Annotated in this window: 63 protein-coding genes and 1 pseudogene (2 of these 64 running past the window's edge); 51 read left to right on the top strand and 13 right to left on the bottom strand. The window is 24.1% G+C overall.

From position 1 onward, the window contains the following. From ACICQF_RS06365 to ACICQF_RS06345, 5 genes are all read left to right on the top strand, one after another. Window positions 1–124 carry the 3' end of a protein jag gene (locus tag ACICQF_RS06365; RefSeq protein WP_395473206.1) on the top strand. The gene continues 314 nt to the left of window position 1, outside the view, so 124 of the gene's 438 nt are visible here — the last part of the coding sequence; the start codon falls outside the window, past its left edge; its stop codon occupies window positions 122–124. Window positions 125–174: 50 nt separating this feature from the next. Then, entirely contained in the window at window positions 175–1,530 is a 1,356-nt protein-coding gene (gene mnmE / locus ACICQF_RS06360; RefSeq protein WP_395473205.1) for a tRNA uridine-5-carboxymethylaminomethyl(34) synthesis GTPase MnmE, read from the top strand. Between the two features lie 17 nt (window positions 1,531–1,547). Further along, the gene (locus ACICQF_RS06355) at window positions 1,548–2,393 is read left to right on the top strand and encodes a TatD family hydrolase (RefSeq protein ID WP_342257746.1); all 846 of its coding nucleotides are present in this window, start codon (window positions 1,548–1,550) and stop codon (window positions 2,391–2,393) included. Beyond that, complete coding sequence (locus ACICQF_RS06350; RefSeq protein ID WP_395473204.1) at window positions 2,368–2,925, top strand: DJ-1 family glyoxalase III; 558 nt, start codon at window positions 2,368–2,370, stop codon at window positions 2,923–2,925. The genes ACICQF_RS06355 and ACICQF_RS06350 overlap by 26 nt, the downstream gene beginning before the upstream one ends. Window positions 2,926–3,153: 228 nt before the next feature. Continuing rightward, window positions 3,154–3,747: a lipoprotein gene (locus ACICQF_RS06345; RefSeq protein WP_395473203.1), complete on the top strand. Its 594-nt coding sequence runs from the start codon at window positions 3,154–3,156 to the stop codon at window positions 3,745–3,747. A 19-nt stretch (window positions 3,748–3,766) separates the two neighbouring features. On the opposite strand, the gene ACICQF_RS06340 is transcribed toward ACICQF_RS06345, so the two are convergent. Both ACICQF_RS06340 and ACICQF_RS06335 read right to left on the bottom strand, forming a co-directional pair. Continuing rightward, window positions 3,767–4,717: an IS30 family transposase gene (locus ACICQF_RS06340; RefSeq protein ID WP_395473202.1), complete on the bottom strand. Its 951-nt coding sequence runs from the start codon at window positions 4,715–4,717 to the stop codon at window positions 3,767–3,769. A 366-nt stretch (window positions 4,718–5,083) separates the two neighbouring features. Continuing rightward, the gene (locus ACICQF_RS06335; RefSeq protein ID WP_395473201.1) at window positions 5,084–6,034 is read right to left on the bottom strand and encodes an IS30 family transposase; all 951 of its coding nucleotides are present in this window, start codon (window positions 6,032–6,034) and stop codon (window positions 5,084–5,086) included. A gap of 40 nt (window positions 6,035–6,074) precedes the next feature. Here ACICQF_RS06335 and ACICQF_RS06330 point away from each other — a divergent pair, with 40 nt between their 5' ends. Further along, window positions 6,075–6,203 carry a hypothetical protein gene (locus ACICQF_RS06330; protein ID WP_395473200.1) on the top strand — a complete coding sequence of 43 codons (129 nt, stop codon included), beginning with the start codon at window positions 6,075–6,077 and terminating at the stop codon, window positions 6,201–6,203. Window positions 6,204–6,306: 103 nt separating this feature from the next. Here ACICQF_RS06330 and ACICQF_RS06325 read toward each other — a convergent pair whose 3' ends face one another. Next, window positions 6,307–7,545 carry a rod shape-determining protein gene (locus ACICQF_RS06325; protein ID WP_395473199.1) on the bottom strand — a complete coding sequence of 413 codons (1,239 nt, stop codon included), beginning with the start codon at window positions 7,543–7,545 and terminating at the stop codon, window positions 6,307–6,309. Between the two features lie 30 nt (window positions 7,546–7,575). After that, window positions 7,576–8,715, bottom strand: a complete 1,140-nt coding sequence (locus ACICQF_RS06320; RefSeq protein ID WP_395473198.1) for a rod shape-determining protein — start codon at window positions 8,713–8,715, stop codon at window positions 7,576–7,578. Window positions 8,716–8,893: 178 nt separating this feature from the next. Here ACICQF_RS06320 and rsmA point away from each other — a divergent pair, with 178 nt between their 5' ends. From rsmA to pth, 3 genes are all read left to right on the top strand, one after another. Then, a complete protein-coding gene (rsmA, locus tag ACICQF_RS06315; RefSeq protein WP_395473197.1) occupies window positions 8,894–9,736 on the top strand; it encodes a 16S rRNA (adenine(1518)-N(6)/adenine(1519)-N(6))-dimethyltransferase RsmA in 843 nt (280 codons plus the stop codon). 266 nt (window positions 9,737–10,002) lie between these two features. Beyond that, window positions 10,003–11,010 (top strand): ribose-phosphate diphosphokinase, encoded by a 1,008-nt coding sequence (locus ACICQF_RS06310; RefSeq protein ID WP_339039261.1) that lies wholly within the window; start codon window positions 10,003–10,005, stop codon window positions 11,008–11,010. Window positions 11,011–11,031: 21 nt separating this feature from the next. Continuing rightward, window positions 11,032–11,595, top strand: a complete 564-nt coding sequence (gene pth, locus ACICQF_RS06305) for an aminoacyl-tRNA hydrolase (RefSeq protein ID WP_395473196.1) — start codon at window positions 11,032–11,034, stop codon at window positions 11,593–11,595. 19 nt (window positions 11,596–11,614) lie between these two features. Here pth and ACICQF_RS06300 read toward each other — a convergent pair whose 3' ends face one another. Next, entirely contained in the window at window positions 11,615–11,872 is a 258-nt protein-coding gene (locus ACICQF_RS06300) for a hypothetical protein (protein ID WP_252320612.1), read from the bottom strand. A 125-nt stretch (window positions 11,873–11,997) separates the two neighbouring features. On the opposite strand from ACICQF_RS06300, the gene ACICQF_RS06295 reads away from it, so the two are divergent. The 4 genes from ACICQF_RS06295 (at window position 11,998) to metG (ending at window position 17,441) form a co-directional block, all read left to right on the top strand. Next, window positions 11,998–13,560, top strand: a complete 1,563-nt coding sequence (locus ACICQF_RS06295) for an adenylosuccinate synthase (protein ID WP_395473195.1) — start codon at window positions 11,998–12,000, stop codon at window positions 13,558–13,560. 2 nt (window positions 13,561–13,562) lie between these two features. Next, a complete protein-coding gene (purB, locus tag ACICQF_RS06290; protein ID WP_395473194.1) occupies window positions 13,563–14,864 on the top strand; it encodes an adenylosuccinate lyase in 1,302 nt (433 codons plus the stop codon). Window positions 14,865–15,001: 137 nt separating this feature from the next. After that, window positions 15,002–15,757 (top strand): hypothetical protein, encoded by a 756-nt coding sequence (locus tag ACICQF_RS06285; RefSeq protein WP_395473193.1) that lies wholly within the window; start codon window positions 15,002–15,004, stop codon window positions 15,755–15,757. 100 nt (window positions 15,758–15,857) lie between these two features. Beyond that, window positions 15,858–17,441 (top strand): methionine--tRNA ligase, encoded by a 1,584-nt coding sequence (metG, locus tag ACICQF_RS06280; RefSeq protein ID WP_395473192.1) that lies wholly within the window; start codon window positions 15,858–15,860, stop codon window positions 17,439–17,441. A gap of 562 nt (window positions 17,442–18,003) precedes the next feature. Here the strand turns inward: metG and ACICQF_RS06275 are convergent. From ACICQF_RS06275 to ACICQF_RS06260, 4 genes are all read right to left on the bottom strand, one after another. Then, entirely contained in the window at window positions 18,004–18,525 is a 522-nt protein-coding gene (locus tag ACICQF_RS06275) for a ferritin-like domain-containing protein (RefSeq protein ID WP_174481292.1), read from the bottom strand. A gap of 111 nt (window positions 18,526–18,636) precedes the next feature. Then, the gene (locus ACICQF_RS06270) at window positions 18,637–19,617 is read right to left on the bottom strand and encodes an SGNH/GDSL hydrolase family protein (RefSeq protein WP_395473191.1); all 981 of its coding nucleotides are present in this window, start codon (window positions 19,615–19,617) and stop codon (window positions 18,637–18,639) included. A gap of 329 nt (window positions 19,618–19,946) precedes the next feature. Further along, on the bottom strand, window positions 19,947–20,897 hold the full coding sequence (locus ACICQF_RS06265; protein ID WP_395473190.1) for an IS30 family transposase: 951 nt from the start codon (window positions 20,895–20,897) through the stop codon (window positions 19,947–19,949). 281 nt (window positions 20,898–21,178) lie between these two features. After that, complete coding sequence (locus ACICQF_RS06260; RefSeq protein ID WP_395473189.1) at window positions 21,179–21,835, bottom strand: hypothetical protein; 657 nt, start codon at window positions 21,833–21,835, stop codon at window positions 21,179–21,181. A 210-nt stretch (window positions 21,836–22,045) separates the two neighbouring features. On the opposite strand from ACICQF_RS06260, the gene ACICQF_RS06255 reads away from it, so the two are divergent. The 3 genes from ACICQF_RS06255 to ACICQF_RS06245 are packed head-to-tail and all read left to right on the top strand — an operon-like array spanning window position 22,046 to window position 23,460. Further along, on the top strand, window positions 22,046–22,834 hold the full coding sequence (locus ACICQF_RS06255; protein ID WP_395473188.1) for a hypothetical protein: 789 nt from the start codon (window positions 22,046–22,048) through the stop codon (window positions 22,832–22,834). A 25-nt stretch (window positions 22,835–22,859) separates the two neighbouring features. After that, window positions 22,860–23,087 (top strand): hypothetical protein, encoded by a 228-nt coding sequence (locus ACICQF_RS06250; RefSeq protein WP_395473187.1) that lies wholly within the window; start codon window positions 22,860–22,862, stop codon window positions 23,085–23,087. Further along, window positions 23,074–23,460 (top strand): hypothetical protein, encoded by a 387-nt coding sequence (locus ACICQF_RS06245; RefSeq protein WP_395473186.1) that lies wholly within the window; start codon window positions 23,074–23,076, stop codon window positions 23,458–23,460. The genes ACICQF_RS06250 and ACICQF_RS06245 overlap by 14 nt, the downstream gene beginning before the upstream one ends. A gap of 52 nt (window positions 23,461–23,512) precedes the next feature. On the opposite strand, the pseudogene ACICQF_RS06240 reads toward ACICQF_RS06245, so the two are convergent. Next, window positions 23,513–26,041 (bottom strand): annotated as a pseudogene (locus tag ACICQF_RS06240) (vitamin B12-dependent ribonucleotide reductase). Window positions 26,042–26,551: 510 nt separating this feature from the next. On the opposite strand from ACICQF_RS06240, the gene ACICQF_RS06235 reads away from it, so the two are divergent. From ACICQF_RS06235 to ACICQF_RS06195, 9 genes are all read left to right on the top strand, one after another. After that, entirely contained in the window at window positions 26,552–27,502 is a 951-nt protein-coding gene (locus ACICQF_RS06235) for an IS30 family transposase (RefSeq protein WP_395473184.1), read from the top strand. 100 nt (window positions 27,503–27,602) lie between these two features. Beyond that, window positions 27,603–28,202: a deoxynucleoside kinase gene (locus ACICQF_RS06230; protein ID WP_252320085.1), complete on the top strand. Its 600-nt coding sequence runs from the start codon at window positions 27,603–27,605 to the stop codon at window positions 28,200–28,202. A 191-nt stretch (window positions 28,203–28,393) separates the two neighbouring features. Then, window positions 28,394–28,921 (top strand): 30S ribosomal protein S6, encoded by a 528-nt coding sequence (gene rpsF / locus ACICQF_RS06225; RefSeq protein WP_174481287.1) that lies wholly within the window; start codon window positions 28,394–28,396, stop codon window positions 28,919–28,921. Window positions 28,922–28,951: 30 nt separating this feature from the next. Then, window positions 28,952–29,455 carry a single-stranded DNA-binding protein gene (locus ACICQF_RS06220; protein ID WP_342257676.1) on the top strand — a complete coding sequence of 168 codons (504 nt, stop codon included), beginning with the start codon at window positions 28,952–28,954 and terminating at the stop codon, window positions 29,453–29,455. Between the two features lie 12 nt (window positions 29,456–29,467). Next, window positions 29,468–29,698, top strand: a complete 231-nt coding sequence (gene rpsR / locus ACICQF_RS06215; RefSeq protein WP_342257675.1) for a 30S ribosomal protein S18 — start codon at window positions 29,468–29,470, stop codon at window positions 29,696–29,698. 190 nt (window positions 29,699–29,888) lie between these two features. Continuing rightward, complete coding sequence (locus ACICQF_RS06210; protein ID WP_252320081.1) at window positions 29,889–31,886, top strand: DHH family phosphoesterase; 1,998 nt, start codon at window positions 29,889–29,891, stop codon at window positions 31,884–31,886. Window positions 31,887–31,917: 31 nt separating this feature from the next. Then, the gene (gene rplI / locus ACICQF_RS06205) at window positions 31,918–32,361 is read left to right on the top strand and encodes a 50S ribosomal protein L9 (RefSeq protein WP_342257674.1); all 444 of its coding nucleotides are present in this window, start codon (window positions 31,918–31,920) and stop codon (window positions 32,359–32,361) included. 2 nt (window positions 32,362–32,363) lie between these two features. Continuing rightward, the gene (gene dnaB / locus ACICQF_RS06200) at window positions 32,364–33,704 is read left to right on the top strand and encodes a replicative DNA helicase (RefSeq protein ID WP_395473183.1); all 1,341 of its coding nucleotides are present in this window, start codon (window positions 32,364–32,366) and stop codon (window positions 33,702–33,704) included. Window positions 33,705–34,456: 752 nt separating this feature from the next. Next, on the top strand, window positions 34,457–35,155 hold the full coding sequence (locus ACICQF_RS06195; RefSeq protein WP_395473182.1) for an IS30 family transposase: 699 nt from the start codon (window positions 34,457–34,459) through the stop codon (window positions 35,153–35,155). A gap of 271 nt (window positions 35,156–35,426) precedes the next feature. Here ACICQF_RS06195 and ACICQF_RS06190 read toward each other — a convergent pair whose 3' ends face one another. Beyond that, window positions 35,427–35,765, bottom strand: a complete 339-nt coding sequence (locus ACICQF_RS06190; RefSeq protein ID WP_395473180.1) for a hypothetical protein — start codon at window positions 35,763–35,765, stop codon at window positions 35,427–35,429. A gap of 1,281 nt (window positions 35,766–37,046) precedes the next feature. On the opposite strand from ACICQF_RS06190, the gene rpmE reads away from it, so the two are divergent. The 16 genes from rpmE (at window position 37,047) to ACICQF_RS06110 (ending at window position 50,399) form a co-directional block, all read left to right on the top strand. Then, window positions 37,047–37,376: a 50S ribosomal protein L31 gene (gene rpmE, locus ACICQF_RS06185; protein WP_368862541.1), complete on the top strand. Its 330-nt coding sequence runs from the start codon at window positions 37,047–37,049 to the stop codon at window positions 37,374–37,376. Window positions 37,377–37,555: 179 nt separating this feature from the next. Then, complete coding sequence (locus ACICQF_RS06180) at window positions 37,556–39,526, top strand: hypothetical protein (RefSeq protein ID WP_395473178.1); 1,971 nt, start codon at window positions 37,556–37,558, stop codon at window positions 39,524–39,526. Window positions 39,527–39,540: 14 nt separating this feature from the next. Further along, on the top strand, window positions 39,541–40,566 hold the full coding sequence (locus ACICQF_RS06175) for a DHH family phosphoesterase (protein WP_395473177.1): 1,026 nt from the start codon (window positions 39,541–39,543) through the stop codon (window positions 40,564–40,566). A 24-nt stretch (window positions 40,567–40,590) separates the two neighbouring features. Next, window positions 40,591–41,181, top strand: coding sequence for a thymidine kinase (locus tag ACICQF_RS06170; RefSeq protein WP_281749194.1), 591 nt, complete (start codon window positions 40,591–40,593; stop codon window positions 41,179–41,181). 15 nt (window positions 41,182–41,196) lie between these two features. Further along, window positions 41,197–42,294, top strand: a complete 1,098-nt coding sequence (gene prfA / locus ACICQF_RS06165; RefSeq protein WP_395473176.1) for a peptide chain release factor 1 — start codon at window positions 41,197–41,199, stop codon at window positions 42,292–42,294. A 17-nt stretch (window positions 42,295–42,311) separates the two neighbouring features. Next, entirely contained in the window at window positions 42,312–42,713 is a 402-nt protein-coding gene (locus ACICQF_RS06160; protein WP_395473175.1) for a hypothetical protein, read from the top strand. Between the two features lie 26 nt (window positions 42,714–42,739). Then, window positions 42,740–42,937, top strand: coding sequence for a hypothetical protein (locus ACICQF_RS06155; protein WP_395473174.1), 198 nt, complete (start codon window positions 42,740–42,742; stop codon window positions 42,935–42,937). A 3-nt stretch (window positions 42,938–42,940) separates the two neighbouring features. Further along, window positions 42,941–43,579: a peptide chain release factor N(5)-glutamine methyltransferase gene (gene prmC, locus ACICQF_RS06150; protein WP_395473719.1), complete on the top strand. Its 639-nt coding sequence runs from the start codon at window positions 42,941–42,943 to the stop codon at window positions 43,577–43,579. Window positions 43,580–44,269: 690 nt separating this feature from the next. After that, window positions 44,270–44,836: a hypothetical protein gene (locus ACICQF_RS06145; protein ID WP_395473173.1), complete on the top strand. Its 567-nt coding sequence runs from the start codon at window positions 44,270–44,272 to the stop codon at window positions 44,834–44,836. 76 nt (window positions 44,837–44,912) lie between these two features. After that, window positions 44,913–45,863: an IS30 family transposase gene (locus ACICQF_RS06140; protein WP_395473172.1), complete on the top strand. Its 951-nt coding sequence runs from the start codon at window positions 44,913–44,915 to the stop codon at window positions 45,861–45,863. Window positions 45,864–45,913: 50 nt separating this feature from the next. After that, complete coding sequence (locus tag ACICQF_RS06135; RefSeq protein WP_395473171.1) at window positions 45,914–46,330, top strand: DHH family phosphoesterase; 417 nt, start codon at window positions 45,914–45,916, stop codon at window positions 46,328–46,330. 24 nt (window positions 46,331–46,354) lie between these two features. Then, a complete protein-coding gene (locus tag ACICQF_RS06130; protein WP_395473170.1) occupies window positions 46,355–46,945 on the top strand; it encodes a thymidine kinase in 591 nt (196 codons plus the stop codon). Between the two features lie 15 nt (window positions 46,946–46,960). Then, complete coding sequence (prfA, locus tag ACICQF_RS06125) at window positions 46,961–48,058, top strand: peptide chain release factor 1 (protein WP_395473169.1); 1,098 nt, start codon at window positions 46,961–46,963, stop codon at window positions 48,056–48,058. A 17-nt stretch (window positions 48,059–48,075) separates the two neighbouring features. Then, window positions 48,076–48,477 carry a hypothetical protein gene (locus ACICQF_RS06120; protein ID WP_395473167.1) on the top strand — a complete coding sequence of 134 codons (402 nt, stop codon included), beginning with the start codon at window positions 48,076–48,078 and terminating at the stop codon, window positions 48,475–48,477. Window positions 48,478–48,503: 26 nt separating this feature from the next. Then, a complete protein-coding gene (gene prmC / locus ACICQF_RS06115) occupies window positions 48,504–49,343 on the top strand; it encodes a peptide chain release factor N(5)-glutamine methyltransferase (RefSeq protein WP_395473166.1) in 840 nt (279 codons plus the stop codon). 105 nt (window positions 49,344–49,448) lie between these two features. After that, on the top strand, window positions 49,449–50,399 hold the full coding sequence (locus tag ACICQF_RS06110) for an IS30 family transposase (RefSeq protein WP_395473164.1): 951 nt from the start codon (window positions 49,449–49,451) through the stop codon (window positions 50,397–50,399). On the opposite strand, the gene ACICQF_RS06105 is transcribed toward ACICQF_RS06110, so the two are convergent. Next, a complete protein-coding gene (locus tag ACICQF_RS06105; protein WP_395473163.1) occupies window positions 50,396–50,626 on the bottom strand; it encodes a hypothetical protein in 231 nt (76 codons plus the stop codon). The two genes, ACICQF_RS06110 and ACICQF_RS06105, sit on opposite strands and share 4 nt — an antisense overlap. A 240-nt stretch (window positions 50,627–50,866) precedes the next feature. Between ACICQF_RS06105 and ACICQF_RS06100 the strand changes: the two genes are divergently transcribed. The 4 genes from ACICQF_RS06100 (at window position 50,867) to ACICQF_RS06085 (ending at window position 53,826) form a co-directional block, all read left to right on the top strand. Further along, entirely contained in the window at window positions 50,867–51,412 is a 546-nt protein-coding gene (locus tag ACICQF_RS06100; RefSeq protein ID WP_338958325.1) for an L-threonylcarbamoyladenylate synthase, read from the top strand. Between the two features lie 36 nt (window positions 51,413–51,448). Beyond that, window positions 51,449–52,057, top strand: a complete 609-nt coding sequence (locus ACICQF_RS06095) for a hypothetical protein (protein WP_395473161.1) — start codon at window positions 51,449–51,451, stop codon at window positions 52,055–52,057. Window positions 52,058–52,448: 391 nt separating this feature from the next. Then, complete coding sequence (locus ACICQF_RS06090) at window positions 52,449–53,147, top strand: hypothetical protein (protein ID WP_395473159.1); 699 nt, start codon at window positions 52,449–52,451, stop codon at window positions 53,145–53,147. 406 nt (window positions 53,148–53,553) lie between these two features. Beyond that, a complete protein-coding gene (locus tag ACICQF_RS06085) occupies window positions 53,554–53,826 on the top strand; it encodes a hypothetical protein (protein ID WP_342266426.1) in 273 nt (90 codons plus the stop codon). A gap of 70 nt (window positions 53,827–53,896) precedes the next feature. Here the strand turns inward: ACICQF_RS06085 and ACICQF_RS06080 are convergent, their stop codons facing one another. Beyond that, window positions 53,897–54,304, bottom strand: a complete 408-nt coding sequence (locus tag ACICQF_RS06080) for a hypothetical protein (RefSeq protein WP_338958313.1) — start codon at window positions 54,302–54,304, stop codon at window positions 53,897–53,899. Window positions 54,305–54,753: 449 nt separating this feature from the next. Between ACICQF_RS06080 and upp the strand changes: the two genes are divergently transcribed. The 6 genes in view from upp to ACICQF_RS06050 are tightly spaced (at most 53 nt apart) and all read left to right on the top strand, a layout consistent with a single transcriptional unit that may run on beyond the window. After that, window positions 54,754–55,398 (top strand): uracil phosphoribosyltransferase, encoded by a 645-nt coding sequence (gene upp / locus ACICQF_RS06075; RefSeq protein ID WP_308699596.1) that lies wholly within the window; start codon window positions 54,754–54,756, stop codon window positions 55,396–55,398. Between the two features lie 53 nt (window positions 55,399–55,451). Then, a complete protein-coding gene (locus ACICQF_RS06070; RefSeq protein ID WP_174480965.1) occupies window positions 55,452–55,808 on the top strand; it encodes a hypothetical protein in 357 nt (118 codons plus the stop codon). Then, the gene (locus ACICQF_RS06065) at window positions 55,809–56,615 is read left to right on the top strand and encodes a F0F1 ATP synthase subunit A (protein ID WP_395473158.1); all 807 of its coding nucleotides are present in this window, start codon (window positions 55,809–55,811) and stop codon (window positions 56,613–56,615) included. Between the two features lie 47 nt (window positions 56,616–56,662). Then, window positions 56,663–56,935: an ATP synthase F0 subunit C gene (atpE, locus tag ACICQF_RS06060; RefSeq protein ID WP_395473157.1), complete on the top strand. Its 273-nt coding sequence runs from the start codon at window positions 56,663–56,665 to the stop codon at window positions 56,933–56,935. A gap of 33 nt (window positions 56,936–56,968) precedes the next feature. Further along, window positions 56,969–57,496, top strand: coding sequence for a F0F1 ATP synthase subunit B (atpF, locus tag ACICQF_RS06055; RefSeq protein WP_395473156.1), 528 nt, complete (start codon window positions 56,969–56,971; stop codon window positions 57,494–57,496). Between the two features lie 12 nt (window positions 57,497–57,508). Next, on the top strand, window positions 57,509–57,671 hold the 5' end (the start) of the coding sequence (locus tag ACICQF_RS06050) for a F0F1 ATP synthase subunit delta (RefSeq protein WP_395473154.1). It continues 380 nt past the right edge of the window; only the first 163 of its 543 coding nucleotides appear in the window; it begins with the start codon at window positions 57,509–57,511; its stop codon lies off the right edge, out of view.

Below are 57,671 nucleotides of genomic sequence, written 5' to 3'. Positions count from 1 at the left end.
TGAATCAATGCCTAATAACCAAAGAAAAATTATACATGAAATAGTTAAAAACATTGAAGGAATATCAAGTTTTTCTGAAGGTATAGGTTATAACCGTCATGTAGTAATTAGATTGGAAAATTAGAGTAATCTAAGATTTTAAATCTTAGATTGTTTAAATGAAAAGAGGAAAAAATGTTAAATGATACTATTACTGCAATTGCAACCGCACCTTTAAATCAAGCAATTAGTATTATTAGAATTTCAGGAAAAGATACTTATGAGCTATTAAATAAGGTTTTTGATAAAGATATTTTAAATCAAAAAGGTCACACTTTAATAACAGGATATATTATTGATCATAATAAGAATAAAATTGATCAAGTTGTTTTGGCATGTTATCGCGCTCCCAAATCTTTTACAGGTGAAGATACAATTGAAATTAATTGTCATGGTGGAGTGCTAATAACACAAAAAATTTCGCAATTATTACTATCTACAGGTATGAGAATGGCAACAAGAGGAGAATTTACAAGAAGAGCTTATTTAAATGATAAAATTGATTTAATTGAAGCAGAAGCTATTAATGATTTAATTATGGCTGAAAATAATACTATTTTAAAAACCGCTATTAATAGTTTAAGTGGTAAAACAAGAATACTAATTGATGAATTATCTTCAGAATTACTAACTTTAATTGCTAATATAACAGTTAATATTGATTATCCTGAATACGATGGGGTTGAGGAAAAAACAATTAATAATGTTATTCCTTTAGTTGAAAAATTTTTAAATAAAATAAAAGTTATTAAAGAACATAGTAAAATTACTAAAACTATAAAAGAGGGAATTAATACAGTTATTATTGGAAAACCTAATGTTGGAAAATCTTCCCTATTAAATGTGCTTTTAAATGAAGATAAAGCTATTGTTTCTAATGAAGAAGGAACAACAAGAGATCTGGTAGAAGGCAAAATTAATTTGGGTGATATTAGTTTAAATTTAATTGATACAGCAGGTATACGTCATACTTTAAATGATATCGAAAAAGCAGGTATTGATAAATCACATAAGGCTTTAAACGAAGCAGATTTAATAATATTAGTACTAGATGGTTCAAAAGATTTAAGTATTGAGGATAAACAATTATTAGAAAAAATAAAACATAAAAATTACCTTATTGCTATTAATAAAACGGATTTAAGGTTAAAATTAAAATTAGACATTAAAAATAATTTTAATGTGGTAAAAGTTAGTGCAATAATGGGCGAAATTGAAAATCTAATTTTAGGAATAAAAAATAAAATTATAACTACTGAAATTAATTTTGATAAAGAATTACTTTTTGCGAATACAAGACAATTAGCATATTTGGATGAAATTGAACTTAGTATTTCAGAAGCATTAAAAGATTTAAAAAAGAATATTTCGATAGACTTAATTATTGTACACTTACAAACTGCATGAAATAAGATTTTAGAAATGCAAGGTAAAAAATTTGAAACTGATTTATTAGATGAAATTTTTAAAAGATTTTGTTTAGGAAAATAAAAAGGAAGGTAAAATATATGGCTAATAATGGAATTTTTGATACTCATTGTCATTTAATGTCAAAACATTATGATGAAACAGAAATATTAAAATTATTAACTGATGCTTATTCAGCAGGTGATAGTATTGGTAGTATTTGTAATGTTGGTTTTGACTTAAATACTAGTAAGCAAGCTGTTAGTCAAATTTATGAATTTGAGAGTGAAGAAAAAATTCCTAATCTTTATGCAGCTGTAGGTATTCATCCAACAGAAGTAAATACTTGCGATAGTAATACTATTTCAGAATTGAAAAAATTAATAGCAACTGGTAAAGTAGTTGCTATTGGTGAAATTGGATTAGATTATTATCATAAATTTACAGAACCACAATTGCAAAAAAAATGATTTATTGAACAACTAAAATTAGCTAAAGAACATAAATTACCCGTATTATTACATATTCGTAATGCTTTTGAAGATGCTTTTGAAATTATTAAAAAAGAAAATATTACTAATGGTGTTCTTCATTGTTTTACGGGAACAAAAGTAATAGCTGAAAAATTTATAAAACAAGGTTTTTATATTTCTTTTGCAGGTAATGTGACATATAAAAATGCTTTGAAGTTACAAGAGGTAGCAAAAAATATACCAATTAATAAAATATTAGTTGAAACAGATGCGCCATATTTAACTCCTGAACCAAAAAGAGGTAAAAATCTCAAAAATGGATTAACAATTAATCATCCAGAAAATATAATATTTACAGTTAATAAAATAGCTGAATTAAAGAAGATCCCAAAACAAAGTATTATTAATGCAATTAGGGAAAATGCTATTAATGTTTTTAAATTAAATAATGAATTGAAAAGAAATAATGAGTAATAATGAGAAGTTTAAAGTAGCCATTTTTTTAGCAACAGGCTATGAAATGGGTGAAGTAATAATTACTATTGATCTATTAAGAAGGGCTAATATTATTATTGATTTAGTAAGTATTGAAAATGACTTAAAAATCAAATCAAGTCATAATGTTTTTATTTTATGTGAAAAGAAAATCAGTGATATTGATTTGTTAAGTTATAAGATGCTAATTTTACCACCCGGTAAAATTAGAGTAGAAAACTTAAGCAAAAATGAATGATTAAAATCAATGTTAGTTATTTTTGCTAAAGATAGTAATAAGTTTATTGCTGCTATTTGTGCAGCACCGCAAATTTTAGGGCAATTAAATTTAATAGATAACAAAAAAATTACGCATTTTCCAGACGCTAATATTGGTTTAAATAAAAGTATTATTTTAGATGAAAAAGTAGTAGTTGATAATAATATTATAACTGGAAAATCAATTGGTGCTGTATTTGAATTCGGTTTAAAGTTAATTGAAGTTTTAGAAAGTAAAGAAATTAGTGAATAAATTAAAAAACTAATTGTTTTTTAATTTGTATTTTTTTATATAAAGTTAAAGTTATTACTTTTAAAATAGTTAATGGCTTATACTTTTTATACAGTTAAAATAATAATTTTAAATATAAAAAATACATTTTAATCGATAAAAAATATTGTTGACATTTAAAAATGTATTTTTTTATTTTTTTTAAAATAATAATATAATAAGTTTATAAAAAAGGTTTTTTTTATAAAAATGAAAAAATGATTAAATATTTTAGGAACGATTGGATTTACAACAGTAAGTACAACAACAATAGTTGCTTGTAAAACATCAGAAAGTATTTTAAGTAAATCATTTGCTTCTAGTTATAATGTTGATGACTTTAGTAATTTAGAAGGTTTTGGTATTAAATATAACGAAGAAAATAATACATATGATTTTGTTTGATCAAAATTAACAGTAGATTTAGCAATTATTATAGTACCAATTAATAATACAGTTCCAGTTCAAAAAATTTCCAAAGATAAAAATATTGAAGTTAAAGAAAATGAATTAGTAGCAATATATTCTGCAGAAGATCAACAAGGTTTAATTATTGGTTCAGAAAATTTTATTACAATTAAAATTAAATTAAATTTATATAAAGGAGTAAAACAAGAAACAAATAAAGTTGAACTAGTAGATCAAACAGTTGAATATGATGTTTCATTAAATTTATTTGTTAAACAAAACTTAAAATTTTTAACAACTCCAACTGTAAATTGTAAAGCAGATATTGATGAATTTAAAACTATTTTAGTAAAAGAATTAATTAAAGACATTGATCATTATTTAGTTAAACGATAAATTGTAAAGGTAAGTGCAACTAAATTATTTTTCTATCCAAATATTCGATTGGTGAAAGATAATTTAATATTTTTCTCGGTCTTTGATTTAAAGACAATATAAATTTATGAACTTCATTTTTATTAGTTTTTGAAAAAATAAATTTTTTAGGAAATTTTTCTCTAATTAAACCATTAGTATTTTCATTAGTACCTCTTTGTCAAGGTGAATATGGATTGGCAAAATAAATTTTTACATCTAAATTTTTTTCAAGTTGTTGTCAATTTGAAAATTCTTTGCCACGATCAAAAGTAATAGTTTTAACAATGTTTTTAGGAAGAATTGATAAATAATAACTGACATTTTTATTAATAACTTTAGTAGTTCTGTTTTTAACTAATATTGCTAAAGTAAATCGTGATACTCTTTCAACTAAAGTTATTAAACATGATTTGCTTTTACCTCGTGATGATACTATAGTATCTCCTTCTCAATGACCAAGTGTTATACGATCATTAACATTTATATCTCGTTCTTTAATTGATTTATCATTAAACTTGCCACGATTTTCTTTAGATTTTAGTTTTTTACCTTTTCTTCTTAAATTTTTACTAGTAACTTTATCAAGCATTCCAAAATAAATTCAAGTATAAATTGTTTTAAAACTAATAACTCACTCTTTATGAAAATTTTTAATTCTGCCATAAATTTGTTCAGGTGATCAACCTAATAGTAATTTTTGTTGTACATATTTTACTAAATTCTTATTTTTAAACTTATGAAAACTAATATGTGATTGTTTTCAATTTTCAGCTTTATTTTGTGCAATTAATGAAAAATAATGATTATTATCTTTATTTCTATTAATTTCTCGAATAATAGTACTAATACTTCGATTAAGATTTTTAGCTATTTCACTAATTTTAAATTTAAATTTCAATTGATTCTCAATATAAATCCTTTCATCTATGCCAAGATGTTTATAACTCATATAAAAACTCCTTACTTTTTTCTAAACTAAATTTAGCATTATGAAATTTTTATATGAGAATTTTTTGCAATTTTATTTACTTGCACTTACAATTATAATTCAGCATTTTTTATTTATAGTAATAATAATAAACTAATATATATGTTTTAAAGACAATTACATTATAAAAATATACAATTTGATTTTTATGTTTTAATAAATTATTTACTTTAATTTTCTTTTGAATCTGATTTTTAAACAAAATATTTATTTTTTGCATTAGATTATCTTTCTCCCATAAGTAGTATAATAATATTATAACATTTTATATTAAAATTTTATATAAAGTAAAAAAGGAGTAATGCTAAATTGTAAAGGTAAGTGCAACTAAATTATTTTTCTATCCAAATATTCGATTGGTGAAAGATAATTTAATATTTTTCTCGGTCTTTGATTTAAAGACAATATAAATTTATGAACTTCATTTTTATTAGTTTTTGAAAAAATAAATTTTTTAGGAAATTTTTCTCTAATTAAACCATTAGTATTTTCATTAGTACCTCTTTGTCAAGGTGAATATGGATTGGCAAAATAAATTTTTACATCTAAATTTTTTTCAAGTTGTTGTCAATTTGAAAATTCTTTGCCACGATCAAAAGTAATATTTTTAACAATGTTTTTAGGAAGAATTGATAAATAATAACTGACATTTTTATTAATAACTTTAGTAGTTCTGTTTTTAACTAATATTGCTAAAGTAAATCGTGATACTCTTTCAACTAAAGTTATTAAACATGATTTGCTTTTACCTCGTGATGATACTATAGTATCTCCTTCTCAATGACCAAGTGTTATACGATCATTAACATTTATATCTCGTTCTTTAATTGATTTACCATTAAACTTGCCACGATTCTCTTGAGATTTTCGTTTTTTACCTTTTCTTCTTAAATTTTTACTAGTAACTTTATCAAGCATTCCAAAATAAATTCAAGTATAAATTGTTTTAAAACTAATAACTCACTCTTTATGAAAATTTTTAATTCTGCCATAAATTTGTTCAGGTGATCAACCTAATAGTAATTTTTGTTGTACATATTTTACTAAATTCTTATTTTTAAACTTATGAAAACTAATATGTGATTGTTTTCAATTTTCAGCTTTATTTTGTGCAATTAATGAAAAATAATGATTATTATCTTTATTTCTATTAATTTCTCGAATAATAGTACTAATACTTCGATTAAGATTTTTAGCTATTTCACTAATTTTAAATTTAAATTTCAATTGATTCTCAATATAAATCCTTTCATCTATGCCAAGATGTTTATAACTCATATAAAAACTCCTTACTTTTTTCTAAACTAAATTTAGCATTATGAAATTTTTATATGAGAATTTTTTGCAATTTTATTTACTTGCATTTACAAGTATAATTCAGCATGTATTAATAATTTTATATGATTTTTATGATATTTTTTTTGAAATATTTAATGATGTATTTTAAGCGTGATTATTAATTTTTTATTTTATATAGTAATTTATTATTTATATAGGTAAAAAATGCACTTCTATAAATTTTAAAAGTGCATTTTATTTAAACTTATTTTTTATCCTAAATCTTCGTCTTTTGTTAGAATTTCGCGGTTAGGATTTTGTTCAGCTATTAATTGTTTGTAAATTGTATCACGATATTTTACACAACCATCAATAACATTATCTAAAGGATTTTGAGCAACACGTACTTCAAAGATATCTCCCTCATATTTTTGACGAATTGGTTTTGTATTTTTTTCAGCTTTAACTTCGATGAAATATTCCTTAGCCAATTCTTCTTTAATAAATTCATCAATTTTTTTAATGTAAGCTCCACCACCACAAATTGTGATTCCCTTACCTTTTTTCTTTAAGTCACTAACACTACCAGCAGCTTTTTCCCCAGAAGTTCTTAGTACTCTACGAATTGATGGAATAACATGTTCTCTAAATTGAACTTGCATTACATTTTCGCGAATTTCTTCTGGTGTAATTTCAATAGTTTTAGAAATTGACATTGTTTCTCCTGGTTGAGAGTCTAATCTAGGTAATGAAACACCTGAAATAGTGTATGGTTTTTCATCTTGATATTTAAGAAGTGAACCGATGTTCTTTTTAACATCTTCTGCTTCTTTAGTACCAATTTTTAAAGCATGCTTTTTAGCTATGTATTCTTGAATTTTTTGTGTTAAATAGTCTCCAGCACAATGTGTTGTATATGAATATAGGATTGAATCGTTGCTAAGTACGGCAATATCAGTACTTCCCCCACCAATATCAACACACATAATTGCAGTTCCAAAAATATCTTGGCCTGAACCTAATGCTGCCATTTTAACTTCTTCTTGAACAAATCCACGAAGTGCTCCTAAACGATGAACTATATTTTCTAGTGCTTCTCTTTGTACTGAATTAATTTCACTTGGTGTTGCCATTAAAACAATTAAATTACGGTTTTTATCAGCTTGTTTTGAATCTTTAATTTCAAGTTTAAAATCTTGAAAAATTTTAGCAAGGATACGTTGTAAAGCATCTGGATCAGCAATATTACCATCACGAACTGGACGCTTAATAACAACATTTTCATTTGTTTTATCAATTAAAGCTTTAGCTTCTTCACCATAAAGAATAACATTTTTTTCATAGTCTTCAGCAAGATAAGTTGGAGCATCATATGTAAGTCCAATGTTAACATACCTTGCTTTAAAGTTTTCTGTTCCGACATCTAAAGCTAATCATTGGTAGTCATTAATAGACTTAATATTACTTTTTTTATTTAAGTTTTCTTTGGGTTTTTTATCAAATAATCCCATTTTTTTTCCTCCTTCTACACACCTGGAATTTTAATTACTTGGTCTAATGAATCCTTTTTCATATACATCTTGTTTATGAGTTTCATAGGCTTGAGTTCCTCTAATTACACACTCTCTTGGATTATTAGCAGATACCACATGTTCTAAATTTAGTCGTTTTTTTAGATAAGTTGTAATATTTTCAAGCAAAGCACCCCCACCAGTGATAGTTAAACCGTCTTTCATAATCATTTCTGAAAAGGCAGGTCCAGCTTTATCGATAATGTCACTACATAGTGCAACAATTGGTTCAAAGGCTTCGGTAACTACTCTAGCTGCTTCTTGCTTAGGAACTGTAATTTGTTCAGGTTTTTTAGTTTTAGTACTTTTTCCATGGATAGTAATTTTATTTTCACTATCTTTTTCACCATCTATTCAAATACCAGCACTAATTTTTGTTTTTTCAGCCTCCATTGAGCTAAGAGATATATAGTGCATTTTCTCAAAATGTTCTTTAATATTACGTTCAATAGCATTTCCAGCAATTGGAATTGAATCTTGAACAATAACTTCTCCACTTGATAAAATGGCACAGTCAGAAGTTCCACCACCAATATCAAGAATAAATACTCCTGAAGCATCTCAAAGTGCTTCCCCAGCACCAATAGCTGCCAATTTTACTTCAGGAACAATAACAACTTTTTCAGCTTTCATTACGCTTTCATTACTTTCATTATATCTCTTAGGAAATTTATCGCTATAAATTGGAATTTTAGCTACTTTTTTTCCTTGTAGAATTTCACGTAAAACAGTTCTATCTAATTTATAAACCTTAGATGGAATAGCTACAAGCGCTACTGAATTTTCTCAAATTTTTTCAGCTTTCACATCAATAATTTGTGTAAAAATTTCAGTTAATAAAGCAATCAAAGCATTATTGTCACTAATAACACCATTATCCATTGGTTCTCTGAAAATTTTATTCGCTGGAGTTTTTTCTTTCATTAATAAAGCGGCTTCACCAATGAATACTTCTCCGTTTTCTGTATCAAATACAATTGCTGATGGTTGACTATAAACAACCCTTCCATTAACTCTGACAATTAAATTTCTTGTTCCTAAATCTAGAGAAACAATATTAACGTCTTGGTTATTGTGTCCGTCATTAGCAACCTCTATTTTTGTTGCCATATAAAAATCATCTCCTTTTCCCACTCAAATTAATATTTATTTATTAAGTTGATATATGTTAATATTACCACATGTAGATTTGCTAGTAGTAAATTTAGCATATATGATTAGTTGGCTAACTATTTGTTTAATTATTACTAGTATATAATTAACTAAAAATGTGAATTGGAGAATAATAATGGAAAATCCAAAAAAAATATTGAAAAAATACGACTTACATGCAGTTAAAAAGTTTGGACAAAACTTTTTAATTAATAATAATATAATTGATAAAATTGTTAAAACTAGTAATTTTAAAGATGAAGATGGCATTGTTGAAATTGGAGCGGGCATTGGTCATTTAACCAATAAATTACTCAGCACTGCGCAAAAAGTTGTAACAATTGAAATTGACAAAAAATTAATTCCTGTTTTAGAAAAAGAGTTAAATGAATACAAAAATTTAAAAATTATAAATGATGATTTTTTAAATTTAGATTTAAAAAAAATCATTAATGAAGAATTTGCAATAAATCAAAAAATTCATGTAATTGCAAATTTGCCTTATTATATTACTTCACAAATTGTTTTAAAATTATTAGAAAATATTGAATTATTTGATTCATTTACATTAATGATGCAAAAAGAAGTTGCACAAAGATTTTGTGCTAAACCTAAAACTAAAGTATATAATAATCTTTCTGTTATGTGTCAATTTTATTGTGATGTTAAAATTATTTTTGATGTTAGTCCTAATAATTTTACTCCGATACCTAATGTCACAAGTAGTGTTGTTTATTTTAAAGTAAATCCTAAATTTCAACTTGATGAACCACAATTATTTTGAAAATTTGTAAGAAGTTGCTTTGTTAATAAGAGAAAAACATTAGTTAACAATTTGGGTATTTATTTAAATAGCAAAGAAAAAGCCGTTAATTTAATTAACGACTTATCTTGATCATTAACAATAAGATCTGAAGAATTAACATTTTCAATGTTTTATCAGTTATTTACTATTATTAATAATAAATACCTTTCATAATAATTATTAAAATTAATGATATTAGAATGTGGATAATAAGTATATAAAACACCTCAGCAATAATCCTTGTTTATTAATAAACATATTTTTAAATATTTATTATCCGTTAACTATTATAATGATTTTATTTTTTCTTGCAAAAGATATAACTTTTTATTAATTATTTTTAATTAATAGTCTTTAAATTTAATATACTTAAATTGTAATAAACATTGTATAATGAAATTATAATTATAATTTTTTAGAAACATGTAAAGGAGGATTTAATGAATAATGTAGAAAACATTGTAGTTTTTGGTTTAAGTGCTAGTCAAAAATTTACACAAGAAGTTTGTAAAAAACTTAATATTGAACCTGGAAAAGCAGAAATCAGTCGTTTTGCTGATGGTGAATTTAACATTCAATCTATAACATCAGTACGAGGGAAAGTGGTATATATTATCCAATCAACTTCGCCGCCAACTAATGATAATTTAATGGAATTATTAATTTTTGTTGATGCTTTAGTTCGTGCATCTGCTGCTAAAATTCATGTAGTAATTCCTTATTTTGGTTATGCTCGTCAAGATCGAAAACAAGGTGGTAGACAACCTATTACTTGTAAACTTGTTGCAAATTTATTAACTGTTGCGGGTGTTGATCGTGTTATTACTGTTGATTTACATTCACCACAAGAACAAGGATTTTTTGATGTTCCTGTTGATGATTTACGAGCAACTCAAGATTTAGCATCTTATTTAATTGAAGAAAATTTAACTAATTTAGTTGTTGTATCTCCAGATCATGGTGGTGTTACTCGTGCTCGAAGATTAGGTAATTATTTAAGTGTACCTTTGGCAATTATTGATAAAAGAAGAACAACTCCTAATCAAAGTCAAGTTAAGTTTGTACTAGGAGATGTTAAAGAAAAGAATGCTATTATTATTGATGATATGATTGATACAGGTGGTACTATTATTAATGCAGCAAAAGCTATTAAAGAACATGGTGCAAAATCAGTTTATATTTTAGCTACTCATGGTATTTTTAGTGGGCAAGCTTCAAAAAATTTGAAACAATCTGTTATTGATGGAATTATTAAGGAAGTTGTTATTACTAATACTATTGAAATTTCTGAAGAAAAAAAATTTAACGGCTTAAAAATTATTTCAATTGCTGATTTTATTGCAAAAATGATTGATGCTTCAATTAATAATAAATCATTAACAAAAGTTTATGATGATAAAACAAATGAATTAATAAAAAAAATTAATAATAAAAATAGTAAAAAATAATAAAGAGGAAATTTAAAGTAGATGAAATTAGTTATTGGATTAGGAAACCCAGGTAAAGAGTATGAATTGACACGTCATAATATTGGTTTTATTATTATTAATATGATTTGTGAAACATTACAATTAAAAATTAATCAAACTAAATTTAATGGTCAATATGTTAAAACTGTTGTTAATGGCACTGATGTTATTTTTTTAAAACCATTAACTTTTATGAACTTATCAGGTTTTTGTGTTTCAAATTTTATGAATTATTTTAAAATTAAAATTGAAAATGTGTTAATTATTCACGATGAAGTTGATTTAAATTTTGGTCAATGTCAATACAAACAAAAATTTAGTGCTTCTGGTCATAATGGAATTAAAAGTATTTTTAATCAAATTGGTAGTAAAGATTTTCAAAGATTAAGAATTGGTGTTGGTAAAAATCCTAATTTTAACACGGCTGATTGAGTTTTGAGTAAGTTTAGTAATGATGAGTTAAAGAATATAAACGATCATAAACAATTTTTTGTAGAAAGCATTAGTAGTTGAATTACTGATAGTAAATTTGAAAATATTATGAATAAATATAATAAAAAATAATTAATATATTATAAAAATATTAAAGAATATTTTCATTTTTATGTTTTCTACATAAGTAAACATAAAGTTGTGTTTCTTTTTCTTTTTTAATTTTTTCTAATTCTTTTTTTATTTCTTCAATTAATAAAATATCATTTTGTGTTTGCTGATATTGATTTATTTCATTTATTTTTTCAAGTTTTGCTTCTAGTAATTTCTGCTTACAAATAGGACAAAGTTTGTCAAAATCATCATTATTATCATTTTGAAAACTGTCATTATCAAAATTTCATTTCATTTTTTAAGTTTCCTTTACTAGTTTATTTTTAATAACAATATTTTGATAATCATTATTAAATAATTATATAATATAATTAATTTATAAATTTATAAATACTTTTTTTTGAGTATAAAGGAGACAATATGAAAGCAAAAAAAAATATAATCAAACCAACAATAGAAAAGGCAAAAACTCAAGTTGAACAACTTAATAAAACTATTAAACCAAAAGTTAAAGATGTAAAAAAAGCAACTAAAGTAAAAACGCAATCAATAAAAACTGACACTCTTAAGCCAATCGTTAATAAGATGAAAGTAGATTTTGAAAAGTCAAAACATATAATAAAAGAAGAAAATCAAAAAATTACTAATAAAATTGTTAATACTAAAAATATTTTAATATCAAAAATTGATCAACCAAAACCATTTAAAACTACTTCTATTATTGGTTGTCAATGAGGTGATGAAGGAAAAGGCAAAATAACTGACTATTATAGTCAAAATTCTGATGTTATTGTTCGTTGAAGTGGTGGTGATAATGCCGGACATACAATTGTTTTTGATCATCAAAAATATAAATTAAGTATTATTCCTTCTGGTATCTTTAATAAAGATTCATATTGTGTTATTGCTAATGGTTGTGTTGTTAATCCAGAAAAATTAGTTTCTGAAATTGAATATTTAAAAGCTGCTGGTTTTAGTTGTCAAAATTTACGAATTTCTGATCGTGCTCATATTATTTTACCTTATCATTTAGCATTTGATGAATATGAAGAAAAAATTAAGGGTGATAAAACTATTGGCACTACTAAAAAAGGAATTGGACCTTGTTATGCTGATAAAGTTAATCGGATTGGAATTCGAATGGGCGATTTATTAGATAAGGAACGACTATTAGAATTGATTATTGATAATTTGTTAATTAAAAATAAAATATTAAAAAATGTTTATGGATATGAAAAAGAATTTAATGCGCAAACAATATATAATCGTTTATTAGAATTATTACCATACTTTAAAGATTTAATTATTGATACTGGTCAATTTTTAAATGAACAATTAGTTAGAAATAAAAAGATATTATTTGAAGGAGCACAAGGTACTTTATTAGATTTAGATCATGGTACATATCCTTTTGTAACATCTTCTAATCCAAGTGCTAGTTCAATTGCTATTGGTTCAGGTATTTCTTTAAAAGCAATTAATGAAATTATTGGTGTAACTAAAGCATACAGTACAAGAGTTGGTGCTGGTGCGTTTCCTAGTGAAGTTTTTGGTAAATGAGCAGATTATATTCGTATGACTGGTAATGAATATGGCACAGTTTCAAAAAGACCAAGAAGAATTGGATGATTTGATGCAGTTATTGCTAAGTATAGTGCACAAATTAATGGATTTACTAGTTTAGCTGTTATGTTGTTAGACGTGCTTACTGGTATTGAAACATTAAGCATTTGTACGCATTATACTTTAAATGGCGAAATAATTAGATACATACCTTCTCAAATTAATAACTTTAATAAATGTCAACCACATTTTATTACTATGCCTGGCTGAAATGAAGATATTACTAATATTACTAGTTATGATGAATTACCAGAAAATGCTAAAAATTATTTAAAAAAAATTAGTGAGTTGGTGGGTGTTCCAATTAGAATATTTTCTGTTGGTCCAGATCGTAAACAAACTATATTTATTAAGGAGTAAAAATGATTGAACGTTACGAAACAAAAGCAATGACTAATATTTGAAATATGAAAAATCGTTTAAACTTATGAATGAATTTTCAAATTGATGTTTGTGAATCATTACAACATTTAAATATAATTCCTTTTAAAGATTTTCAATTAATTAAAAAAAATGCTAAGTTAGATATTGAATTAATGAATAAATTAGAATTAGAAACTAAACATGATGTAGTTGCGTTTACTAGAATGTTAAGTGCTAACTTAAAAACTGAAAGTCGTTGAATTCATTATGGTTTAACTTCAACTGATATGGTTGATAGTGTCCAAAATCTACAAATAAAATTTTCAAATGAAATTATTGAAAAAACTTTAATTACTTTACAATTTAAATTAAAAGAGTTAGCGTTTAAATATAAAAATCAATTAGTAATTGGTCGCAGTCATGGTATTTTTGGTGAACCAACTTCATTAGGATTAAAATTTGCTTTATGATACGATGAAATAAATAGACAGTTAGTAAGGTTGGAGTTGGCAAGAAAACAAGTTGAAGTTATTAAAATTATGGGTGCTATGGGTAATTTTGTTCATATTTCGCCAAAAGTTAGTGAATTTATTGCCAAAAAATGAAAAATGGAAGTTGACAGTTGTGCTACGCAGGTAGTACAACGTGATCGTTTGATTTTTTTAATTACACAATTAAGTTCAATTGCTACAACAATTGAAAAAATAGCTTTAGAAATTCGTTTGAGTCAACGTAGCGAAGTTAATGAACTTTTAGAGGGATTTTCTATTTCACAAAAAGGTTCAAGTTCAATGCCACATAAAAAAAATCCAATTGGTTCTGAAAATATTTGTGGTTTAGCAAGATTAGTTCGAAGTTATAATAGTATAGTATATGAGAATAATTTATTATGGTATGAACGTGATATCTCTCATAGTTCTAATGAACGCATTATGTTACCTGATATTTATCATATATTAGATTTTATTATTAATAGAATGACAAATATTTTAGATAATTTAGTAATTAATACTAGTGCCATGGCAAATAATATTGCTAAAGCTAATGAACTTTATTTTTCACAAGTAGTTTTATTGGCTATTATTAAAAACAATCCAAAAATAACACGTGAAATTGCTTATGATTTTATTCAAAAATGCACTTTAGAAGCACAAAATAAAATGATTAATTTTAAAGATGTATTAATAAAGAATAATATTAATCAATATTTAACTAGTGAACAGTTAAATGAATGTTGTAATAATAATATTTTTTTAATAAATGTTGATTATATTTTTAAAAAAGTTTTTAAAGATAAATAATGTTTAATATTAAATTTAATTAGCATTTAATTTATTAATTTTTGTTTTTTTATTTTATCTAATAATCGATAAAAATAAAAGATTAAGAAAATATTGTAATTAGTCACTAGATTATATAAGTTTAAGGAGTAAAAATTATGAAGAAATACAAAATCGATAATAGTTTTCCTTTTATAGATCAAGATTTTAATTTTATTACAAGCTATGATAGTGAAGAACACTTTTATGATGTTTTAGATGATCGATACTTAAAAGATAATGGAGAAATAGATATTAATTTATTAAAAAAGAAAATTAATAAAATAAAAATAATATTATATTATATTAATAATAAGAAATATAAATGTGAAAAAACATTGCAGTCAAATATTAAAAAACAATCTATATTTCTTTCTTATAATATAAATAGTATTAAAAAGTTAGAAATTTTCGAAAAACAAAAAACAAGTAAAATTTTTAAATTTAAGAATAAATTAGTTAAGTTTTTAACTTTTGGTTATTATAATTTTGAAAAAAAACGAATTAACAAAATAGTATGTGAAAAAGTTAATATAAGTAATCAAAAAGAAGAATTGAAAAAGGTTGGATTAAAAATTTTAAAACTTAATAATATTTTAGAAAAAATAGAAAAAGAAAAAAGAAGACAATGAGAAAAAAATGATCTTTTGAGACATTGATATGATTTTGCAAGTTCAAGAAAATTACAAAATCAACCATTAATGAGTAACGGTAATCAGTATTTACCAGTAAATAATTATGATAATGAAAAAAGTAGTATTATTTCACACGTAAATAGTGATTATCAGTTTTACTTAAACGTTGATATATATGCTGTTAACTCTGATAATGGTTTTAATGAAAATCAATATCAACAAAAATGTTCGATTTTATAAAAAAATAAAAATTAATAAAATATTATTAATTTAAATAAGTATTACAATAAATAATACTATTTTAATGTAAAATTATAATTATTAAATTTAGGAGCAAATAATGACAAAAAAATTTTATATTACTACCCCTATTTATTATCCTAGTGCTAAATTACACTTGGGACATTCTTATACAACAATTATTGCTGATGTTTTAGCTCGCTATAAGAAAATGCAAGGTTATGAAGTATTCTTTTTAACTGGAAGTGATGAACATGGTCAAAAAATTGCTAAAAAGGCGGATGAAAATAAACAAACTCCACAAAAATTTGTTGATGATATTGTTGTTGGGTTTAAGAATTTATGAAAAAACTTAAATATTGATTATGATAAATTTATTAGAACAACTAATAAAAATCATATTTTAAGTGTTCAGAAAATATTTAGCAAATTATTAAAACAAAATGATATTTATTTGGGAAAATATGAAGGGTCATATTGTATTTCTTGTGAAGAATTTTTGACAGATAGTCAAATTAATAAAATTAATAATACATGTAAAATATGTCAAGGTAATATTACTACTTTATCAGAACCATCATATTTTTTAAAATTGGAAAAATATACTAAACAATTATTAAAATATTATGATGAACATCCATTATTTTTATGACCACTTAATCGTAAAACGGAAATGATTAATAATTTTATTACGCCAGGTTTAGAAAATTTAAGTGTTACTAGAACGAGTTTTACTTGAGGGGTACCAGTATTAGAAGATCCAAAACATGTTATTTATGTTTGAATTGATGCATTAAGTAATTATTTAACAGGATTAGGTTATTTACAAGATGATGACATTAATTTTAAAAAATTTTGACTAGATTCAAATTGTGAAATTGTGAATTTAGTTGGTAAAGAAATTAGTCGTTTTCATATGATTTATTGGCCAATTTTATTAATGGCATTAAACTTGAGACAGCCAAATCGAATTTTGGCCCACGGTTGAATTACTAATGAAGAAGGAAAAATGTCAAAATCAAAATGTAATGTTATTGATCCTTTAGTATTAGTAAATCGTTATGGTACAGATGGATTACGGTTTTTTTTAATGAAAGAAATTATTATTGGTCATGATGCAAAATATAGTCATGAATTATTTTTAAATTGTTATAACTCTTATCTTGTTAATGATTTAGGTAATTTGCTTTCGCGAACAGTTACAATGATCATTAAATATTGTGATGGTAAAATTCCCAAAGTTAATTTAAATAAGTTACAACCAGAAGCAATAGAAATAATTAAAATTATTAAAAGTACTATTAATGATTTTAATATTGAAATGGATGAGTCTCAAATTCATGAAGCAATTAATGTCGTTTTTAAATTAATAACTAGTGGTAATAAATTAATTGATTTAACAAAACCATGAGATTTACATAAAAATAATAAAACTATTGAATTACATAATATTTTAAATTTATTAGCAAATATTTTAATTATTAGTAGTGCTTTATTAAGTCCAATTTTGGTTAATAGTTCATTAAAAATTCATGAACAATTGGGTGTCTTAAAAATTACTAAACCAATAGTCAATATCAACTTGAATGAAGTTTTTAATAAATCTGTTAATAAAAAAGAGTTATTATTTCCAAGATTAAATATTGAAGATGAATTATCATTTTTAAACAATGCATTTAAATAAAATATAAGAGTTATTAAAAAAATGCCAGTTATAGATAATAAATATCCAATTCATTTTGTATGAATTGGAGAAATACCAATTACTGTAAGAAATAATAGAAAATGCAATTAGAGAAAAAAAGGAAAAAAAATAGGAGTCTTTAAGAACAATTAATCAATCAAAATTAGTAAGTATTGAAATCCAAACCGAAATAAATGAAGAAAATGAGAAACCTAGTTGACAAGATCAAAAAATTGAAGAACAAAAAATTAAAAATAAATTAAATTAAGAAGAAATAAAATTAACATCTTTAAATGAAGTATGAAAATTAATAAGTACTGAAATTCCAGAGTTACAGCAACCTTTATCAGAACAATCAAAAAATGCAAACAAACAAAAATGAGAGAATAGGGGCTTAATAGAATCTCAATTACCTTTGGAAACAAAAGCAGAAATATTAACTGCAGTTTAAACTATCAAGTAGAAGAAAAACAAAAAAATACAACAAATTTTTATAAAAAAAATAAAAAATGTATAATTTTTTTATACATTTTTGGTGAAAATTAATAGTTAAATATGAAATTTATTCGGGTTCATAAAATGGAACAATAACTTTTAAAGTATCTGGCTCTTCAGTTTTTAGTAAACGTTTGTCAATTTTATAAAGGTTACTATTAGACATTGCAATTCAATCCAATAAGTCTTTTTCATAAGCAATTTCTTCATAGAAATCAATTAAGAATCAGTCATAAAATTTCGCAGTTAAATTATCATTATTTTCACGAGCACTTTTAACAAGTTTATTAGTAAAATCAAGTAATTCTTCTTTAGTAGATTTTAATTTTTTTAATGCTTCTTCAATGTTTTTTGTAGTAAAAGTTGGAACTTTAATGTCTTTAATTTCAACTTGAGCATCTTGATCCATTAAATAGTTACAAATTTTACGAATATGAACAACAGCATCAGCTGCTTCTACTTGGAAGAAGCGTGCAAACCCAGGATATCCTTTTTGATTTGCATCATTACTTAATTTAAAACTAAGCATTTGATATTTTAGATGTTCACTAATATAATCATTTAGATCATCGTTAATCTTTTTAATCATTAAATACACCTTCTTTCTTGGCTTTATATGTATTATACTACTTTAATACTATATATATTAAAATAAATTAAGAATAAAAATATTGTTAATTAATTGTTTGTGTTACATTTTTTATGAAGTAAGTTCAGTGAATAGTTCAAGACCAATTTGCTCATTTGCTCATTTATTTGGATGAACATAATCAAAGAAAAAATTATTATTAATAGTTTCTGGAGTTGTTCCATCAATATATCTTGGATTTAAATTTAAAGCTAAACCGGGAATTGATCATTTTATTGATTCATTAGTAATATTTTTTCCTATTTCTTGTGCTTCAGATAATAAATCACTAAAATTAGTTTCTAAGTCAAACGGTCTGATATTAATATCAGAATTATTTTTCATTAATTCAGTAATTTTATCATTTCATTTGTTATTATATTCATTTGATAAGTGGTTTGCTACTTCTTTAACAGATTTTTTTTCATTAACATATTTTGGAATATTACTAATGTTAGGCACATTGGCAATTATTAAATTTTGAGCACCAGCATTAATTAATGTATCAACAGTTTCAAACTCAGTTGTTATTGCATTATTAATAATTGACTCTTGTTTTGCTGTTGAATTTTCATCCATAGCAGAAAGCAGATCATTACCACCTATTTCAATAAAAATATCATCATTTTTTTGTATTTTATGATCTTTTAATAATTGATTAGCTTGGTGGTCAATAGAATAATGATTTAAGAATAATTGATATTCTCAACTATGATTTTGTCCAGCTTGTGCTCCACCTACAGCATAGTTATTACCTTTTTGATATCAAGCTGGTAATAGTTCTGTTCCTAGTTTTTTCGCTAAAATACTAGCAGCAACATCGCCATTAGTAAATGAATTATGATAAAAAGGTTCTTGAAATTTAACTTTATCTATATTTCAAGTATCATAAGTAAAAATATTAGCTAAATTACCATTATCTGATAAACTGTCACCAAGGACATATAATTGTGATTTCAAACTTATTGGTTCATTAAAATGTTTTGCTATCATTTCATTTCCAGCAGTTAAAGTTATTGCTGTCAGAGTGATATTTATTAAAAATGTTTTCATTTGATAAATTCCTTTTCTCATTAAAAATTTAAATATGAAGGTAATTTTTAAAAGAAAACTATATTCTCTTTTAAAAATTAATAACTTAACTTAATAGTAAGTTATTACCTTCATATTACCATATTAGTAGTAATGAGTAAATAAGGTTTTATTACAAAAATAAAAATTGATTTTAAAGAATGATTATATAAAATTAATTATTTATTAAATTTAATGCCATTTTTAAGAATAATTTTATGTCAATATCGAGTGAAAATTTCCCAAAAATATTTATCAAAAAAAATAAAAAAGAAGTAAAATTTAACGCTAAATTGTAAAGGTAAGTGCAACTAAATTATTTTTCTATCCAAATATTCGATTGGTGAAAGATAATTTAATATTTTTCTCGGTCTTTGATTTAAAGACAATATAAATTTATGAACTTCATTTTTATTAGTTTTTGAAAAAATAAATTTTTTAGGAAATTTTTCTCTAATTAAACCATTAGTATTTTCGTTATTACCTCTTTGTCAAGGTGAATATGGATTGGCAAAATAAATTTTTACATCTAAATTTTTTTCAAGTTGTTGTCAATTTGAAAATTCTTTGCCACGATCAAAAGTAATAGTTTTAACAATGTTTTTAGGAAGAATTGATAAATAATAACTGACATTTTTATTAATAACTTTAGTAGTTCTGTTTTTAACTAATATTGCTAAAGTAAATCGTGATACTCTTTCAACTAAAGTTATTAAACATGATTTGCTTTTACCTCGTGATGATAATATAGTATCTCCTTCTCAATGACCAAGTGTTATACGATCATTAACATTTATATCTCGTTCTTTAATTGATTTACCATTAAACTTGCCACGATTTTCTTTAGATTTTCGCTTTTTACCTTTTCTTCTTAAATTTTTACTAGTAACTTTATCAAGCATTCCAAAATAAATTCAAGTATAAATTGTTTTAAAACTAATAACTCACTCTTTATGAAAATTTTTAATTCTGCCATAAATTTGTTCAGGTGATCAACCTAATAGTAATTTTTGTTGTACATATTTTACTAAATTCTTATTTTTAAACTTATGAAAACTAATATGTGATTGTTTTCGATTTTCAGCTTTATTTTGTGCAATTAATGAAAAATAATGATTATTATCTTTATTTCTATTAATTTCTCGAATAATAGTACTAATACTTCGATTAAGATTTTTAGCTATTTCACTAATTTTAAATTTAAATTTCAATTGATTCTCAATATAAATCCTTTCATCTATGCCAAGATGTTTATAACTCATATAAAAACTCCTTACTTTTTTCTAAACTAAATTTAGCATTATGAAATTTTTATATGAGAATTTTTTGCAATTTTATTTACTTGCACTTACAAGTATAATTCAGCAATTTTATTAAGTCTAAGTTCACTAATTAAGCGACTTTGAAGTGTTTCAAATAAGCGTTCGATTCTACCCTTAGCTTGTGGAATGGAAGTTCTAATAATTTCAACACCTAAATCATTACAAGACTTTTGGAATTGAGTATAAGTATCATTTTCCGTGTTTATTTTGCCAGCATCGATTTATTTTTTATATCCAAAAACTGTTCTATTATCAGTATAAAATGTTTTTGGTATGCCATATTTAGTTAAAATTTGATAAAAAACATTATAATAACCATCTAATGTTTCTTGATGATCAAATCATAGTCCGACAATATTGCCTGTAGAATCATCAATTGCAGCATGTAAAAAAGCTTTTGGTTTATCCTTACCAAATCAATGATGATTACTTGCATCCATTTGAATTAATTCACCAAAATTTGTTCTTTGGTTTCTTGTAGGATGCAAGTTATTTTTCTTATTTTTATGTCTTTTTGGTGAAGTAATTTTTTCTTTAATTAATATAGTATAAAGTGTACTATATGAAATTTTAATTTTTTCTTCATTGTTTAATTTCTCATGGAAATGTTGAAAATTAAAATTATAATATTTGGTTTTATATAAATTTATAATCTTAATTTTGATTTCAAAATTTGTTGTTTTATTAGAAATTTTATTTCGGGATTTATGAATAAAACCAACTTTACCTTCTCTATTGAAAATTTGAATTAATTGGTTAATTCTTCTAATAGTTAGGTTAAGTTTATTCTTAGCTTGATATTTAGATAATTTATTAATAATAATGTCATTTATAATATTAAACTTATATTTTTCTTTCATAGTCATGCTTCTTTCCATATTTATCACCAAGTATATTTAACTTTACTTTTGGGAAATTTTTGCTCGATAACTAATAGGAAAGTATCACTAAATAATGACATTAATAATAATTTTATTGTAAAAAAAATAAAATGTGTTAATTTTAAATTAAAAGATTGGTTTTTTACCCATTTACTTTGTTTTAAAGTAAATGGGTTTTTTATAAAATATTGAAAGGGAATAGGAAAAATGAGTAGAAATATAGCAGAAGCAATTGAAAATTTAGTTAATTCAAAAATAGTAGAAGAGTGAGTTTTTCTTTTTGAACAAAAACTCGAAAAAGAAGAATTAAGAAATTCAGAATATATGAAGTTACACAGTAAAGAAATATTTTTTGAATATATGTTTCTTGATGAATATAAAAAACTTGATGAAATTGAAAAAGCAGAAAAAAAGATAAAAATAAAATTAAAAAAAATAGAAAAAATTGAAACAAAAAATAAAGAAAAAATCAAAAAAAATAAGAATGAAAAAGAAATTGTAGAATTAAAGAATGAAAAAGCAAGACTTAATAAAAAAATCGCTTGTTTGCGTTTATTTATAGATGATAAAAAAGAAGAAGTAAAAGATTTAGAGTTACAAAGATGTAAAATATTAAAAGAAAAAAGTAAAAATGAGAAAAATAATTTCTTATCAAAAGAAGATAGAGAAATACGAGATATTGAAAATAAAATATGAAAAATTATTTTAGATAATTATTTTCAAGATAAAAGTAATAAGAAACTTATATTAAAAGAATATGAGGAATATGCAAGTAATTTTAAAAAAACTATTAAAGAATTAAAGATTGGTGATAAAAAATGTTATGATGCATTATTAGATATAGTTACAACCTTATATAAAGACGTGTCAAGAGACAAATTATTTTTAGAAAGAGAAAACATAAAAACTGATGGTTGACAAGATATAAATTTAGATGAAGATTCAACAAGATTACAAAATTTATCTTTAGAAAATAAATTTAAACCATCTTTGTAGTCAAAAAATAGAAAGAGAATAAAAGATGAAAGAAACTATAGAAAAAATAAATAATGAATTAAAAGAATTTTGAAATAAAAATCAAAAAAAACATCCTGATATTTGTAAAAATTTAGAGTTATCAGGAATTACGGTTATAAAAGGTGGTGTTCCTATGATTGGAGGTGCTTTATTTGGTGCTTTAATTGGAGTTCCGGGAGGACCTATTGGTATAGCCGTGGGGCGTACCTATTGGTGTATTGCTAGTTTTTAAATGTGCACTTCTTCAATTTAAACCAAGTATTGATGAAAAATATAACCAAATTAAAAAGACAAAAAAACTAGAAAAATTATTGAAAAGACTAGAAAGTATTGTAGAAGAAGTAAATTTGCAAGAAGAAAATACTATAACAATAGAATCTGACAGTGAATTAATAGAAAAAAATTTATCTGATATTTTAAGAAAACATAAATTGTACAATGAAGAGTGTAGAAAAAAATTTTTTGAAGATGATCAATCATTTCAATCTGAAACAAAACTTCAAGAGTGAGGAAAAAATATAGGTGAAGAAGTAAATAAATTGCATTCAGCAACATCTTTAGAACAACAGGATGTAACTAGTAATTATCAAACATCTAAAATGTAAATAAATATAAAAATAAAAAACTACTTAATTAATTTTAAGTAGTTTTTTATTTTTATAATCCGCATTTAGATTGAATACCACAATTATTGCAAGTATAACAACCAGCGCTAAAGACAAGGACTCCTTCTTTATACATTGTACATAAGTCACCTAAATCAGTGCCAATTTTACGATCTTTACGATCATTACGTCATCCTGGTTTAATTGGTTTTGTTTCATTAATACTATCAGCAAAAGTTTCAGTTAGACCAAGATCACTTAAGTTAACTTGCTCTTGCATTTGATTATCATCATCGGATAAAGATAAGACTTGACTATCTCTACTTCCATCAACATAAACAGTTCCACCTTTTGCTCCATCTTTATATAATTTGTAATATATTTGTTCTACTTTTTTAACAGTGTAACCTTTTGGAGCATTAACAGTTTTTGAAATTGAAGAATCAACTCAACGTTGAATAATACATTGTACATTAGCATGATCTTCAGGTGTTAATTGCATTGCTGAAACAAAAATATCTGGCAATGGTTTTTCTTTAAATTCTGGATGATACTGTAATCAGTCATTTACAATTTTTGCTTTTACTTCCATAAATTTGCCAAGTCTTCCTGAACGGAAATATGAAAAGGCCAAGTATGGTTCAAGTCCTGTTGATACACCAACCATAGTTCCAGTTGAACCTGTTGGAGCAACAGTTAATAAATGTGAGTTACGGATACCATATTTAAGAATATCATTTCTGATGTCTTCAGGCATTGTTTTCATGAATCCACTATTAATAAATGCTTCGCGTGATTTTAAAAATGGAAAACTTCCTTTTTCTTTAGCAATATTAATTGATGCACGATAAGCACTAGTAGTAATAGTTTCAAAAATTTTATCAACTACTTCATTAGCTTCTTTTGAGCCGTATTTTAGATTACTTCAAATTAGTAAATCATGTAAACCCATTACTCCTAGACCAATTCTTCGTTCACCAAGTGCTTGTTTTTATTTGCTTCTAAAAAGTATGGAGTGTTGTAAATAACATTATCTTGCATACGAACACAAGTTGTTACAGATTTACTTAGTTCATCGTAAAGAATTTCACTTGTTTTTTTATTAACAAAATTAGCTAAATTAATTGCTGATAAATTACACACTGAATAGGGTACTAATGGTTGTTCACCACAAGGATTAGTAGCAACAACACGCATACCATATGCTTGAGCATTAGTCATTTCATTAGCTCTATCAATGAAAAAAATACCAGGTTCTGCTGAATATGTAGCACAGAAATTAATTAAATCTCATAAGTCAGATGCATTAATTGTATAATAAGTTTTAATTGGATAACCCATTTTTTCTCAATCATGAACATCACCAATTTTATTTCAATGTTCGTCATAAGCTTGTTTTTGAGTTACAGTATAATTATCTAAGTCAGGGAAACGTAAATTTCATTTACCATTTGTTGCAACGGCATTCATAAATTCATCACTAATTGTTACTGAAATATTAGTTCCGGTTAAAAAATCGCTTTTAATTACTTCTCAAGATCCACCAAGTGCTAGTTTATTTTTAGCATTTTCTATTATTTCTTCATTAAAAAGTTGTTCATTATTTAAGATTGATTCAAAAATATTACGATCTTGGTCACTAAGTACTTCAAATTTTAATTTTTTACTTGCTTCATCACGAATTAAACTTGATTTTGAATTTTCTTTTAACAATAATAAAATTTTTGCATTTTGCATTTTTGAAATAATAAATTCAATAATATCTGGATGTCAATCAGCTAGCATAATCATTTGTGCGCCACGTCGTGATCCACCTTGTTCTACTAAATGAGTTAATGTAGATAAATCGTTTAATCAAGAAACAGCTCCTGAAGATTTACCACCAACTGTTTTAGCAACAGTACCTTTTGGTCTTAGTGTTGAACCATTAGAACCAACACCACCACCATGTGACATAATTTCCATAACTTCTTGACGATGGGCAGCAATTCCACTTCGTGAATCATGAATAAAAGGCATTACGAAACAGTTAAAAAAAGCAACATCATAATCACTACCAGCCCCATATAAAACTCTTCCAGCAGGTACTATATTTAGCGATTTTAATTGTTCATAAAATTGGGATAAATAAACAGATCTTAATTTTGGTGATTCTTTTGTAGTTAATGATTTACTAACACGATAAGCAATTTGTTCATAAAATAACTCTAGTGGTTTTTCAAGTTCATATTTTTGTTTGTGGATAATGCCAGCTTTACCAGAAATTTTTATTAGTTCAGGATCAATTGAGCCGAGGTATTCATCTTCGATTTTGATAGCATAAATTTGATTTTCTAATTCTTCAATAACATAACCAATTCCTCTAGTTGGAAAAATAGCATCTTCACGGATAATACTAATTACCAAATCACCTGGTTTTAAAGAAATTAAATTTTTATCTTTTTGTGCATAACGATCAAGCATTACCATTCTTGATACACCTTCATGAGTAATTTTATAATCTTTTTCTATTGTTTTTTAAGTGTGTAAAATGCTTACTAATATCTTCATTTAAATTATTTTTTAAACTTTCACTGTACATAAAAATTCACCTGACCCTTTACAAATTTATTCTTATTATAACAATTGATAAATTTAAAGTCTAAATTTACATTGTTAGTAACTTATTATTTATTTCAGAAAATAATACGCTTTAAAATAATATCATAATTTATTTTATTAAAATAATTTAATTTAATTTTAAACATTGTCTAATTGTTTATTATAAATTTTTATAAATTTAAATTTATTTTATAGTTAAATATTTTTTCTTTTTTTTAAAATTAATAAGTAAAATATATTTTTATGTAAAAACTATTACTATTAAATAATAGTTGCTTTTTATTTTAAATATGATATTATAATTCTAAAATTTTATATTAAAGTTTTTTGTTTAACTTATTACTTGGTTTTTAAAGTAATGAGTTTTTTATGTTAAAGGAGGATATGCTGAATTATACTTGTAAGTGCAAGTAAATAAAATTGCAAAAAATTCTCATATAAAAATTTCATAATGCTAAATTTAGTTTAGAAAAAAGTAAGGAGTTTTTATATGAGTTATAAACATCTTGGCATAGATGAAAGGATTTATATTGAGAATCAATTGAAATTTAAATTTAAAATTAGTGAAATAGCTAAAAATCTTAATCGAAGTATTAGTACTATTATTCGAGAAATTAATAGAAATAAAGATAATAATCATTATTTTTCATTAATTGCACAAAATAAAGCTGAAAATCGAAAACAATCACATATTAGTTTTCATAAGTTTAAAAATAAGAATTTAGTAAAATATGTACAACAAAAATTACTATTAGGTTGATCACCTGAACAAATTTATGGCAGAATTAAAAATTTTCATAAACAATGAGTTATTAGTTTCAAAACAATTTATACTTGAATTTATTTTGGAATGCTTGATAAAGTTACTAGTAAAAATTTAAGAAGAAAAGGTAAAAAACGAAAATCTCAAGAGAATCGTGGCAAGTTTAATGGTAAATCAATTAAAGAACGAGATATAAATGTTAATGATCGTATAACACTTGGTCATTGAGAAGGAGATACTATAGTATCATCAAGAGGCAAAAGCAAATCATGTTTAATAACTTTAGTTGAAAGAGTATCACGATTTACTTTAGCAATATTAGTTAAAAACAGAACTACTAAAGTTATTAATAAAAATGTCAGTTATTATTTATCAATTCTTCCTAAAAACATTGTTAAAACTATTACTTTTGATCGTGGCAAAGAATTTTCAAATTGACAACAACTTGAAAAAAATTTAGATGTAAAAATTTATTTTGCCAATCCATATTCACCTTGACAAAGATGTACTAATGAAAATACTAATGGTTTAATTAGAGAAAAATTTCCTAAAAAATTTATTTTTTCAAAAACTAATAAAAATGAAGTTCATAAATTTATATTGTCTTTAAATCAAAGACCGAGAAAAATATTAAATTATCTTTCACCAATCGAATATTTGGATAGAAAAATAATTTAGTTGCACTTACCTTTACAATTTAGCGTTTTTTTATTTGGAGGGAGAAAATTTATATATTAAGATAAATTAATTGTAATCATAATATTATGGGAGGCAAAAAATGAAAATTGTATTATCTGGTGTAGTTGGTGTTGGTAAGAGCACTATTAGTAGAGAATTAGCAAAATTATTAAAATATAAAATTATGGACGAGCCAGTTACTAGTAATCCCTATTTAGATGATTTTTATCAAAATCCTTTAGAATATGCTTTTAAAATGCAAGTATTTATGTTGATGGCACGAAGTAAACAATTAAAAGAAGCACAAAATTTTAACAATGTTATTTTTGATCGCAGTATTTTAGAAGATCCTATTTTCGTTGAAGTATTAAAAGCTCAAAACAATATGAATGATAGAGATTATGAAGTATATTTAAATTTTTATAATAATGTTATTATTTCATCACTTTATTTTGATCCACAAATTAAACCTGATTTAATTGTCTATTTAAAAGCAAATCTTGAAAACACAATTGAACGCATAAACCTTCGTGGTCGTGAATCAGAAAAACATGTACCTCATGAATACTGAAGTTTATTAAATAAAAAATATGAACAGTGATATGAAAAAGAAAAAAATAACTTTAATTTTTTAGTAATTGACACTAATGATTTAACTCCTAAGGAAATAGTGCAAAAAATAATTGATTATATAAAATAAAATTTCTTATTGAAATCAAATTTTTATTTAGTCATTTTTTCTCATGTTATATTAATAATTATTGTTATTTTTCCTTTACTTTAAAGGTAATTACGTTATAATATTGTATGAGTCAAATATTTAAAAATAAAACTTAATATATTTACTCCTTGCTCATCAGAGCCATATGCCCAAAAGGAGGTCTTCGAACATTGGAAGATTTAAAACAAAAGCATAATTATGAAATTATGTACATCGTTGATGATCAAAATCAAGAAAAAGCACAATTAATTAAAAAAGAATTTTGTGAAATTTTAACTAAAAATGCTGGAAAAATTACTAAAGAACAAGATTCTATTCGTCAATTTGCTTATCCTATTAACAAAAAAGTTAAGGGTCATTATTTTATTATTGAAGTGCTAACTTCACCAGAAAATATTGCTAACTTTAATCGTGTAGCTTTAAATAAACAAAGACAATTAGACGTAATGCGTTTTTTGGTTATTAATTTAGATAGTGAAAAAATTAATAAGTTTAAACCAAAACGCCAAGTAGAATCTAGTTCTTTCTCTCGACCAACAAGACCAGGAAATCGTCCTTCTTATAATCGTGATGAAAATGGTGAAAGAAAACCAAGACCAATCGCTGGTACTGAGTCATCTTATCGTACAAAAACTAATTACCAAAATTCAAAAACAAATACTAATAATAATGCATCGAATACTGAACAAAAAGATTAATAAAATCTAAGTTAAAAGTGAGGATAAAAAATGAATATTGTTACATTAATTGGTAGAATCACTCGTGATTTAAAGTTACATCAAACTTCAACAGGAAAACCTTTTACTTTTTTTACACTTGCAGTTAATAATATTCAAAATCAAGCTGATTATATTTCATGTGTGGCTTGAAATAAAGTTGCTGAAAATATGACTAATTATTTAGTTAAAGGTTCTTTAATTTCAGTTTCAGGAAGACTGTCAGTAAGAAAATCAACAGATCAGAATGGAAAAGAACTATATATTACTGAAGTGGTTGCACAAACTGTTACTTTTTTAGATAATCGTAAAAAAGATAGTAGTGGTAATAACACTAATATTAATTATTCAAAACCAAGAGATGAGAATAAAATTCATTTAGATGATGCTTTTAAAAGTCCTAATTATAGTACTGATATTGCCTTTACTAATATTAATCAGCTTCAAGAAAAAGAAGCGGCTATTCAAAATATAGAATTTGATGAAGAAGATATCATTTGAGATTTAAATAATTAAAGGAGGATAATTATGAACACTGGTAAACCAAGAAATTTTACAAGAAGAAAATCTTGTTTTATTACTAAAAATAATATTACTTATATTGATTATAAAGATATTGAATTACTAAGTAAATTTATGGGTAATAATAACAAAATTTTGCCAGCAAGAACAACAGGTACTAATCCAAAGTATCAACGTTTAATTGCTAAAAATATAAAACGTACCCAAATCATGGGATTATTAAGATATTCAAGATAAAAAAATTGAGTAAGATTTGTAAACTTACTCAATTTTTATTTATTTTTTTATCTTAAAAATATTTTATTTTAAATAATAGTTTAAAATTAAAATAAAAAGACCTTAATAGTATTATATTACATAAAAGATAATGGCTGTTTTTAATATTAGTGTTATAGTATAATTAATAATATTAGAAGGAAGTGACAAAGTGTTCAAATCTTTAAGAAATTATCATTTAATAATGATTGTTTGATTAGTAGTTGAAATTTTAATTGGCTTGACTTATTTTATTGTTAATATTGAGACAGCAGAACAAGTGGTCACTATTACTGTAATTTTAAGTTTAGTTTTAGGTAATTTTATTATTGTTTGTCTTTATATTTTTCTATTTAGTTTATGAATTCGTCATCGTTATATTAACACAGCTGAAATCATAAAATTAAATAATGCACAAGCTTTAACTTTTGGTAGTGTTGGTATGATTGTTTTAGATAGTGATTTATCAATTATGTGAGTAAGTGAATTTTTAGAAGATAAAGGTTTAGGTAGACTAATTGGAAAATCAATTGTTAAACTATCAAGAGATTTAGAACAATTAATTAGTAATAATATTACTCAAATTACACTTAAAATTGAAGATATGCTTTATGATGCTATTTATTTAGTACAAACTAGAACAATTTTGTTACAAGAAACAACTAAATATCATTTCTTATATAATAAATTGCAGCAAGAAAAATTAGTTTTTGGTGTAATTAGTATTGATAATTTTTATAATTCTTTACAAAAATTAAGAGTTGAGAATCAAATTCGTGTTGAAGCATTTATTAAAACTGAATTAAATGATTTTGCTAATAATTATTCAGGTTTATTATTAGGTAATATTGAAGATGGTTACAATATTTTACTTTATCAAAATGAATTTAATAAAGCAAGAAATGATAACTTTCCACTTATTAAAAATATTCGAGAAGGTGTTAAAAAATTTAAAGCAGATATTACGTTATCTGCTGGTTTCTCTTATGGTAATGCTATTAGTAAAGATCTATATGATTTGGCTATTGAAAGTAAAGAATTAGCAGTTTATCGTGGTGGTGATCAAGTAGTTATTCGTGAATTTGGTGGTAATACAGTTTTTATTGGAGGTACTATTGAAGCAAAACAATCAGAATCTAAAATTAATATTAGAATGTTTGCACAATCATTATATAATGAAATAAAATTAGCAGAAAACATTTTAGTTATGGGACATGCGGCTGCTGATTTTGATAGTATTTCTTCAGGAACAGCTATTATTGAAATTGCTAAAAGCTTAAATAAAAGTGCTCATTATGTTATTAATCAAAATGAAGTTGATGAAAAAACATTAAAAATTCTTCATGAACTTGTTCCTGAAAGTTATATTAGTCGTAATTTTATTACAGGTAAACAAGCACTTAAATTTCTTCATGCAAATACTTTATTAATTGTTGTTGATACTCATAATCCACAACGTGTTGATAGTCCTGATTTATTAAGTAAAGCTGTAAAAATTATTGTTATTGATCATCATCGTGTTTCTGATGAATCAATTAGTAGCACCATTACTTCTTATATTGATGCAGGAACTTCTTCAACAGCTGAAGCAATGACAGAAATTATTTATTATAATGATTTTAATAATATTGAATCAGAATTTTTATGAAATATAATGTTTGCAGGTATTTTAATTGATACTAATAATTTCCAAGTAAGAACAACAAGAAGAACTTTTGAAGCCTGTGGATTATTAACTGATTGAGGAGCTTCTCCTTCTAAAGTTAAAGGATTATTGAAAAATAGTTTAAATGAACTAATTGATAAATTTGCTTTAATTAGTCACGCCCAAGAAATTAAAAAAGGATTTTTAGTTGCTGTTGGTGATGAAAACTTAGAAGTACATACTTCATATTTAGCCCAAATTTCAGAAATGTTGTTAGACTTACGTGATTGTAAAGCATCATTTACTATTGCTTATGATCGTCAAGGACGTGCTTGTTTATCAGCACGAAGCAACGGTGAAATAAATGTTCAAATTATTTGTGAAAACTTAGGTGGTGGTGGTCACTTTAGTGCTGCTGCTGTCCAAAGTAGTAAATTGGGAATTAGAGCATTGTATGATGAATTGGTAAAATTAATTGAAAGTGGCGTATATCAAAGTGAGAGTGCTACTACTGAAAGGTATTAAAATTATTAAAATAGAAAGTGAGATGTTTACAATGAAAGTTGTCCTTTTAACGGATGTTAAAAATTATGGTAAAAAAGGTGAAGTTGTTAATATTAGTGATGGTTATGGTAAAAATTATTTATTACCAAGAAAATTAGCTGTAATTGCTACAACAGAAGCATTAAAAATTAATCAAAAAGTAATTGAAAATAAAAAAATACAACGAGAAATGGAATTAGAAGATTTACAAAAAATTAAAGAACAATTAGATTTAATTACTTTACAATTTAAATTAAAAAGTAATAATGGTAAAGTTTCTGGTGCTATTTCTTCAAAACAAATTTGTGAACAACTAGTGCAAAAATATAACATTAAAATTGATAAACATAAATTTGTTAAATTTAATCCTATTAATGAATTAGGTATAACTAACATTAATATTAAATTAGATGTTACAATTATTGCACAATTAAAGGTTGAAGTTTTAGGAGAATAATTATGTCTAACAATGGTCAATATATAAATAATGCAGAAGTTAATGTTTTAAGTGCGATGATTCAATCATCACCAGCATGTGAAAGTGCATTAAATTTATTGGCACCACATGATTTTACAATTAATTCTAATCAAATTATTTTTAAAACAATTACCAATCTTTATAAAAATAATTCTGGTATTGATATAACAACTATTGCCGAAGAATTAGTTAAGCAAAATAATTTGGATAAAATTGGTGGAATTGAATATTTATCTTCTTTAGTGGCTCAATATATTACTGATGCTAATTTAAAAGAACACATTGATATTTTGATTGAAAGAACTACTAAACGACAATTAGAAAATGCTTTAAAAAATATAGGTAAAGAGTTACAAAGTGAAAAGTCAATTAATGAAGTTTTAATTGCTGCTGAAGCTCAAATTGTACAATTAAGTAGTGAACGTAATCATGAAGAGATGTTGCCAATTAGTGAACACATTGATGATGTGGTAACTAAAATTGAACAACTACAAAAATCAACAGTTAATATTACTGGTACAAGTTCAGGTATTAACAATTTGGATATGATTACTAGTGGTTTTCAGCGAGGTGACTTAATTATTTTAGCAGCTAGACCTTCAATGGGTAAAACCGCCTTAGCACTTAATTTTGCTTTAAATGCTGCTAATGAACAAGATAATAAAAACGATGTTGTTGTTATTTTTTCATTAGAAATGCCAAAAGATCAATTAATTACAAGAATGATTTCTTGTCAAGGACATTTTGATGCTAATCGTTTACGTAATAAGTCTAAATTTACACAGGCTGATTGAAATCGTATTAGTGCTACTGCTGAGCAATTGAAACAAAAAAGAATTATTATTGATGATACACCTGGTTTAAGAGTTTTAGAGTTGCAAACTAAATTAAGAAAATTAAGTCGTGAAAATAGCATTAAATTAGTAATTATTGATTATTTACAGTTATTAACTGGTAGAGATAGTGAATCACGTCAACAAGAAGTTTCAAATATTTCTCGTAGTTTAAAAATTTTGGCAAGAGAATTAAGAGTACCAATTGTTTGTTTATCACAATTATCAAGAATGGTGGAGAGACGTGAAGAAAAACGTCCTTTAATGTCTGATTTACGTGAGTCAGGGGCTATTGAACAAGATGCTGATGTAATTATGTTTTTATATCGTGATGATTATTATAAGGCAAAAAATAGTGAAGAAACAACAAGTTCACAAGAAAGTAATCTTGCTGAAATTCTTATTTCTAAACATCGAAACGGCCCAACAGGAAAAGTAGTAACTGTTTTTATTCCAAAATGAGGTAAGTTTGAAAATTATACAGGATAAAAATAATAAAAAACCTAAAATTAAATTTTAGGTTTTTTTTAAAAGAAGTTAATAAATTAAATTAATTAGTTTTTATTATCCTTCTGGATTTAAACTTTTAAATAGTTTTCCTTTATTATCACTAATTTTAGTTCCAGCGTAAACAATACCATTGACATTTAATAAACTATGTACTTCGCCACCACTGCTACTTCAACTAAAAATACCAATTGCTACTGTATAGACAACTTTAAATAATCTTCCTTTACCATCAGTAGTTCTTGTTCCAACAAAGATTGTATTATTGTCATTAACTAGACTTAAAACTTCGCCATTAGTTTCTTTTCAGTTGGTTACTAGTGTACTTGTACCATCTTCTTTAACTTTATATAAATCTCCTTGACCATCACCAGTTTTGGTTCCAATATAAATACTTTCGTTTGTTTAACTAGTTAAACTATAAATTTCACCATTATTTACATTTCATTTTGATAATATTGTTATTGTGTCATCTTTTGTAATTTTAATTAACTTTCCTGTATATGCATTATTAATAGGTGTTGTTTTAGTTCCAACATAGATTGTGCCATTGACATTTAGTAAACCACGAACTTCACCATTAGTATCTTTTCAATCAGATAGTGCTGTTATTGTATCATCATCAGTAATGCTGAATTATGCTTGTAAGTGCAAGTAAATAAAATTGCAAAAAATTCTCATATAAAAATTTCATAATGCTAAATTTAGTTTAGAAAAAAGTAAGGAGTTTTTATATGAGTTATAAACATCTTGGCATAGATGAAAGGATTTATATTGAGAATCAATTGAAATTTAAATTTAAAATTAGTGAAATAGCTAAAAATCTTAATCGAAGTATTAGTACTATTATTCGAGAAATTAATAGAAATAAAGATAATAATCATTATTTTTCATTAATTGCACAAAATAAAGCTGAAAATCGAAAACAATCACATATTAGTTTTCATAAGTTTAAAAATAAGAATTTAGTAAAATATGTACAACAAAAATTACTATTAGGTTGATCACCTGAACAAATTTATGGCAGAATTAAAAATTTTCATAAAGAGTGAGTTATTATTTTTAAAACAATTTATACTTGAATTTATTTTGGAATGCTTGATAAAGTTACTAGTAAAAATTTAAGAAGAAAAGGTAAAAAACGAAAATCTAAAGAAAATCGTGGCAAGTTTAATGGTAAATCAATTAAAGAACGAGATATAAATGTTAATGATCGTATAACACTTGGTCATTGAGAAGGAGATACTATAGTATCATCACGAGGTAAAAGCAAATCATGTTTAATAACTTTAATTGAAAGAGTATCACGATTTTCTTTAGCAATATTAGTTAAAAACAGAACGACTAAAGTTATTAATAAAAATGTCAGTTATTATTTATCAATTCTTCCTAAAAACATTGTTAAAACTATTACTTTTGATCGTGGCAAATAATTTTCAAATTGACAACAACTTGAAAAAAATTTAGATGTAAAAATTTATTTTGCCAATCCATATTCACCTTGACAAAGAGGTACTAATGAAAATACTAATGGTTTAATTAGAGAAAAATTTCCTAAAAAATTTATTTTTTCAAAAACTAATAAAAATGAAGTTCATAAATTTATATTGTCTTTAAATCAAAGACCGAGAAAAATATTAAATTATCTTTCACCAATCGAATATTTGGATAGAAAAATAATTTAGTTGCACTTACCTTTACAATTTAGCAATTCAGCACTTGATTTATTTTTTTAAGAAATCTTTCATTTAATGAGTATATATTATTAGCGTAATTAACTATTTGTTCATTTTTGTTTCCAAATTCTAACTCTCTTACATTTGTTTTATTTGATTTTAAATTACTTAGAAAAGCATTTATTTCTATTCATTCATTAAATAAATGTTTAATTAAATCCCTATTTAAAAGTTGAAAATTAAGTTTTTTATAGTGTTGATCAAGAAAATCTTCTTCTACATAATTAAGACCTAACTTTTTGTTAAAATTTCTTACATTTTGAGCTATACCACTAATTTCTGAGTCAATAATACTTCTTAAATTCATAGTATTGGTATCTTGAAAATTTATTTCATTAAAAAATTTATAAAATTGATTAACAATAATATTTTCAATTAAATAATCAGAATTTCAATTATTAATAGAGTTTTTTTTATTTTCAAAAGTTAGTAAAATTGCAATTATGTAATCTTCAAGTTTATTTAAATTTAACACTTTATCTCGCCTTACTTTCAACTATAAATTAATTATTACAAATAATAAGGTTAAATAGAACCTTATTTTATTTCTTATTAAGAAAAGAAGGATTAATATGCAAAATTTAATCCCAAAAGCCATTTGTCGAACTCGTTTAAAATTCTTTCGTAATATATCAATTATTGAATTCATATTGGAAATAGTATGAATTATTTTAGTTACAGCAATCTTTTTAACTCTACCATTCCAATGATATATTCGAATTTCAATATTTCTTTTTGGTTCATTTTTAGTAGCATCTTTAATTTGTCCAATGATGGGACATTTAAGAGGCTAAGAAGTTATTTTATTATGAATCAAATATTTAATTGCTTTCAGAAAATACCAAGAAAAAACAAAACACTAGCTTACTAGTTCCTTATGATTATGCAGTAAAAGAACATTTTATTAAAACTCAATTATTAAGTGACTATGAGTATTATGTTGCAGGATTTGAAGTTAAAGGTTTTAATTTAAGTTTATTAAATCCAAAAACACAAATGTTAAAAATCTAGGATTTACAAGATACTTTCAAATATTGTGATTTTCAATTACGATGATGAAAACTGATTTACAAATAAATTTTAGTGAAACAATAATGTATTACCAGGAACAATTAAAAGAACATGAAGATAATTAAATAATTACAAGCACAAATTGAAGGTTTACAATCTCAGTAAATTAATAGTGATAATTTTATTAAAACAAGAAAAGCATTCTTTTTCTTTGTTTATGAACTATTAGTGAACTTGAAAGTTATTGTCAACAATTAGTTAGTAAGGTACAACGTAATGGTTTTGGTTGTAATCAATTAACTAACTTTCAATTAGTTAATATTATTAATTTGATTTATAATTATTATAGTAAACCTATTACTATAAAATAATTTAAACATTATAAAAATAATTTAGAAAATATTTTATCATTTAAAGATTTTACTCTAGTTAATTGAATTAGAACACATTTTTACAATATAATCTATCAAAATAAAAACTCTATCTATCATTAATATTTATTTGCTTTTTTATATTGTTAATGATATTATTTTTAAGTACTTTTTATTAATAGTAATTTTATAAGTGAGGTGAAACCATGGCAAAAGCAAGCATCCATCCAGAGTATTTTCAAACTAAAGTAACATGTATAACATGTAGCAATAATTTTATAAGTGGTTCAACTAAGGGTAAAGAAATCCGTGTTGATACATGTTCAAGTTGTCATCCATTTTATACTGGAAAACAATCATTTGTTTCAGCAAAAGGAAGAGTTGAACGCTTTAATACAAAAGCAAGCAAACAAGTTGAAACAAAATCAAAAACTGTTGAAATAAACAAAGCAAAACCACAAAATACTAAAACTATTGTATTAGAAACAGCAAAAGATGTTCTAAAACTAACTGATACTAAACAAGTTAAAAAATAATTTTAATTAAACTAGAAACTAATAATAGTTTCTTTTTTTTTATACTTTAAAAATAAAATTATTTACAGACATATTTACCATTAATTAAGTTAAAATATTGTATGTATACAACCCAATAAATATAGAATATAATTCTAATAGTATATGAAATAAAAAACTTTAAGGTAGGGAATGGTTTTATGGAAAAATCATCTGATTTTAATAAATTGGTAATAAGTAAAGGTATTAGATATAATACTGAGCAAACTAGTAACTTTAATTTTAGTATTATTAATTTATCCGTTGAAAAAGCCGTAAAAGATTGAAGTTTTGAAGGAAAATATCCTAGTTGCTTGGCAATTTTTAGTAATGATGAAGATAATATTGAAAAATTAATTAATGCTCTAGCAGGTTCTTCTGCTATTATGGAGGGTAAAATTTTAATTGATGATATTGATGTTACTTATAATAGTATTGGTTTTGAACGAAAAATGGCTTATGTTAGTATGCATTTACAGAGTTGAAATAAATTATTTAGTATTCAACGTAACTTAGCAAGAACAGCAATTACTAATAAACCCTTTTTACAAGAAATAAGCAATATTAATCAAAAAATTAAGACTGATATTGAAAACTTAAAAAATACAGGTTTAAATTTAGACAGTGGTTATTTTAAAGAAAAATTAATTAATATTATTAAAAATTTTATTAATGAAACACAAAGCACTCGTAATAATTTTATTAAAGAATATCAATATCAAATTAATCATTTTCATAAAAACTTTGCTCAAGAGAAATTTAATTTTGCTGGAAGTGAAAAATTAACAGATATTCTAATTAAAAAATTTACTGCCGAAGAAAAAAATATTATTGCAAATAATAACTTATTATTTTTACAATCTTTGCAAGATCGTATTTCTAGTTTGGAAAGTTTAGTGGGACCATGTTTTTGTGGATGTAATCCACCAAAAGAAAGAAAATGAGAATTTCAACTACGAGAAATTAGTTTTGTTATTAAAGAAATAAATAATTATTTAAATAGAGAGATTAGTACTACTAGAAGTGAAATTAGAACTACGTTAAAAACTTGTAACAATCATAATCAAAATTTTAATAGCGAACTTAATCATTTAGTTTCATATCAACAAATTAAATGTACTCGTAGTCAAATTGATCAAATTTTAGACCAGTGAATTGACTTAGCAGAAGTACAAAGAATTAAATTTAATATGAAACAAGATTTTGTGGCAATGCAACTTTTACCAGATGAAATGCATTTACTTTTAAAAAATATTAAAGATGAAATTAAAATTTATCATGATAAAATTTTAAAAAATCCACAGTTACAAGATAAAGAAACATATCAACAACAATTACAAACTTTATATTCACAGTTAATTGATGTCCGTGATTTAATTAGTGAAAATATTGTTATGATATTTAAACATTTAGAACTAAGTCATTTATTGTCACTACGTTTAACACAATTAACAATAGTAGAGCGAAAAATAATAAAAATCATTCAACAATTAATTGTACCTACTAAAATTTTAATTTTGCATAACCCATTTGAACTTTTAAATGTTGATAATAAAGAACAATTAGCAAATTGAATTAAAAAATTACAAAAATTTTTGAAAATAATTATTATTTTTACAACTAATAATCAAGTTGATATTAATTTATTTGCGACTAATGTTACTGTTATTGAAAATGAAATAATTATTCAACAAGGAAATGTTAGTGAAATCACTGATAAACCATTATCTTTAAATTTATTGAAAGAAATAAATGAACAGCATATTAATATTGCAAAGGGAGAATGAAATGCTCATAATTTATATTTTTATAATGTAAATTTAGGTAAGTTTGATGTTAAAACTGCTTCTACTATTGCTTTTAAATCAAATGCCATTTTGTTTAGTGCAAAGAAACCAAGATTTACTTTTTTAAAAAATTCAATTATTATTAATGGTGTTATTAAAAATATTACTAAAGTTGATGATAAAAAAGCATATTTATTGGTTGAAACTACTAAATCAGAACAATTTGAAGTTTTAACAAATAATAATGATAATTTAGAAGTGGGAACTGTTGGTTGAATTAGTATTACTAAAAATTCAATTTTTGTTTTTGATGATGAAACAAAGCAATTAATTGGTACATGATAGAAAGGATATATAATATGAATAAGTTTAAAAAAGAAGCACAAGCAATTTATGAATTAATAAAAATCAGTAATCCAATTATTATTCATCGTCATATTAATCCTGATGGAGATGCTTTGGGTTCACAATGAGGATTAAAAAAAATTATTGAAGATAATTTTCAAAATAAAAAAGTACTTGTTCCAGGCGAAACAAATGAACATATGGCATCATTATTTCCACAACCAACTTTTGTTAAAAAAGAAGATTATGAAAATGCACTAGTAATAGTCACTGATACAGCTAATCGCGAACGAATTAGTGGTCAATTTTGAGAAGAAGGAAAAAAGATAATTAAAATTGATCATCATCCAATTGTTGATAAATATGGTGATATTGATTTAATTGAAGAAAAGGCTTCTGCTGCTTGCCAAGTAGTGGCAAAATGAGCACAAGTATTGAATTTAAAAGTTTCTGCTTTAGCAGCTAGAAATTTATTTCTTGGTTTAGTTACCGATTCTGGTAGATTTTTGTATCGCTCTGTTAATGAAGAAACTTTTCAGGTTGCTAGTTTTTTAGTTAAACAAAATTTTAATTTATTAGACTTATATCAAAGTTTATATATTCAAAGTTTAAAAATCGCAAGATTGAAAGGATATATATTATCAAATTTTAAAATTACTGATAATGGTGTTGCTTATATAATATTTAACGATAAAATAATTACTGACTTACAAACAAAAATTATTAGTCAAAATAAAATATTAAATATTAAAGGCGAAGTTGTTTTAACTAGAGAAGATTTAACTAGCCAAGTTAATGTAATGTCAAATATTGATGGTATTAAAATTTTATTAATTGCTGCTTATGATCAAATAAATAGTAAAATTAAAGTTAGTGTTCGTAGTGCAAGATGAATAATTAATGATGCTATTGCAAAGTTTGGTGGTGGTGGTCATCAGACAGCAGCTGGTGCATATTTACAAAATATTAATGAAGTTGAAAAATTGATTGATAGTTTAGATAAAATTGCTAGTAAATCACCAGAATTAACAAACAATTAAAATTAGAGATGGAGTTGGATATAAATGTATAGTCGTTATAATGAGGGATGAATTGAAGTAATTACTGGTTGTATGTTTGCTGGAAAAACCGAAGAGTTTATGCGACGTATAAATCGTTTACAGTATGCTAAACGCAAAGTGCTAGTTTTTAAACCCAAGGTTGATATTCGTTATGATGCTAAAAAAGTAGTAAGTCATAAAGGAGTATCTATCACAGCGATAGTAATTGATGATCCAATGCAAATATTAAAACATGTAGATAAAGAAATAGAAGCAGTTGCAATTGATGAAGTACAATTTTTTAAACCATCAATTATTGAAGTGATTAAAACATTAGCAAATCAAAATAAGCAAGTTATTGTTGCGGGTTTAGATCAAGATTTTCGTGGTGAACCATTTCCTGTTACTAAAGAATTATTAGCTTTAGCAGAATTTGTAACTAAATTAGATGCTGTTTGTGTAAAATGTGGTAAAGCCGCAACAAGAACACAACGTATTATTAATGGCCGGGAAGCTAGATATGATGATGAAATTATTTTAATTGGTGCGCAAGAACAATATGAAGCTCGATGTCGTAGTCATCATCGTGTCTTAACAAATAATCAGAATAGATAAATCAGGTGTGATATTATGAATGAAAAAACATTAGAACAGTTAATGCAACTTACTAAAAAATATAGTGAAATTGAAAAGCAATTAGAAAATCCCGAATTAATTCCTCGTGATAAATACACTGAATTAAGAAAAGAACATAGTAGATTAGAACCAATTATTGAACAATATTGAAAATATGAAAAAATTAACCAAGAAATTATTGAAGCAAAAAAGGCATTAGCAACCGAACAGGATCAAGAACTTTGTGAAATGCTTAAAACAGATATTAAAGCAAATGAAATTGAATTAGAAAAAGCAGAAAATGAATTAAAACTAACACTAATTCCTAAAGATATAAATGATGATAAAAATGTTATTATTGAAATTAGAGGAGCTGTTGGTGGCGATGAAGCAAATATTTTTGCTGGTGATTTATATCGTATGTATAGTAAGTATTGTGAAATTCAACGATGAAAAATTGAAACTATTGAAGCAAAAGAAGCAATAAATGGTGGATTTAGTTATATTGCTTTTATGATTAAAGGTAAACATGTATTTGCTAAATTAAAGTTTGAAGCTGGTGGACATCGTGTTCAGAGAGTTCCAAAAACCGAATCACAAGGACGAGTTCATACTTCAATTGCAACGGTTGCTGTATTGCCAGAAGTTAATGAAGTTGAAATTAAAATAAATAATTCTGATTTAAGAATTGATACTTATCGTTCTAGTGGTGCTGGTGGTCAACATGTTAATACTACCGATTCAGCAATTAGAATTACTCATATTCAAACAGGTGTTGTTGTAACTTCACAGGACGGACGAAGTCAACATGATAATAAAGATAAAGCAATGCGGGTATTAAGAGCTAAACTTTATGAAAAAAAAGTTGAAGAAGAACAAGGAAGAATTGGTAATTTAAGAAAAACAGCTGTTGGTAGCGGTGATTGTTCAGAAAAAATTAGAACATACAATTATCCACAAAATAGAGTAACCGATCATCGAATTGGATTATCTTTATTAAAGTTAGATCGTATTATGGAAGGTAATATTGATGAAATTATTATTGCTTTAATTAGTAGTGAACAAAAAGAAAAATTAGAAAATATTGATGAAAATATTACAGTATTAAAGTAAAAAAAGAAGAAATTATTATGGATTTTAAGATTTTAGACTCTAGAACAAAAATTTTGTTTTTAATATCAGTTATTTTTTTATATGCGGCATTAGGAACGTTTATTACATTAACTTTTAGTAGTGGTATTATTCACATTTTATTTTTAGTTTTAACATTATGATTTGCTAGTGAATCTAGTTTAATTTTTCATTATTTATTATGAAAAAATTTAGAATTTTTACGAAATATTAATGGTAATAATATTAATAATTTTGGTTTTATTATTAGTATTTGTAGTTACATTATTCTTTTTCCAATTATTTGTTTATTAACAATTAGTTTTTTATTTATTTTTAGTATTATTGTTTTAATTCTCGTTGTTAATAATTTAATAAAAAAAACTTCAAGAAATAATAATTCATCTGTTAATTTTCAATAAAATATTTATTTTTGGAGTATAAATTAATGACTTATAGAGATTATCTTTTATTAGCAAAAAAAATTAATAAAAAAAATGAACAAATTAATAAGAAAATTTTATTAAAGTTTATTAATAAAGATTTATCTTGATTATATGCAAATCTTAGTCAAATAATAGCAATAGATTTTTTAGAATCATATTTACAACTAGTTAAAAAATTTGTTGCTGGCTATCCTTTATAATATATTATTGGTTATCAATGATTTCTTGATCATAAGTTTGTTGTTGATAATAGAGTATTAATTCCTCGTAATGAAACCGAAGAACTAGTTAAAAATGTTTTTGTCTATGCGCAAAACATTTTTAATAATGATAATTTAAAAGTATTAGATTTAGGGACAGGCAGTGGTGCTATTGCTATTAGTTTAGCGTTAAAGAAACCTAATTGAAATATAGTAGCAAGTGATATTAGCAAAGATGCATTAACTATTGCTAAGATTAATAATGATAATTTTAACCAAAAAAATATTAATTTTGTTGAAAGCGATATATTTACAAATCTTAAAAATCATAAATTTAATATTATTGTTTCAAATCCAACATATATTGATGAGACAGCAAATACTTTTTCAAAACATAATTTACAATATGAACCAAAATTAGCTTTATTTGCTGATCATAAAGGATTATATTTTTATGAAGTAATTTTTCAACAATGTCATGCAGTTTTAGAAAAATCTTTTTTATTAGCATTTGAATTTGGTTTTGATCAAAAAGAAGCACTAACTATTCTTATTAAAAAGTATTTACCACAATATAATTACAAATTTATTAAAGATATTAATAATAAATGAAGAATGCTATTTATTTGGCAAGCATTATAACATATAAAAATAATTTAAGAACAATAATTTTGTCACTCAAAAGGTGACTATTTTATTTTTTGAAAAGGAAAATCTCATTTAATCTTTCAATTAGGATAACGGGGGCAGTTTTAATGTGGCGTATCATTGAAATATTAAAATATTTTCAGTATTCTTGTTCGGTTAATATAGCATTTCTAATGGAAAAATTTAATGTTACATTTCGAACTTTACAAAGAAATATTACTTTTATTAATACAATGTTAATAAAAATTAGTAATTGTAATATTTCCAGAAAGCAAGATTACTTTGTAATTAATGGTGACAATGAAATAATAGCAATAAATACTTTGCTTACACAGTTTATCAACATATCCCATGAATATCATTTTGTTATAATGAGTAATTTGTTCTTAATATGTGTATGACAAAAAAAATATTTAAGTAGTGAGTGACTTATCAATATAAGTAACACAAATAAGTTTTTTTTTAAAAAAAGACATTATTTACTTGAATAACTTTTTCTTTGAACAAAATTTAAGATTAAAATTAAAATTTGAACATAATAAAGGGTTTCAATTAGATGGTTATGAATGACATTTAAGATTTATAACCGCTATTATTATTATAAAACTTATTAGTAAAGATAAAAAAATTCTCTTAACTAATGATAAAGTCCTAACCTATATATACAAAAAAATAGAAATTATAATGATCAATATCGGTTATAAAAAATATTATGATGATCAACTAATATGATTTTTAACAATTCATGTAAGAAAAATTAAACTTAATTTTTTTCTTGAAAAAGATGAACAAATTGAATTTAATTTAAACTTAAGTATAAAAAAAGAAGTCGAACATTTTAGATTAATAATTGCTAAAGAGTTTGCTATCGATTTTGATAAGTTTGAAACCAATTATTTTAATTTCATTTGTTTACTTAATATTAAAGTTGACAGTCAATTATTTCCAAATATAACTTCAGAAATTAGTAACATTACTCAAAAAATATTTTCTTTTATTACTTATGAATATCAGGTGTCTTTATATTCAAATACTTTTAAAAGTAATTTGAATAGTTTTCTTAGTGATAATTGATTTAAATTACAATTTAATTATTATAGTGATATTAGTTTTGCCTTGGATGATACTTTTAAAATAGAAAGTGACTACCAATGAGGGCAACAACTCCTTTTTATTATAAATTCGCAATTAAAAAATAATTATTTTCCCAATTTTAATCTTTTGCTGAATTATACTTGTAAGTGCAAGTAAATAAAATTGCAAAAAATTCTCATATAAAAATTTCATAATGCTAAATTTAGTTTAGAAAAAAGTAAGGAGTTTTTATATGAGTTATAAACATCTTGGCATAGATGAAAGGATTTATATTGAGAATCAATTTAAATTTAAATTTAAAATTAGTGAAATAGCTAAAAATCTTAATCGAAGTATTAGTACTATTATTCGAGAAATTAATAGAAATAAAGATAATAATCATTATTTTTCATTAATTGCACAAAATAAAGCTGAAAATCGAAAACAATCACATATTAGTTTTCATAAGTTTAAAAATAAGAATTTAGTAAAATATGTACAACAAAAATTACTATTAGGTTGATCACCTGAACAAATTTATGGCAGAATTAAAAATTTTCATAAAGAGTGAGTTATTAGTTTTAAAACAATTTATAGTTGAATTTATTTTGGAATGCTTGATAAAGTTACTAGTAAAAATTTAAGAAGAAAAGGTAAAAAACGAAAATCTAAAGAAAATCGTGGCAAGTTTAATGGTAAATCAATTAAAGAACGAGATATAAATGTTAATGATCGTATAAAACTTGGTCATTGAGAAGGATATACTATAGTATCATCACGAGGTAAAAGCAAATCATGTTTAATAACTTTAGTTGAAAGAGTATCACGATTTACTTTAGCAATATTAGTTAAAAACAGAACTACTAAAGTTATTAATAAAAATGTCAGTTATTATTTATCAATTCTTCCTAAAAACATTGTTAAAACTATTACTTTTGATCGTGGCAAAGAATTTTCAAATTGACAACAACTTGAAAAAAATTTAGATGTAAAAATTTATTTTGCCAATCCATATTCACCTTGACAAAGAGGTACTAATGAAAATACTAATGGTTTAATTAGAGAAAAATTTCCTAAAAAATTTATTTTTTCAAAAACTAATAAAAATGAAGTTCATAAATTTATATTGTCTTTAAATCAAAGACCGAGAAAAATATTAAATTATCTTTCACCAATCGAATATTTGGATAGAAAAATAATTTAGTTGCACTTACCTTTACAATTTAGCATATTCAAAGTTTAAAAATCGCAAGATTGAAAGGATATATATTATCAAATTTTAAAATTACTGATAATGGTGTTGCTTATATAATATTTAACGATAAAATAATTACTGACTTACAAACAAAAATTATTAGTCAAAATAAAATATTAAATATTAAAGGCGAAGTTGTTTTAACTAGAGAAGATTTAACTAGCCAAGTTAATGTAATGTCAAATATTGATGGTATTAAAATTTTATTAATTGCTGCTTATGATCAAATAAATAGTAAAATTAAAGTTAGTGTTCGTAGTGCAAGATGAATAATTAATGATGCTATTGCAAAGTTTGGTGGTGGTGGTCATCAGACAGCAGCTGGTGCATATTTACAAAATATTAATGAAGTTGAAAAATTGATTGATAGTTTAGATAAAATTGCTAGTAAATCACCAGAATTAACAAACAATTAAAATTAGAGATGGAGTTGGATATAAATGTATAGTCGTTATAATGAGGGATGAATTGAAGTAATTACTGGTTGTATGTTTGCTGGAAAAACCGAAGAGTTTATGCGACGTATAAATCGTTTACAGTATGCTAAACGCAAAGTGCTAGTTTTTAAACCCAAGGTTGATATTCGTTATGATGCTAAAAAAGTAGTAAGTCATAAAGGAGTATCTATCACAGCGATAGTAATTGATGATCCAATGCAAATATTAAAACATGTAGATAAAGAAATAGAAGCAGTTGCAATTGATGAAGTACAATTTTTTAAACCATCAATTATTGAAGTGATTAAAACATTAGCAAATCAAAATAAGCAAGTTATTGTTGCGGGTTTAGATCAAGATTTTCGTGGTGAACCATTTCCTGTTACTAAAGAATTATTAGCTTTAGCAGAATTTGTAACTAAATTAGATGCTGTTTGTGTAAAATGTGGTAAAGCCGCAACAAGAACACAACGTATTATTAATGGCCAGGAAGCTAGATATGATGATGAAATTATTTTAATTGGTGCGCAAGAAAAATATGAAGCTCGATGTCGTAGTCATCATCGTGTCTTAACAAATAATCAGAATAGATAAATCAGGTGTGATATTATGAATGAAAAAACATTAGAACAGTTAATGCAACTTACTAAAAAATATAGTGAAATTGAAAAGCAATTAGAAAATCCCGAATTAATTCCTCGTGATAAATACACTGAATTAACAAAAGAACATAGTAGATTAGAACCAATTATTGAACAATATTGAAAATATGAAAAAATTAACAAAGAAATTATTGAAGCAAAAAAGGCATTAGCAACCGAACAGGATCAAGAACTTTGTGAAATGCTTAAAACAGATATTAAAGCAAATGAAATTGAATTAGAAAAAGCAGAAAATGAATTAAAACTAACACTAATTCCTAAAGATATAAATGATGATAAAAATGTTATTATTGAAATTAGAGGAGCTGTTGGTGGCGGTGAAGCAAATATTTTTGCTGGTGATTTATATCGTATGTATAGTAAGTATTGTGAAATTCAACGATGAACAATTGAAACTATTGAAGCAAAAGAAGCAATAAATGGTGGATTTAGTTATATTGCTTTTATGATTAAAGGTAAACATGTATTTGCTAAATTAAAGTTTGAAGCTGGTGGACATCGTGTTCAGAGAGTTCCAAAAACCGAATCACAAGGACGAGTTCATACTTCAATTGCAACGGTTGCTGTATTGCCAGAAGTTAATGAAGTTGAAATTAAAATAAATAATTATGATTTAAGAATTGATACTTATCGTTCTAGTGGTGCTGGTGGTCAACATGTTAATACTACCGATTCAGCAATTAGAATTACTCATATTCCAACAGGTGTTGTTGTAACTTCACAGGACGGACGAAGTCAACATGATAATAAAGATAAAGCAATGCGGGTATTAAGAGCTAAACTTTATGAAAAAAAAGTTGAAGAAGAACAGGGAAGAATTGGTAATTTAAGAAAAACAGCTGTTGGTAGCGGTGATCGTTCAGAAAAAATTAGAACATACAATTATCCACAAAATAGAGTAACCGATCATCGAATTGGATTATCTTTATTAAAGTTAGATCGTATTATGGAAGGTAATATTGATGAAATTATTATTGCTTTAATTAGTAGTGAACAAAAAGAAAAATTAGAAAATATTTATGAAAATATTACATTATTAAAGTAAAAAAGGAAGAAATTATTATGGATTTTAAGATTTTAGACTCTAGAACAAAAATTTTGTTTTTAATATCAGTTATTTTTTTATATGTGGCATTAGGAACGTTTATTACATTAACTTTTAGTAGTGGTATTATTCACATTTTATTTTTAGTTTTAACATTATGATTTGCTAGTGCATCTAGTTTAATTTTTCATTATTTATTATGAAAAAATTTAGAATTTTTACGAAATATTAATGGTAATAATATTAATAATTTTGGTTTTATTATTAGTATTTGTAGTTACATTATTCTTTTTCCAATTATTTGTTTATTAACAATTAGTTTTTTATTTATTTTTAGTATTATTGTTTTAATTCTCGTTGTTAATAATTTAATAAAAAAAACTTCAAGAAATAATAATTCATCTGTTAATTTTCAATAAAATATTTATTTTTGGAGTATAAATTAATGACTTATAGAGATTATCTTTTATTAGCAAAAAAAATTAATAAAAAAAATGAACAAATTAATAAGATAATTTTATTAAAGTTTATTAATAAAGATTTATCTTGATTATATGCAAATCTTAGTCAAACAATAGCAATAGATTTTTTAGAATCATATTTACAACTAGTTAAAAAATTTGTTGCTGGCTATCCTTTACAATATATTATTGGTTATCAATGATTTCTTGATCATAAGTTTGTTGTTGATAATAGAGTATTAATTCCTCGTAATGAAACCGAAGAACTAGTTAAAAATGTTTTTGTCTATGCGCAAAACATTTTTAATAATGATAATTTAAAAGTATTAGATTTAGGGACAGGCAGTGGTGCTATTGCTATTAGTTTATCGTTAAAGAAACCTAATTGAAATATAGTAGCAAGTGATATTAGCAAAGATGCATTAACTATTGCTAAGATTAATAATGATAATTTTAACCTAAAAAATATTAATTTTTTTGAAAGCGATATATTTACAAATCTTAAAAATCATAAATTTAATATTATTGTTTCAAATCCACCATATATTGATGAGACAGCAAATACTTTTTCAAAACATAATTTACAATATGAACCAAAATTAGCTTTATTTGCTGATCATAAAGGATTATATTTTTATGAAGTAATTTTTCAACAATGTCATGCAGTTTTAGAAAAATCTTTTTTATTAGCATTTGAATTTGGTTTTGATCAAAAAGAAGCACTAACTATTCTTATTAAAAAGTATTTACCACAATATAATTACAAATTTATTAAAGATATTAATAATAAATGAAGAATGCTATTTATTTGGCAAGCATTATAACGCTGAATTATACTTGTAAGTGCAAGTAAATAAAATTGCAAAAAATTCTCATATAAAAATTTCATAATGCTAAATTTAGTTTAGAAAAAAGTAAGGAGTTTTTATATGAGTTATAAACATCTTGGCATAGATGAAAGGATTTATATTGAGAATCAATTGAAATTTAAATTTAAAATTAGTGAAATAGCTAAAAATCTTAATCGAAGTATTAGTACTATTATTCGAGAAATTAATAGAAATAAAGATAATAATCATTATTTTTCATTAATTGCACAAAATAAAGCTGAAAATCGAAAACAATCACATATTAGTTTTCATAAGTTTAAAAATAAGAATTTAGTAAAATATGTACAACAAAAATTACTATTAGGTTGATCACCTGAACAAATTTATGGCAGAATTAAAAATTTTCATAAAGAGTGAGTTATTAGTTTTAAAACAATTTATACTTGAATTTATTTTGGAATGCTTGATAAAGTTACTAGTAAAAATTTAAGAAGAAAATGTAAAAAACGAAAATCTCAAGAGAATCGTGGCAAGTTTAATGGTAAATCAATTAAAGAACGAGATATAAATGTTAATGATCGTATAACACTTGGTCATTGAGAAGGAGATACTATAGTATCATCACGAGGTAAAAGCAAATCATGTTTAATAACTTTAGTTGAAAGAGTATCACGATTTACTTTAGCAATATTAGTTAAAAACAGAACTACTAAAGTTATTAATAAAAATGTCAGTTATTATTTATCAATTCTTCCTAAAAACATTGTTAAAACTATTACTTTTGATCGTGGCAAAGAATTTTCAAATTGACAACAACTTGAAAAAAATTTAGATGTAAAAATTTATTTTGCCAATCCATATTCACCTTGACAAAGAGGTACTAATGAAAATACTAATGGTTTAATTAGAGAAAAATTTCCTAAAAAATTTATTTTTTCAAAAACTAATAAAAATGAAGTTCATAAATTTATATTGTCTTTAAATCAAAGACCGAGAAAAATATTAAATTATCTTTCACCAATCGAATATTTGGATAGAAAAATAATTTAGTTGCACTTACCTTTACAATTTAGCATAGTGCTATCTAATTCTTTATTGAGAAAAATCATTTTTGTAAAATCATTATTATTAAATTTTTTATCAATTGTTTTTTCAATGATATTTTGAATACAAATTGTTTCTATTATAAATGGTTTATTATCATTATCTTCAATTTCTTTTCTTATTTTTTCAATTTCTTCATTAGTATGTTGTATTCCTATTTTTCTTTTGGGCATATTTTTTGATTCTCCTTCTATATTTAATTTAATAAAAATCTAATATAAATATTAATCTATATTAAATTAAGATGTTTATTAAACCATTAATGAATGATTTTCCAATCTTTAATTAGTAATTTTAAGGTTTATTTTAAATCACAAATATCATTTATAAGTTTTTTATTCATTATTTTGAAACAACTATTATATTTAAAATAATAGGTGTATAATTTAGTTAAAATTTATAGTGGTGTTTTCATGATAACTTTACAGCAAAATAAAATTAAAGAAATTAGTCAAATCATTGCTAATGGCGAAGTGGTTGCTTTACCAACAGATACAATTTATGGTCTTGTTTGTAAATTTAATGATGACAAAGCTATTAATAAAATTTATCAAATAAAAAAACGTGATTATACTAAAGAACTGCCAATTTTAGTTGCTAGTTGAGAACAAGCTAAAAGCATTGGTATAATTAGCGATCAATTACAGTCATTTTTAATAAATAATTTTAGTGCTGGTAAAGTTACTGTTATAGTTTTAAAACAACCTAGTTTAAACACATCATATTGAATAAATAAAAAGACAATAGCAATTAGAGTTAGTGCTTCACATTTTATTCAAAAATTAATTAAATTAACAGGGCCTTTAGTAGCTACAAGTTGTAATTTAAGTAATGAACAACCAATTAACGATTATCATAATATAAACTTGCCTAACTTAAGGTATAGAGTAGCAGGTGAGATTTTAACAAATAAACCATCAACTATTTTTAATAGTTTTAATGATAAAATTATTAGATAATAATTAGATAACAGTATTAAAAAAGGAGATAATACTATGAATTGATGAATAATTTTAATTATTATTGCATGCACAACAATATTGATTTTATTAATTGCACTAATTTTATTAATTAAAAAAAATAAACAAAAGAAAATATTAAAAATTACTAAAGATATAAATACTTTATATAAATACTTAAAATTAAAAAAAATAAATACTAAAGAATTACCAGTTTCAATAGAAAAAATTAAAGAAGATATTTATTATAGTGACAAAGTCATTTTGGGAAAGTATGAAGATTTTAATAAGATTTTTGGCCAAAATATTATTTTAAAAACTGAATATAGTGATGCCAAAAAATTATTTTTACGTTATAAAATTAAAGACATTAATCTTATCAAATCATCAGATTTTACACCTTTAAATCAAATAGACTTGTTAATTTCACGAAATAATCTTTATTTTATTGATTCTTTTGAACTACAAATAATACCATTAGTTAATGTTAAAAGTATTACATTTTTTTGAGAAAAAAATAATTATATAAAAAATAAACAAAAATATATTGGTATTGAAATTAATTTTCAAAATAAACGTTTATTTTTTCTTTTTAATAAATATGAAGAAGCAATTAGTTTTGCTGTTCATATTATTAGTTTATAACGATTATTATTTAATAATTAAAAATTTTGCTTTTTTTGTGAAAATGATATAATTATACAAAATATATTATTAAGAGCAAAATTATGGCAAAAAAACACTTTAAATTTAATACTTGAAAGTTTATTAATTTACTGGCTTTTTTTTAATTACTTTAGGAATTATATTTTCTTTTTCTTCTTTTAAAGTTAGCCTATTGTTATATTTTGGTTTAATATCAGTATTAATAGGTTCTATTAATATTTTAATTTACTATATTTTTATTGGAACAAATAGTTATAAAAAATATTCAAGAAAACAAAATAATAATAAGTTAATAATCAAAAATAATTAAGAAATATAAAGTTAAAACTAAGAAGATTAGTTTTTTCGAGAGAATAATAGGTGAAAAACTATGAGAAAAATATTAAAAGTATTTAAAACGATGTTTTTAACGAGCATTATTTCTTTACCACTTATTGCATGTGATAAGGTAAATTATGCAAATCAAAAATATGTTGATATTAGTAATATTAATATGGAAGTTACTAATGCTCCTGTTGAATTAAATAAAGATATTTATAATACAGCTTTAATTAAATTTAAAACTAAAGTACAAACTGAAATTAATAAATTAGTTCCAGAAGGAAAAAAACCAGAAAATGGAACCGATTATAAAATAACAATTGTTAATCATAATGATATGTATGCTAAAATTGATAAATTTGAATCACTTGCTGTTAATGTATCTGCTTCAAATAATAGTAATTTTTTAAAAGGTAGTTTTAATGCTTGTGTAAAATTAGTATCAAAAGCTAAAGACATTAGTAATGTTAATATTGATAAGCAAGAAGAAAAAATTAAAATTAATACCACTACTTTTGGTGAAGCAATTGCTTTACGTTGTTTATCATTAATTGAAAGTAAAATTAATGCTATTGTTGCAACAGCAAAACAAGATAGTGACTATATTGTTAATGTAGAAGGTCATACTTTATTAGAATCTATTAAAACATTTGATGATGTTCATATTAATGTTAATGCTATTGAAGATGATTATCATTTTTTATTACATGGTAGTTTTAGTTTTGTCTTAGCTTTTGTTAAAGATTAATTTATATTATTTTGGGTAATAAAAAAGAAAACTTGATTTTCATTATTATCATAAAAATAAAGCAGTATAGTATGGGGTAAGCATGTCAGAAGTATAAAAATTATTAACAATGAATTATGAAAATGTTTGTAATTTTTTAAAAAATAAATATGGATGTATTTGAAAAAATTATTTTTCAGATGCAACAATGTCTAAGAAATCACAAGGAATAACAAGGGGAAAAGAAGGTTTATATATTCATCATATTGATGAAGATAAAGCAATTTTGTTATCTACTTCCAAATGAGCTTAAAAGTCACAATTTGCATATCAATATGCTGATCGATTAGTTTATTGTAATTTACTAGAACATTTGGTTTTGCATATTAAAATTTTTGAATATCCTCATCCAAATAAACATAATTTTATGGAAGTTGGTGTTGGTGGAATTTATGCTTTTATTGTTCCTGAATTAAATGATATTTATAGTGGTATTCAATATAAACAACCATGAAAACAGAAAGTTACTGAAGTTGTTTTACCATTAAAAGGAGATTATTTTAAATGTATTAAAAAATTAGTAGAACTTGGGTTTTCTTATCCTTTGCTTACTTCTTTTAATCATCAATTTGGTACATGAAATAATAGAAATAATAATAGGTTATATGAAGAAATGAAAAAAATGGGTGTTAAACAATAACTTTTTTTTATTGTTATTTAATCATAAATAAAAAATGTTAGTAAATTACCAACATTTATTTTTATTAAGTTTATGAAAAAGTTAATTGACAATGATTTTGATTAATTATTGGTAATTGTTCACCATTAATACTTGTTATATCGTTATTTCTTAATAATGGAGTTCTTTCAGATATTTGTTGTTCGTTATTACTTTCAACATTAATATCAGAAATATTTGTTGGAAAACATTTATCATAAATATTTGAAATGGAAGTGCTAATTCCATATCCTAGTTTAGAACCTAAAAATGCTCCAATAAAAGTTGAACCTGTTATACTAACCATTATTCCAAAGAGTGCCATTCCTGCTTCTGGATCATATAAAGCTTCCTTATTTTTTGAAATTAAATCATAATAAAAATAACTTATGCCACTTAGCGCTGCACTACCACCTAATATTCCACCTGTATATGTAAAGTATTTTTGAATTTTTTTCATTTTTTCTCCTTTCAAAATAAAAAAACTATTTATTTTAAAATTAAAATAATAGTTTAAAAACTTGTATGAAGTTTTATCTTTTAATTTTAACATAAGATTTTTTTTGATAAAAATAAGACAAAAATTACTATTAATAGTTTATTGTAAATATATAATTTTCTATATCAATAAAAGAAATTTATTGAATTTATATTTTAGATTATAATTTTTTAAAATAAAAACAAAGTTATTAAAATAAAATTTATAAATTATATTTTTATTTAGTTAATTTTGAACTATAAGAATGTTATTAACAATTAAAAAAATAATTTTTGAATAAATCTTTTATCTTTTTTCGTTATTTTTATTGTTATTTTATTGATTTATAAATTAAAAGGCGTAAAATTTCATATTAGTATATATTTTAAATTATTGAAAATATACGCATTAAAGATAAAGGAGTGTTTTTAGTGGAAAGTAGTAAAAATCTGTTTATTGTTAATCATCCTTTAATACAAGATAAATTAACAAGAATTAGAAATCACTTAACCCAAAAAAAAGATTTCAAAGAGAATTTAAGCGAAATTGCAACGTTAATGGCTTATGAAGTATTTAAAGATATTCCTCTTGATGAAATTGAAGTTGAAACACCCATTACTAAAGTTATTGGTAAAACATTAACCAAGACAATCATTCTTTCTCCGATTTTAAGAGCAGGATTAGGGATGACAAATGGATTTGAGTATGTAGTACCTAATGCAATTATTAGTCATGTTGGTCTTTATCGTGATGAAGAAACTTTAAAACCACAAAAATATTTTTTTAAATATCCCAAAAATATTAAAAATATAAGTGATGCATTAGTATTTATCTTAGATCCAATGCTTGCTACTGGTGGTACTGCTGACGCTGCTATTAAAGAATTAAAAAAAGTAGGTTTTAAAAATATTACTTTAGTTTCCATTGTAGGAGCACCAGTAGCTATTAAGAAAATTAATCATAATCATCCTGATGTTAAGATTTTTTTAGCAGCGTTGGATAAAGAATTAAATGATGATGGTTATATTGTACCTGGATTGGGTGATGCTGGTGATCGAATTTTTGGAACTAAATAAATATTTTAATGAAAAAAATTAGAAATAACCTTTTTCTTTCAATACTTTTTACAATGTTATGCTATTGATTATTAATTAATGTAGGATTAATTATAACTGTTATAATTAATACAAACCATTGGTTATTAATTGCTGGATTTAATATTGGTTTTATAGGAAGTATGATTGGGTTATGCTTTTTATATTTATCGTCAAAATGATTAACCAGCGGAATACATTTAAAACAAACCTTAGCATATTTTGGATTCTTATTAAGAATGTTAATTTATGGTTCAATTATAGTTTTGAATATTTTCTTTAACTTTGCTAATATTTTTACTATAATTGCCGGAATGTCAATATTAATGGTTGCTACTATTACTGCAACATTATGTGTATATCAAAAAAATAACTTAAAAGAAGGAATTTAAATGGAAACTTTAGCTGGATTGGAAAGTTGGAATTATTTACAAATTATGCCACAATTGGTAACAATTTTGATAACAACAGTCTTTATCAGTGTTATTAGTTATATTTATTACTATAAAGTAAAACGAATGAAGCCTGATGAAGATCCAAGAGGTATTGTTTTAGTTGTTGAATTAATAATTAAATCAGTTGAAAAAATTGTTGTTGATGTTCTTGGTGTAAAGTATAAAAACCTGACAGTTTATTTGTTATATGTAATGGGTTATATTTTAATTGGTAATTGATTATCGATTATTGGTCTTGAACCACAGTCATCAATGTATACTGTTACTTTATCAATGGCATTAGTTACTTTTATTGGAATATATTATATTGCTATTAAATTTCAGAAACTTTTATTTTTTAAAAAATTTATTATTAACCCTCTAGAATTAATTACTCAATTTGCACCTTTGATTTCTTTATCTTTTCGTTTATTTGGTAATATTTTAGGTGGAAGTATTATTTTGGCAATGCTTTATGGGGTAACTGCTAATATTTGAAGTAATATCCCAATTATTGGTCAGATGAATTTATTAATTGGTGTAATTGGACCATTATTACATATTTATTTTGATTTATTTGCTGGAAGTATTCAAGCCTTAATTTTTGGCACCTTAACTCTTGTTTATTGGAAGTTACAAATGGAGGAAGGAAGTTCTCATAAGGGAGAACTTACTATTAAATTACCAAAAAAACTTCGTAAACAACAAGCAATAAATCATGAAGAAGAAATTTATACCGAACGTTCAATTATGGAAAAAAAATAAAACACAAAAAGGAGAATTTATTTATTATGGAATTATTAACAACAGTAATGACACATGTCTTTCATTTTTTTAATAATTTAGCAGCTGATCCTAATGGATTGATGAATTTAAAGTTTGTTGGAGCTGGAATTTCAACTATTTCTTGTGCAGGAAGTGGAATTGGTCAAGGTTTTGCTGCTGGTAAAGCTGTTGAAGCGGTTGCTCGTAATCCTGAAGTAGAATCTAAAATTAGAACACAATTTGTTATTGGTGCAGCTATTGCCGAATCAGGTGCTATTTATGGATTAGTTGTTTCTCTAATTTTAATATTTGTAGCATAAGGTATTAAAAAATATTAAAAAGTAGGTGATTTTATGAATTTTAATTTCAATGATTTAGTATCAGGTGATGATATTGTTAATCAATTATTTCCCAATCTTCCTGTTTTTATTGCTCATATTTTTGCAACATTAATTTTATTAATGGTACTTTGAAGATGAGTTTATGCTCCGTTTTGTAAGGCTTTACATTCGCGACATTTAGTAATTAAAGAAAAACTTGATGATGCTGCTTGCAAGCAATCATTAGCTAATCAAGATCGTGGTGAAGCTAGTCAAATATTAAAAGCTGCTAAAATTGAAGCTCAGGAAATTATTGCTAATGCACAAAATGATGGTTACAATAAGCGTAAACAAATTATTGATAAAGCGCAAGAAGAGAGTATGCGTATTACTAATCAATCAAATCGTGATTTAGTTCGTGCTCGTAAAGAGGTAGAAGCAAAGATTAACGAAGAAATCAAAGTAGTAGCATTAGAAGCAGCTAAAAAAATTATTGGTGCTGAAATGAATGCTAAAAAACATGAACAATTAATTACTGATTTTATTAAGAATTTGGAATAGTGGTGAAGTTAAATGATAGATGAAGGATTAGCTAATCAATGAAGTAATGGTCTTTTTCAATTAGCAAGAGAAATAAAAAAAATTACTCAATTTGCTGAAGAAAGTAATAAATTAATTGATATTTTTACTACTTATCCAGAATTTATTGATATTACTAGTAGTAGTAATATAACTA

The sequence above is a fragment of the Spiroplasma endosymbiont of Nomada rufipes genome, from assembly GCF_964277355.1.
Classification (GTDB): domain Bacteria; phylum Bacillota_I; class Bacilli_A; order Mycoplasmatales; family VBWQ01; genus Spiroplasma_E.
The sequence above is the reverse complement of the archived record's forward strand: the minus strand, read 5'-3'. Positions and strand labels throughout refer to the sequence as shown.